The following is a 56,684-nucleotide window of genomic DNA, read 5'->3' on the forward strand; positions in this document are numbered from 1 at the left end:
TGAATCAGGAACGTATTGATGCTAGTCAATTAGAACTAGAAGAAAAAGTAGTATCAATTAAACGTGTTACAAAAGTTGTTAAAGGTGGACGTAACATGCGTTTTACAGCATTAGTTGTTGTCGGCGACGGCAACGGACATGTTGGAGCAGGTTTAGGAAAAGCAACTGAAATCCCAGAAGCCATTCGCAAAGGAAAAGAAGACGCAGCTAAGAAGTTAATCAATGTGTCTTTAGATGAGAACGGCAGTGTAACACATGATGTAATCGGAAAATTCGGTGGTGCTTCCGTGCTGCTCAAGAAAGCTCCGGATGGTACTGGTGTTATCGCCGGCGGACCGGCTCGTGCAGTTATCGAGCTTGCAGGTATCAAAAATATCCGTACCAAATCATTGGGATCAAACAATAAGCAGAACGTAGTTCTTGCAGCGATCGAAGGCTTGAGCGCAATCAAGACTCCGGAAGCAGTTGCAAAACTCCGTGGCAAATCAGTAGAAGAAATTTTAGGATAGGAGGACTTCTTAAAATGGCAAATTTGAAAGTTACATTAGTAAAGTCTACTATCGGATCTGTACCGAAGCACAAAAAAACTGTTGAAGCATTAGGCTTAAAGAAAATGCACCAGACAGTTGAGCTGCCGGACAACGCAGCAACAAGAGGTATGGTACAGCAGGTTAGACATTTGGTAAAAGTGGAAGAAGCATAATTAATAGAATCTTATTGGAATAAAGTCAATAAGCAAGAAATAAGATAAGGAGGTAATATCATGGACTTATCAAACTTACGCCCGGCAGACGGGGCAAAGCATAGCGATAATTTCAGAAGGGGCCGCGGACACGGTTCTGGAAATGGTAAGACAGCTGGTAAGGGTCACAAAGGTCAGAAAGCTCGTTCAGGAGCAACAAGACCAGGCTTTGAAGGTGGTCAGATGCCATTGTATAGAAGAATACCAAAAAGAGGTTTCACATGCAGAAACTCTAAGACAATCGTTGGTATTAATTTAAGTGCATTAGAGGCATTTGAAGATGGCGCAACAGTATCTGTTGAGACATTGATCGAAAGCGGAGTTGTTAAAAATCCGAAAGATGGCGTTAAGATTCTTGGAAATGGAGAATTAACTAAGAAGCTTACTGTTCAGGCTAATGCGTTTAGTGCAAAAGCAGCAGAAAAGATCGAAGCTCTTGGTGGAAAAGCAGAGGTGATCTAATGTTCCAGACTATTCGAAAAGCATTTCAAATTGAAGACATCAGAAGAAGAATTTTTTACACATTTTGTATGCTTGTCGTTGTCAGACTCGGGTCAGAACTACCCACACCAGGCGTTGATCCAACATATATTCAGAATTTTTTCGCGAACCAGACCGGTGATGCATTCAATTTCTTTGATGCATTTACCGGCGGTTCCTTTACATCGATGTCAGTGTTCGCACTGAGCATCACACCGTACATTACATCTTCTATCATCATGCAGCTGCTCACAATTGCGATTCCAAAACTGGAAGAGATGCAGCGTGACGGTGAGGATGGAAGAAAGAAAATTGCGGCAATCACACGTTACGTGACGGTTGCGCTTGCATTGATTGAATCCACGGCGATGTCGATAGGATTTGGACGCCAGGGACTTCTTGTTGAGTATACCTGGTATAATGCAGCAATTGTAGTGCTCACGTTGACGGCAGGTTCTGCATTCCTGATGTGGATCGGTGAGAGAATCACAGAGAAGGGTGTCGGAAACGGTATTTCAATCGTACTGTTGATCAACATCATTTCCCGTGTACCGGATGATTTCGTTTCCCTGTTTGAACAGTTTGTAAAAGGGAAAACCGTTGCAAAGGGAGCTCTCGCAGCAATCATTATTCTTGTGATTGTGGTAATGCTTGTAGTATTCGTTATCATTCTGCAGGATGGTGAGAGAAGAATTGCGGTTCAATACTCACAGAAAGTACAGGGAAGAAAGACGTATGGCGGTCAGTCAACTCATATTCCATTGAAGGTGAACACAGCAGGTGTTATTCCGGTTATCTTCGCATCATCACTGATGCAGTTCCCGGTAGTTATCGCAAGCTTCCTCCAAAAAGGAAACGGCAGTGGAATCGGCAGCCAGATATTAAAAGGAATGAGCTCCAGCAACTGGTGCAATCCGGATCAACCGATTTATTCGATCGGGCTGGTAGTGTATATCATTCTGACAATATTTTTTGCATATTTCTACACTTCGATTACATTTAATCCGTTAGAGATTGCAAATAACATGAAAAAAAGCGGTGGTTTCGTACCGGGTATCCGTCCGGGAAAACCAACTGTAGAATATTTACAGAAGATTTTGAATTATGTAATCTTCATCGGTGCATGCGGACTTGTCATCGTACAGGTCATCCCGTTCTTCTTTAATGGAGTATTCGGGGCAAGCGTTTCCTTTGGTGGAACATCTCTGATCATTATCGTTGGTGTTGTCCTTGAGACAATCAAACAGGTAGAATCCCAGATGCTCGTACGTAATTATAAAGGATTCCTCAATGCAGATAAATCATCTTCTGGATTAAGCAGCACCAGCTTTTTAGGTTACTAGAAACTGTTTAGAATTAGCTCGTAGAATTTATACGGAAGTATGAAGTCTACGAGTTAAAGTGCTATATGGCACTTTGGACATTTGCGTAGATAATCTCTCCTTCGGAGGCATTACAAGTTATGGAGGTTAAGTATGAAAATAATCATGTTAGGCGCGCCTGGAGCAGGTAAAGGAACACAGGCAAAAAAAATTGCTGCAAAATACAGCATTCCACATATCTCAACAGGGGATATCTTCCGTGCTAATATAAAAAATGGTACAGAACTTGGTAAAAAGGCAAAAACATATATGGATCAGGGACTTCTGGTACCGGACGAACTGGTTGTTGATCTTGTTGTTGACCGTGTGAATCAAGAAGACTGTGCAAACGGTTATGTTCTGGATGGTTTTCCGAGAACAATTCCACAGGCAGAAGCGCTGGATAAAGCACTGGCTTCACTTGGACAGAAGGTTGATTATGCAATCAATGTGGAAGTCCCGGATGAAAATATCGTGAATCGTATGTCGGGACGCCGCGCCTGTGTTGGATGTGGGGCTACATATCATTTGGTATATGCACCTACGAAGGTGGAGGGAATCTGTGATACGTGTGGGAAAGAACTGATACTGAGAGACGATGACAAGCCGGAAACGGTCAAAAAACGTCTCGGAGTTTACCACGATCAGACACAGCCGCTGATTGATTATTATACAAAGCAAGATATTTTAGTCGAAGTAGATGGTACAATTGATATCAATGATGTGTTTGCTGCAATCGTAAAAATCCTGGGAGAATAAGAAGATGTCTGAATGCAAACCGGGAATGCTTGTCAGATCGCTTGCCGGTCATGACAAAGGCAGCATATATATCATACTTCGTGTAGAAGATAATCATGTGATTCTGGCAGATGGAAAGTACAAAACCATCTGCCGGAGTAAAAAGAAAAACAGGAAGCATATACAGATTATATGCAGGCAGTATGATATTGCTGCAATGAATGATGTAGAGATAAAGAAAACAATCAAAGATTATGAAATGGAAAGAGGATTAGGGCATGTCAAAAGCTGACGTAATTGAAATTGAAGGAACTGTAGTAGAAAAATTACCAAATGCAATGTTCCAGGTTGAACTGGAAAACGGACATCAGGTACTGGCTCATATCAGTGGAAAGCTGCGTATGAACTTTATCAAGATTTTACCTGGAGATAAAGTAACATTGGAATTGTCTCCTTATGATTTATCTAAGGGAAGAATTATCTGGAGAGATAAATAAGAGTACGGTACAGGCAAAAAAATATTAATATATGAATAGGAAACAGGTATTGACACCCGTATAATTGGGTGCTATAATGTTAAAGCGCTGTTTTGGAGAAAGTGCGTCCAAATATAGCCGGAAACGTAAGTAGAGCAAAGGATGGAAGGAGGATTTACCATGAAGGTTAGATCATCAGTAAAACCAATTTGCGAGAAATGCAAAATCATTAAAAGAAAAGGATCTGTCAGAGTAATCTGTGAGAATCCGAAACACAAACAGAGACAAGGCTAAATCTAGAGCACTTAGTGAGGTATCTCACGAACTTAGTGCGAAGATTGTTCAAGGGAACTTGGCGAGGTAGTTTCGAGCCTAGTAAATTGAACATCCTTATAAAAAGTTTATGTTTGTGACAAATTAGGCGGCTGATAGCATGACACACCAGGCGGTGTGGAGAGCTATTTAATATACAATACACGTAAAGTGTTCACTGTATATTGCTTAAAATACCCGGCAGGTCATTTGCGGTGCAACCGTTGTCGGGAAAGGGTATTCTCGAACCAGAGAGTGCCTGGGAGTTGTAAAATGCCAGACTCCCCAGTTTGGGACAATATTAATCAATAATTCAAAATGGAGGAAAGAACACATGGCTCGTATTTCAGGTGTAGACTTACCAAGAGACAAACGTGTAGAAATCGGTTTGACTTATATCTACGGAATTGGTAGAACAAGTGCAACCCGTATCTTAGCAGCAGCAGGAGTAGATCCTAACACACGCTGCAGAGATCTGACAAGTGATGACGTAAAGAAAATCAGTGAAGTGATCGATGAGACTCAGACAGTAGAAGGTGATCTTCGTAGAGAAATCCAGCTGAACATCAAGAGATTGAAAGAAATCGGATGTTACAGAGGAATTCGTCATAGAAGAGGACTTCCTTGCCGTGGTCAGAAGACAAAGACTAATGCAAGAACATGTAAAGGTCCTAAGAGAACAGTGGCGAATAAGAAGAAGTAGAACACTTAATGAATGCAGGCTGTTAAGCACAGCATGAATTTAGTGAGAACTTTGTTCGAAAGAACTAAGCGAGAGATTATCGAGCTTGGTGATAAGGCGTGTCTTTGTGAATTATCGCATGGAGGCGGCGATACCCCCGGGGTAATCGAACTACAACATTAATATGAAAAATAAAGAAAGTAGGTTAGTTTAATGGCTAAGAAAGTTACCAAAAAAGTGACAAAGAAACGTGTCAAGAAAAACGTTGAACGCGGACAAGCACACATCCAATCATCTTTTAACAATACAATTGTTACATTGACAGATGCTCAGGGAAATGCTCTTTCATGGGCAAGTGCAGGCGGTCTGGGATTTAGAGGTTCAAGGAAATCTACTCCTTATGCAGCACAGATGGCAGCTGAGACAGCAGCTAAAGCAGCATTAGTACATGGTCTGAAATCAGTAGACGTATTTGTTAAGGGACCAGGTTCAGGTAGAGAAGCAGCAATCCGTGCACTTCAGGCATGCGGTATTAACGTAACAAGTATCAAGGACGTAACTCCGGTTCCACATAACGGATGCCGCCCACCAAAACGTAGAAGAGTATAGTTTTTTTTATACGAACAAGAAGCGATGCGGATGGCGAATGTCCGCTTAATAATTAGGAGGTAGAACATGGCAGTAAATAGAGTTCCGGTTCTTAAGAGATGTAGATCATTAGGTATGGATCCAATCTATTTAGGAATTAATAAAAAGTCTAACAGACAGTTAAAAAGATCAAATAGAAAAATGAGCGAGTATGGTCTTCAGTTACGCGAGAAGCAGAAAGCTAAATTTATCTATGGTGTATTAGAAAAACCTTTCAGAAACTACTACAAAAAAGCGAAAAAGATGAACGGTATGACCGGTGACAATCTTATGATTCTTCTTGAGTCAAGATTAGACAACGTTATGTTCCGTATGGGACTTGCAAGAACAAGACGCGAAGCAAGACAGATCGTTGACCACAAGCATGTATTAGTGAATGGAAAACTGGTTAACATCCCATCTTATTTAGTAAAAGCTGGCGATACAATTGAAATCAAAGAAAAACACAAAGGATCACAGAGATATAAAGATATCTTAGAAGCTACAGGCGGAAGTATGGTACCTGAGTGGTTGGATGTTGATGCAGAAAACTTAAAAGGTTCTGTAAAGGCTCTTCCTCTCAGAGAAGTAATTGATGTTCCTGTTGATGAGATGTTGATTGTCGAGTTATATTCTAAATAATAGGATATAAGCCCATAAGGAGGGTCTGTGTAGTGTTTGATTTTAATAAACCGAATATTGAAATTACTGAAATTTCTGATGATAAAAAATATGGAAGATTCGTAGTAGAACCACTCGAGAGAGGCTACGGTACTACACTCGGTAATTCATTGAGAAGAATCATGCTCTCCTCGTTGCCGGGAGCTGCGATCAGCTCTGTAAAGATTGACGGAGTTCTTCATGAATTCAGTTCAATCCCGGGAGTGAAAGAGGATGTTACCGAGATTATTATGAATCTGAAAACATTGGCTATCAAAAACACTTCAGAATCTGATGAACCAAAGACTGCATATATTGAATTCGAAGGAGAGGGTGTTGTAACAGGCGCCGATATCCAGGTGGATTCTGATATTGAAATTATGAATCCGGAAACCGTTATTGCAACACTTAGCGGTGGTAAAGATAGCAAATTATACATGGAACTCACCATTACAAAGGGTAGAGGATATGTGAGTGCAGAAAAGAACAAGACAGATGATCTGCCGATCGCAGTTATTCCTATTGATTCTATCTACACGCCGGTTGAGCGTGTGAATCTCACTGTTGAGAATACACGTGTTGGTCAGATTACTGACTTTGACAAGCTGACATTAGATGTATACACCAACGGAACACTTCTTCCGGATGAGGCGGTCAGCCTGGCAGCAAAAGTACTTAACGAACATCTGAGATTGTTTATCGATTTATCTGAGGTTGCACAGGCAGCTGAGGTTATGATCGAGAAGGAAGATGACGAGAAGGAAAAAGTTCTCGAGATGAGCATTGATGAACTGGAGTTATCTGTCCGTTCATACAATTGTCTTAAGAGAGCCGGTATCAATACCGTGGAAGAATTGACGAATAAGACATCCGAAGATATGATGAAGGTTCGTAACCTTGGTCGTAAATCATTAGAAGAAGTTTTAGCGAAATTAAAAGAGCTCGACCTGAGTTTGAGTCAGGGCGAGGAATAAATCCCTGGATACTGATAATTATCACAGATAAGCCCGAAGTGCTCTGTGAGTCATTCATGCAGTAAGCCCGAAGCGCATGTCTGAGTGATCAAAGATGGAGGAATTAGAACAATGGCAAAATATAGAAAACTTGGCAGAACAGCAAGCCAGAGAAAAGCTTTATTAAGAAACCAGGTAACAGCATTACTGAACAACGGTAAAATTGTTACAACAGAAGCTAAAGCAAAAGAGATCCGCAAGATCGCTGAAGGCCTCATTGCTATGGCAGTTAGAGAAAAAGACAACTTTGATGAAGTTACTGTAACAGCTAAGGCTGCCCGCAAGGACAAAGATGGCAAGAGAGTAAAAGAAGTTGTTGATGGAAAGAAAGTTACTGTATATGATGAAGTAGAGAAGAAGATCCAGAAGGATCAGCCGAGCAGACTTCATGCAAGAAGAGAGATGTTAAAAGTTCTTTACACAGTAAAAGAAGTTCCGGAAAAAGCTGCAGGTAAGAAGAAAAATACAAAAGAGATCGATCTTACAGAAAAATTATTCAACGAGATCGCTCCAAAGTACGCAGACCGTAAAGGTGGCTACACAAGAATCGTAAAGATTGGCCAGCGTAAAGGTGATGCAGCTATGGAAGTATTGATTGAATTAGTTTAATCATAAACTTATGAAGAGATAATGTGCCATTGATGATGGCACATTGTCTCTTTTTCTTATCAGAGGGTTCAGAAACAAAAGTAAGATTTACTGAGATCGGGCAAGCCTGTGCATTAATCTGAACGGAGAGAAGTGAGACAGATTGCGAATGCCCGCTTTATTCAAAGATATTGTGCAAAATAAATAAGAAAATCCTACAGTGAGACTCGAAATGATCAAAAATAAACAACATTGACAAATTAATAACAAATCGTATTGACAATTAATTAACAATCTGATATTATGATTTTAGCTTAAAGCAGGGCATAAAAAACGATAGTGAAAACAGTAATCAACATTATTGGAGGAAAGAAAAAAATGGCTAAGAAAAAAGAAGCAGAAGTAGCAGTTCCAGAAATTATCGACAGCACAGAGGCACTCACAGCTAGACTGAACGCAATGAGAGAGGCACAGAAAGTATTCGCAACTTTCACACAGGAGCAGGTAGATAAGATCTTTTACGAGGCTGCTATGGCAGCAAACAAAGCTCGTATTCCATTGGCTCAGATGGCAGTAGAAGAGACTGGAATGGGTATCGTAGAAGACAAGATTATCAAGAATCATTACGCAGCAGAGTATATTTACAATGCATATAAAGACACAAAGACATGTGGCGTAATCGACGAAGATCCGTCATTCGGCATCAAGAAAATCGCAGAGCCTATCGGTGTAATCGCAGCGGTTATTCCGACTACAAACCCGACTTCTACGGCAATTTTCAAAACATTGATTTGTCTGAAGACACGTAACGCAATCATCATCAGCCCACATCCACGTGCAAAGGGATGTACAATCGCAGCTGCAAAGGTTGTTCTGGAAGCAGCAGTTAAAGCCGGAGCACCAGAAGGAATCATCAGCTGGATCGACGTACCTTCACTGGAACTTACAAACCAGGTAATGCATGAAGCAGATACAATTCTTGCAACAGGTGGTCCTGGAATGGTTAACGCAGCATACTCATCAGGTAAGCCGGCACTCGGTGTTGGAGCAGGTAATACACCTGTAATCATCGATGAGACAGCAGATATCAGAATGGCAGTAAACTCTATCATTCATTCAAAAACATTTGACAATGGTATGATCTGTGCATCAGAGCAGTCAGTTACAGCACTGGCAAGCGTATACGATGCAGTAAAACAGGAATTCCAGGCAAGAGGATGCTACTTCCTGAAACAGGGAGAGCTTGAGAAAGTTAGAAAAACAATCATCATCAATGGCGCTCTGAACGCAAAAATCGTTGGACAGTCTGCATTTACAATCGCAGCACTGGCTGGTGTAAAAGTTCCAGAAACAGCTAAGATCCTGATCGGTGAGGTTGAGTCTGTCAACATCGAAGAAGAGTTTGCACACGAGAAACTCTCTCCGGTTCTTGCACTGTACAAAGCAAAAGATTTTGATGATGCACTCACAAAAGCTGAGCAGCTTGTAGCTGACGGTGGTTATGGACATACATCATCATTATACATTCATCCTGCACAGACAGAAAAGATCGCAAAGCATGCAGCAGCAATGAAGACATGCCGTATCGTGATCAACACACCTTCTTCACATGGTGGAATTGGTGACCTTTACAACTTTGGAATGGCTCCTTCTCTGACACTTGGTTGTGGATCATGGGGTGGAAACTCTGTATCTGAAAACGTTGGTGTAAAACACTTGATCAATATTAAGACAGTAGCTGAGAGGAGAGAGAACATGCTTTGGTTCAGAACACCTGAAAAGGTTTACTTTAAGAAAGGCTGTATGCCGGTTGCGTTAGATGAGTTAAAGACAGAACTTCACAAGGAAAAGGCTTTCATCGTAACAGACAGCTTCCTGTATCAGAATGGTTATATTGCTCCAATCGAAGCAAAATTAGACGAGATGGGAATCCAGCATACATGCTTCTTCGAAGTAGCTCCAGACCCGACACTCCAGTGCGCACAGAAGGGTGCTGACGCAATGAAAGCATTTGCACCGGATACAATCATCGCTGTTGGTGGTGGTTCAGCAATGGATGCAGCTAAGATTATGTGGGTAATGTATGAGCATCCAGAAGCTAATTTCGAAGATATGGCTATGGACTTCATGGATATCCGTAAGAGAGTATTTAAGTTCCCTAAGATGGGCGAGAAAGCTTATATGATAGCAATCCCAACCTCTTCAGGAACAGGCTCAGAGGTAACACCTTTCGCAATCATCACAGATGCAGAGACAGGTACAAAATGGCCACTCGCAGACTACGAACTCCTTCCGAACATGGCAATCGTAGACGTAGACAACATGATGAACCAGCCGAAGGGTCTGACAAGCGCATCTGGTATCGACGTTATGACACATGCAATCGAGGCATATGTATCAATCATGGCTTCTGATTACACAGATGGTCTTGCACTGAAAGCAGTGAAGATGGTATTTGATAACCTTCCTTCAGCATACGAGAACGGAGCAAATGATCCTCACGCAAGAGAGATGATGGCAAACGCATCTTGTATGGCTGGTATGGCATTTGCAAACGCATTCCTTGGACTGAACCACTCAATGGCTCATAAATTAGGTGCATATCATCACCTGCCACATGGTGTTGCAAATGCAGTAATCCTGACAGAAGTTATGCGCTACAATGCAGCAGAAGTACCGACTAAGATGGGAACATTCTCTCAGTATCAGTACCCACATGCACTTGCAAGATACGCTGAATTAGGACGTTTTGCAGGATGCCAGGGTAAGGATGACCAGGAAGTATTTGAGAACTTCATCAAGAAATTAGATGAATTAAAAGACTTCATCGGAATCAAGAAAACAATCAAAGATTACGGTATCAAAGAGGAAGACTTCCTTGCAACATTGGACGAGATGGTAGAGAATGCCTTCAACGATCAGTGTACAGGAGCTAACCCAAGATATCCACTGATGAAAGAAATCAAAGAAATGTACCTGAAATGCTACTACGGTAAATAAATAGTAAACAGGCAGTAAAGTATAAGCTGCGCACATCTCATAAAAGGGATGTGCGCAGTTTTTTGGTATAATAGAAAAATCCTTGGAGTTCCTGTTATGTAAAAACATTCCGAGCGGGATGCATATTGCCGCAAGAGAAAAATGACCACAGGTGCGACCGCGGATAAGGAATCATGGATCCGGGAGTCAAGGATTATAAAAAACCATAAGCGTTAAATAATTAACAATATAATACTGCGTAAAAATATTGTTAAAAATTATTCAAAAAACTATTTACAAATGCTTCCGGTGGGTGTATTATGTCAATAACAAATAAAAACAACAGTTTTTCAGGAGGTAAAGGCCATGAAATTAGAAAAAAATAACATTATCGTTGAGCGCACATACAAACAGGTTTATCGTTGTGAAGAAGGCATCGCTAAAGTTTTTGACAAAAAGAAATATACAAAAGCAGATGTACTCAATGAAGCGTTAAATCAGGCAAGAATTGAAGAGACCGGACTGGACGTTGCACCACTGAAGGAAGTGTCGGAAGTAGATGGAAAATGGGCGCTCCTTATTGAGGAGAAAAAGGGAAAAACACTGGCGGAAATGATCGAAGTAGATCCGAAGAATCTCGCAAAATATATGAGTGATTTTGTAGATCTTCAGTTAGAAATTCACAGCAAAAAGGCTCCGTTACTGAACAAATTAAAAGATAAATTATCACGTCAGATCAACAGTCTGAAGGATTTGGATGCAACAGCTAGATACGAGCTTCTCACCAGACTTGAGAGCATGCCAAAACATGACAAGGTCTGCCATGGTGACTTCAATCCGAGTAACGTAATCGTTGCGAAAAACGGAAAGATGTCCGTTGTTGACTGGGCTCATGCAACGCAGGGCAATGCAAGTGCAGATGCAGCTATGACATATCTCCTGTTTGCGTTGAAGGATCAGTCTGCAGCAGATATCTATCTTGACACATTCTGCAAGAAGAGTGACACAGCAAAACAGTACGTACAGCGTTGGCTTCCAATCGTGGCGGCAGCTCAGCTCACGAAGGATAATGAGTTCGAAAAAGATTTCCTGATGAAGTGGATCGATGTAATGGATTATCAATAGAAATAAATTGACTATAATTAATAGCTGCCGTATTTACGGCAGCTATTAGTTTTTGTAAGGTCATATTAAATTACCAGCTCTGGAAAAATACATTCCCACCAACATCGATTCCGGAATGTCCGGTCCATGATGATAAGAAGTAATAGCAGTCACTGACTGATGCGAGTCTTGCACCATTTAACGCATCTTGGGCCACCTGGTAAGCCAGGTCGGTATTGCCGGATGCAAGAGCATTTTCAAGACGTCCGGTCATGGCTGGCTCGAACTGTCCCGGAGCAAATACGACTCCGCTGATGGTGTTCGGGAAAGCACTGCTGTTGACACGATTCATAATGACTGTTGCAACTGCGAGCATGTAATCATACTGCTGATAAGCTTCGCAGGCAAGAATTGCTGCAAAGACATCTAATTCGCTTGCATCCACGGAAATGGGAGAGCCGACATTTACTGAACCGGATTCACTTCCATCCACCTGAACACCGGAACCGCTCGCCGCGGCTGCCTCGGCCGCCGCAACTGCCGCAGCTTGAGCCGCGGCCTCCTCTGCAAGCCGTTGTGCTTCAGCTGCACGGGCATCTGATAACTGTGAATTGAAAGCGGCAAGATCGGTGGAAGTTTCTGCGGCCTTTCGCTCTAATTCAGCCTGTTTGTCCGTCGCATCATTCTGAACCTGAAGGAGGTAATCCTGCTGTGTCTCCAGAGTCTCCTGTTCTTGTGCGATAGCAGCCTGTGTATTCTGTAACTCTGTGATCATATTTCGGTCGTAGTCACTCACGTTCTGGATGAAATCAGCCTTGTTGAGAAAGTCTGTCATATCCTCTGCGGAACAAAGCATCTCCAAAAAAGATGAATCTCCGGTTTCATACATATATTTGATACGGGATTTCATGTCTGCGTACTGCTGGTCTTCTTTGGCGTGTGCGTCAGCCAGATCAGCCTGTGTTCTTGCAATCTCGCCGGAGACACTTTCAACCTGCCATTGAAGATTGTGGATCTCGTCACTGATTGACACTAATTCGGTGTTGATGTCCGATAACTGATTTTGTAAATTGGAGGTCTGATTCTCCAGATTCTGGACATCGGTTGCCTGTACAGATAGCGTGGAACCCAATAAAGCAAAAGTACAAGCCAGTGTGATACATGAACGTAACCTGCATTTTGTTGTTTTTTTCATGATTATTTTTCCTTTCTAAAAAAGTTTGCCTGTGTATTATACTACAAATTGCTTTATTAAGCAAATTTTGATAGAATGAATTATAAGTTTAGCCGTCTGCATTACAAAATGCGAAAGTAAATTGTAAAGGAAAAAGTGTAAATGATAAACTGCAGGAGATAAAATATGGAAGGAATCAGATAATGAAACGGAAAATAAAAATGATAGGCATGGATCTGGATGGAACATTGCTGACGACAAAAAAAGAATTACTTCCTTATACAAGGGAGATCCTTCGGAAAGCAATTGACCAGGGTGTGGTGGTCCTTGCCGCAACTGGCCGTGCATTGAGTGGTGTTCCACAGGAACTATTGGAGTTCCCGGGAATGCGGTATGTAGTGACTGCCAATGGAGCAAGAATCATAGATCAGCAATCAGAGAATATGATATTATATGAGAAGCTTTTGCCGTTAGAAAAAGCAAACCAGTTGTTGGATGTTTTTCGCAAATATGATACACTGTTAGAGGTATATTTTGATGGACGTGGATATGTGAGCAGAGAGCATCTCAATAAGCTGAGCCACTATGTGCCTGATCCATATATGGTAAATTACATATCCAGAACACGGACATCGGTGGATGATCTTGAAGCATTGATTCAGGAAAAGCAGGCACCGATGGACAAGGTGCAGGCGCTGTTTTATGATTTGAAGGAGAGGCAGACTGTACTTGATGAGATTGAACAGTGGAATGATGTCTCGGTTGCCCATGCACTGGCGATGAACATTGAGGTGAATGCCGGCGGGGTCAATAAGGGATCAGCGATGCTGAGACTGGGGGAGATGCTTGGAATCCGCCGCGAAGAAATCATGGCGTGCGGAGATGGAAACAATGATCTTGACATGCTGAAGACCGTGGGATTTGCGGTTGCGATGAAAAATGCAGAAAGTTCTGTGAAGGCCGCAGCCGATTATATTACAGGAACGAATGATGAGCAAGGGGTGGCAAAAGCAATCGAGCATTTTGTGCTCAGGTAGTTTGTACTCAGACAAGGAGGAGAGTATATGTTAGAGGCGTTAAAGGTAATCATACTTGGTATTGTGGAAGGAATCACAGAGTGGCTTCCAATCAGCAGTACCGGACATCTGATTTTGGTGGAAGAATTTGTTAAACTGAATCTGAGCGACGCATTTGTGGCGATGTTCAATGTGGTGATTCAATTGGGAGCAATTTTGGCGGTGGTTGTGATTTATTTCCATAAGCTGAATCCGTTTTCCCCGAAAAAGAGCGAGAAACAGAGGAAGCTGACGATTCAGTTGTGGATAAAGGTATTGATTGCATCGGTTCCGGCAGCGATTATTGGTCTGTTGTTCGATGACTTTATTGACGAACATTTTATGAATTATGTGGTTGTGGCGATCATGCTGATCGTGTACGGTGTATTGTTTATCGTCGTGGAGAAACGGCATGAGGGTGTGGAGCCACAGGTGAAACGGCTGACGGAACTGACAATTCCCATGGTGCTGATCATCGGCGTGTTCCAGGTGCTGGCTCTGGTACCGGGAACCTCCCGTTCAGGTGCGACGATTATTGGAGCACTGCTGATTGGAACTGCTCGAAGCGTTGCCGCTGAGTTTACATTTTTCCTGGCAATCCCGGTTATGTTCGGGGCGAGCTTTCTTAAGATTGTAAAGTTCGGATTTCATTTTACAGGAGGAGAGTTCGGACTGCTGATGCTGGGGTGCGTGGTGTCGTTTGTGGTTTCGTACTTTGCCATCAAATTTTTGATGGGATATATCAAAAAGCATGATTTTAAAGTGTTTGGATATTACAGGATTGTTCTGGGAATCCTGGTGCTGGCGTATTTTGGGATCACGTCATTGTTTTAAGACTGCCGTGCATATGGCAGGGAGCATCCAAAGCGTCAGGAAGGCATAAGAAGAATATAGAAGTGGCGAGGACGCAGCGGATTGTGAAATCGCCACTTGTTTTTTGCCCGAAACATGGTAGAATGAAAAAGTGTATATTTATACAGAGATTAGAAGTAAATTCAGAGGAGGAATTATATTATGAAAATGAAAAAGATTTTGAGTGCGGTTCTTGTGGCAGCGTGTGCCGTATCTTTGGCAGCATGTGGCGGTTCCGGTAAAGAGAGCGGTTCTGCAGCGTCAGGCTCCACATCGGCAAAGATCGAGACCCCGGATGATTTGGAGGGCAAGAAGATTGGTGTTCAGACAGGTACGACAGGAGATCTGTACGTCACAGATGATTACGGCGATGAGAGTGTAGAGCGCTACAACAAAGGATTTGAGGCAGTACAGGCTCTGACACAGGGGAAAATCGATGCAGTGGTAATCGATGACCAGCCGGCCAAGACATTTGTGGAGGAGAATAAGGGACTGAAGATTCTTGATACTGCATACACCGAAGAGGATTATGCAATGTGCTTCAAGAAGGACAGTGAGCTTGTGCCTCAGTTCAACACAGCAATCAAGGAATTAAAAGAAGACGGAACATTTGACCAGATTGTAAGCTACTATATTGATGGTGAAGAGAGCGGAGAAGCTGTTCGTTATGAGTCACCTGCGGATACAGACAGAAGCAAAGGATCTCTTGTGATGGCTACAAACGCTGAGTTCCCGCCATATGAGTATTATGAGGGGGATGCAGTTGTCGGCATCGACGCAGATTTCGCACAGGCAATCGCGGACAAGCTGGGAATGGAATTGAAGATCGAAGACATGGCATTTGACTCTATCATCACAGCAGTGCAGGGCGGAAAAGCTGATTTTGGCGCAGCAGGTATGACCGTGACTGAGGAGAGAGCAACGCAGGTTGATTTCACAGACAGCTACTATACAGGACGTCAGGTTATCATCGTAAAAGAATAATCGGGACAGTTTAGAAAAAAAGAATGAGAAGGAATGAAGATGCAGAATTTCAAAGATAAATTCGTCATGGACTTTATAACAGATGACCGCTGGCACTATCTGACAGATGGTTTGAAGGTTACACTTGAGATTACATTTCTGGCAGTAATTCTGGGTGTGGTGATCGGTTTTATACTGGCGGTTGTACGCTCAACCCACGACAAGACAGGGAAGATGAAGATTGCAAATGTAATCTGCAACATCTATATTACGGTGATTCGTGGAACACCGGTCGTTGTCCAGCTGATGATCATTTATTTCGTAGTGTTCGGAAGTATGGATATTAATAAAATATTGGTTGCAATACTGGCATTTGGTATGAACTCGGGTGCGTATGTGGCAGAGATATTCCGTTCCGGAATCATGTCCATCGACGCAGGTCAGTTTGAGGCCGGACGCAGTCTGGGGTTCAACTACAGACAGACCATGATGTATATCATTATGCCGCAGGCGTTTAAAAATGTACTGCCGGCTCTCGGCAACGAGTTTATCGTATTGCTGAAGGAAACTTCTGTATCGGGGTATATTGCATTGCAGGATCTGACCAAGGGTGGCGATATTATCCGAAGCCGTACGTACGATGCGCTCCTTCCGCTGCTTGCGGTCGCTCTGATTTATCTGGTTATGGTTATGATTTTCACTAAACTTGTAAGCATACTGGAAAGGAGGCTGCGTAACAGTGATCACTAATGGAGAAGTTTTGATTAAGGTAGAGAATGTGCATAAGATCTACAACGAGGGGCGTCTGCACGCCCTCAACGGAGTGTCAAATGAGATAAAAAAAGGGGAAGTTGTCGTGGTTGTCGGACCATCCGGATCGGGGAAATCTACATTTCTTCGTTCCTTGAATCTTCTGGAGACACCGTCTACAGGAAAGATTTATTTCGAGGGTGTGGATATCACGAGTAAGAAGACGGATATCGATAAACACCGCCAGAAAATGGGAATGGTGTTCCAGCACTTCAACCTGTTTCCACACAAGACGATTATTGACAACATTACGCTGGCACCGATCAAGCTCCTGAAAAAGAGCAAGGCGGATGCCGAGAAAGAGGCGATGGAGCTGCTGAAGCTGGTTGGGCTACAGGAGAAGGCAAATGCTTACCCGTCGCAGCTATCCGGCGGACAGAAGCAGCGTATCGCGATTATCCGTTCGCTGGCGATGGATCCGGATGTGATGCTGTTTGATGAGCCGACATCGGCTCTGGATCCGGAGATGGTAGGTGAGGTTCTGGAATTGATGAAGAAGCTTGCCCGCGATGGTATGACCATGGTTGTCGTGACGCACGAGATGGGATTTGCAAAAGAGGTAGGAACCCGGGTAATCTTTATGGATGCCGGGCAGATCAAGGAAGAGGGCGTACCGAAGGAATTCTTTGAGCATCCGAAGGAACCACGGCTTCAGGACTTTTTGTCAAAGATTCTCTAACGCATAGAAACAAGACCGGGAGTACACAAAAGGAATGCTGCTTTTGGGGGACATGGAGCTCATTTGGAGAAGAATGGGCGTGTAAGATACAGGGAGATGATAAATAAAAAAGAAAGGAGATTTTACAATGAAAAAAGGATTTTATGTTGCACTGGCGGCAGTTCTGGCGTTCTCTATGGCTGGCTGTTCGTCTAAAAAAGACACGAGTGGCTCGACACCGGACAAGAAAGCGGAGGCTGTTGGCGAGGTAGACGGCTCGTTGAAGAGCTTTACGAATGGAACGCTGGTAATCACAGATGAAAAGAAGGAGGAGTTGTCCTTCAAGATTACTTCAAAGGCAAAGTTTACCTGTAAAAATATGCTTGCCGGTGACAATGTAACGGTTATCTATGATGGGAAAATCCAGGGAACAAATACGGCAAATGCGGTTGTAACTGAAGTGGAGGACAAGGGTGGAAAGACGACGGAGGCAAAGCAGCAGGAAATTGTTGGAACGCTGAAGGCATATTCGAACAACTCCCTTACGCTGAAGACGAATGACGGAAAAGAGTATGTGTTCAGCATCGTGGGTGCAAAGCAGGTATATAAAAATGGTATTGAGCCGGGAAACTGGATCCATGTCATCTATACAGGGACGATTAACGGTACAGATACATCGGGAGTCAAGGTGGTAGAAATTACTGATGACAGTGACAACGTGAAGCAGGAACAGGCAAAGGTCGCAATTAAGGACGTCAACGAAGCGGTATGGGCGACGGCATCAGTCAATGTGAGGGATAACTACACTACAAACGCAAATGTACTGGGAACACTGGCGGCCAATGATGAGGTGACGAGAACAGGAACCTGTGATAATGGCTGGTCAAGAATCACATATAATGGGAACACAGCGTATGTATATGGAGATTATCTGACAACCACTGCACCGCCCGCACCGACACAGCCGGCACCGGCTGCTGCGAATCCTCAGCCATCTCAGCCAGCACAGCCTGCACAACCTGCACAACCGGCACCCACAGGTGATGCTGGAAACACTGCAGACGCGGGTGATGCTGGAAACACCGGAGATACTGGAGATGCCGGAGATACTGCTGATGCCGGTGACAGCGGAGACAACATGCGGGTAGACGGAGGCTATGTGGTTAGCCTGACAGCGGACGGAGTATTGACACTTGACATTAATAACGCGGACTATGCATTTAATATCACGAATGCACAGCAGAATTATACAAATGGTATTCTTGTGGGAAATGAAGTGACGATCACTTACACAGGGGATATCTCAGATTCTCTCAACGCGGTAGTGTATACGGTTACAGATGCGGACAGCAACACGGATAACCAGTCTCGGATTACCGGTACAGTTCAGGGTGCCAGCATGAACAGTTTTGAACTGGCGACAGATGACAATGCAATACTTGCAATTTCTACAGATGGGGCAACAATCAATGTGGACGGGCTGACAGAGGGAAGCCGTGTTACTGTGACACTGGATCTGAGCCAGACAGTCAGCGAATCTAACTTATTTTATGCGGCACAGGTTGATCCTGAATAAGCATATTCAACTTCAAGTGCGCGGAGCACGAAGTGATGGATTGAGGAAATATCTGCTTTATCGTGCAGAATAAAAAGTAAAGATTTTGGAGAACAGATACCAAATCTGTCATACAAAAAAGAGCGGAGTGACTGAAAACAGACACTTTGCTCTTTTTTGCAAATCTGCTATACTTGTGAGAAGAAAGTGAAAGGTATAGATGCATGAATTACGAGAGAATAAAAAAAGCAAAATTTATAGAGCGTCCCAACCGGTTTATTGCCCGTGTGGAGATTGAAGGTGTACAGGAAACTGTGCATGTTAAGAACACGGGACGGTGCGCAGAATTGCTGCGTCCGGGGGCGGAGGTCTTTGTACAGGAGAGCGACAATCCGGAGCGGAAAACAAAGTGGGATCTGATCGCTGTGAAAAAAGAAGGACGGATGATCAATATGGACTCTCAGGTTCCAAATAAAGTGGTGAAGGAGTGGATCGAGGCTGGGAATTTATTTCCCGGAGCATCATTGATCCGCCCGGAGACTACGTATGGAAACTCGCGGTTTGATCTCTATGTGGAAGTGCAGGGAAGAAAAATATTTATCGAGGTCAAAGGTGTGACACTGGAGGAAGAGGGCGTAGTCCGTTTCCCGGACGCGCCGAGTGAGCGCGCAGTGAAGCATGTGGAGGAACTGGCACAGGCGGTGAAGGCGGGCTATGAGGCCTATGTTTTCTTTGTTGTACAGATGCGCGGTGTCCGTTATCTGACGCCTAATATGGATACGCATCCGGCCTTCGGGGAGGCTTTGCGCAGGGCGAAAGAAACGGGGGTACACGTAATCGCTTATGACTGTGATGTGACAAAAGACAGCATTTCCATAAGGGAGAACGTGCCTGTGGTCTTATACAGCCCTGTGCTGAAGGAGGCGGTGGAACCGCTGGTGAAGTGGTATCGCGCAAACAGACGGCAGCTGCCGTGGCGGGAGAATGTGACGCCGTACCGTGTGTGGGTGTCGGAGATTATGCTGCAGCAGACCCGTGTGGAGGCAGTAAAGCCCTATTACGAGCGATTCCTGAAGACTCTGCCCACAGTGCAGGATCTGGCTGCAGCGAAGGAGGATACTCTGCTCAAGCTCTGGGAGGGCCTTGGATATTACAACCGTATCCGCAATATGCAGAAGGCGGCACAGCAGATCGTGTATGATTACAACGGAGAATTTCCAGAGAGCTATGAGGCTATCCACTCGCTTACCGGAATCGGAAACTATACCGCCGGGGCGATCGGTTCCTTTGCATTCGGCATTCCAAAGCCCGCCGTGGACGGCAATGTGATGCGGGTGTTCTCACGGCTGACGGCAAGCTATGAGGATATCATGAAAGCAAGTGCCCGGAGTATGGCGGAAAAGGCGATTGAGGAAGTAATCCCGGAGGATGCGGTGAGTGATTTTAACCAGGGCCTCATCGAACTCGGTGCCCTCGTATGTGTTCCGAACGGGGAGGCAAAGTGCGGGATCTGTCCCCTGGCACATATCTGCAGGGCGAGGGCAGAGGGGCTTGTGGGAGAACTGCCGATCAAAAAGAAAGCAAAAGACCGCCGCATTGAGAAGCGGACGGTTCTCATTTTCAAAGATGGAGAGTCGGTTGCAATCCACAAGCGGCCGGCAGAGGGGCTTCTTGCCGGGCTTTACGAGCTTCCGAATGAACTGGGGGAGATGACGAGAAAAGAGGTCATCGAATACAGCAGAACAATCGGACTGGCGCCGATACGTGTGAAAAAACTTCCTGCTGCGAAGCATATTTTCAGCCATATAGAATGGCAGATGACCGGGTATGTGGTACAGGTAGATGAGCTGGAGAAAAACTGCAGGGAGAGCATGATATTTGCCAGTCCCGCAGAGGTGGAGAAAGAGTATTCGATTCCGTCAGCATTTTCAAAATATATGCAGTATCTTAATATCGAAGTCGGAGCCGATCGGGCAGGGCGAAAAGGTTAAAAAGGGACAGAGCAAAATGTCAATTGGGGACGTAGTAAAATTGCAATTTTACTACGTCCCCAATTGACATTTTGCTCTGTCCCTTTTTAGCTTATCCCTTTCATTGTCAACTGAATCCGCTTCTTCTGCAGATCCACACTCATGACCTTCACGTCCACGATATCGCCAACGCTCACGACTTCGAGGGGATGCTTGATGTACTTTTTATCCGTGATCTGGGAGATGTGTACCAGACCGTCCTGGTGGACGCCGATGTCCACAAATGCGCCGAAGTCAATGACATTGCGGACGGTGCCCTTTAAGATCATGCCTTCTTTCAGATCCTTCATGTCCAGCACGTCGGTGCGCAGGATTGGCTTTGGCATCTCATCACGCGGGTCGCGCGCCGGTTTCTCAAGCTCCTTCACGATGTCGCGGAGCGTGATCTCACCGACGCTCAGCTCTTCGGAAGTCTTTTTGTAATCTTTGATAGTCAGTGACAATCCGGTCAGATTGCCTCCGGTGATATCTGCCGGTGAGAAGCCCTGCTTTGTCAGAAGCTTTTCGGCTGCTGCGTAGGATTCCGGATGAACACCGGTCCCATCCAGTGGATTCTTTCCGCCGGTGATGCGCATGAATCCGGCACACTGCTCGAAGGCCTTCGGTCCAAGCTTCGGCACCTTCAGAAGCTGTTTTCTGTCTGTGAAGCTTCCGTTTTCCTCACGGTAGATGACGATATTCTTTGCAATCGTGCCGGAGATACCGGAAATGTAGGAGAGAAGTGGAGCAGAAGCCGTGTTGAGATCCACGCCGACTTTATTCACACAATCCTCCACCACACCGGACAGAGATTCGTTCAATTTCTTCTGGTTCATGTCGTGCTGATACTGTCCTACTCCGATGGACTGGGGATCGATTTTCACTAACTCGGCGAGTGGGTCCTGCAGACGTCTCGCGATGGAGGTGGCGCTGCGCTGTCCCACGTCGAAATTCGGAAATTCCTCGGATGCCAGCTTGCTCGCGGAATAGACGGATGCGCCCGCCTCATTTACGATGATGTACTGCACCTTCTCCGGGATTTCTTTTAATAATTCTACAATAAACTGCTCTGACTCGCGGGAGGCGGTTCCGTTCCCGACAGAGATCAGGGTAATGTGATATTTGCTGATGATTTTCTTTAACAGATCCTTAGAAGCCTGGATCTTCTTCGGTGTAGTTGGTGCGGTCGGGTAGATGACCGTGGTTCCGAGCACCTTGCCGGTCGGATCTACGACGGCCAGCTTGCAGCCGGTACGGAATGCCGGATCCCAGCCAAGAACGACCTGCCCGGCAATCGGAGGCTGCATCAGAAGCTGGTGCAGATTTTTGCCGAAGACATCGATGGCGCCATCCTCCGCCTTTTCAGTCAGATCACTTCGGATCTCACGCTCGATAGCCGGTGCGATGAGACGTTTGTAGCTGTCCTCCGCCACTTCTTTCAGAATGGGTGTGGTGTACGGATTGTCGGAATGAATCGTTTTCTTTTCCAGATACCGGATGATATCCTCCTCCGGGGCCTCGATCTTGACGCTCAGGATCTTCTCTTTCTCCCCGCGGTTCAGCGCCAGAATGCGGTGGCCGACCAGCCTGGAAACAGGCTCCTCAAATTCATAGTACATCTCGTACACAGACTCGGCCTTCGGATCCTTCGCTGCCGAGATGATTTTTCCCTTTGCTGCGGTCTGTTTCCGAATCCAGATACGGTAATCTGCTTCATCGGAAATGGATTCCGCGATGATATCCTTCGCTCCGGCGACAGCTTCTTCGGGGGTGGCAACTTCTTTTTCCACGTTCACATACGCCTGTGCCAGCTCGATGATTGGTTTATCCGCCTTTTGCAGCGTGATGGTGGCAGCCAGCGGCTCCAGTCCTTTCTCCTTCGCAATGGTTGCGCGTGTGCGGCGCTTCGGGCGGTACGGGCGGTAGAGATCTTCCACCACGACCAGTGTCTCAGCGGCAAGGATCTGCGCCTTTAGCGCATCAGTGAGCTTGCCCTGCTCCTCGATGCTTCCCAAAACCTGTTCCTTTTTCTCTTCCAGATTGCGCAGGTAGAGCAGGCGCTCGTGGAGCTTTCTCAATTGTTCGTCGTCCAGTGAACCGGTGACTTCCTTCCGGTATCGTGAGATGAAAGGGATGGTGTTCCCCTCGTCTATTAAATTCACGGCAGCGTCAATCTGCCAGCGTTTTACATCCAGTTCTTCGGTCAGTCTTTGATTAATATCCATAAAAATATTCTGGTATAATACACTCAGGAATCCAGCAGCTATGAGTCTGTCGTGCTGCGCATTTAAAGATTCTTTCGTTATCATGTCGGGTGCATTATAGTTCCCTTTCTTTTTTCGTACGGTATGATTATACTAAATTTCGCGGAGGATGGCAACGAAAAGAGTACACTCTGTTTTTGGGTGGTATTTTATATAGAAAGGTGTTAAAATGAAGACAAGAAAAGAAACACAGAGACAGTCCGGCAGCTTTTCACCATCGCTGCCGGAAGAAAAAGAGCGAAAAAGGGAGTAAGATATGAGTGAACACATAGAGTTATCCAAACAGCAGCAAAAGTCTAAAAAGACGAAGGAACGGATTTTTCGTGCGGCCAAGACCATCCTGCAGCGGAGTGGCTATGATGAACTCTCGATAAAAAATATATGTGAGGAGGCGGGGGTGTCCAACGGCAGCTTTTATCATCACTTCAAGACGAAGGACGATCTGCTGTCCTACTACATTGAGGACCAGCCGAGCATCAACCCGGATCTTCTGGATCTTCCGCGCAACCCGGGGGAGGTCAAGATTGCCATCATCCGCGTATATCTGAATTATGTAGAGTACTGTGAGGAGCTGGGGGTAGAGTTTATGTCCGGTTATTACAATCCGAAGAATCAGGCGCTGAATCCGGCAATCCGGACAGAGCGGCCGTATCCCATTGTGACGGTACAGCATTATGTGGAGCGGGCGATTGAAGCCGGAATTGTAAAATGTAATGTCGGTATTGAGGCATTTACCACAGACATACGTATGATCGTGATCGGCAACGTTTTCGAGTGGTGTCTGCGGGAGGGCGAGGCGGATTTCCACGGGAATATGAGACGCTCACTGGAAAAATATCTGGACAGTACACTGAGCTGACCGTCCGCTTTACAGGGAAAATCATACAGGAACAAATGAAGGAAAGATAACACAATAACAGAGAGGGAAATGCACATGTACACTTTTATTGTGAACCCCCATTCGCGCTCCGGAAGGGGACGAAAAATCTGGGACCAGATAAATGCAGTGCTGATCGAGCGAAAAATTGTCTATGAAGTCTTTTTTACAAAATATCAGAAGCATGCCACAAGATATGTCCGGGAACTGACTGGTGACGGTGGCTTCCACAAGATCATCGTTCTGGGTGGGGACGGGACCGTGAATGAAGTAGTCAACGGGATCATAGACTATAGTAAGGTGATTCTGGGCTATATCCCAAGCGGGTCCAGTAACGACTTCGCCAGAGGCTATGGTCTGCCGACGGAGCCGCTGGCGGCGCTGGAGAATATTCTGGCAGCAGAGCACATCGTATTGATGGATGTGGGGGTGCTCCACTATCAGAAAAAGACCAGAAGCTTTGTGGTCAGCACCGGGCTGGGATTTGACGCGGCAATCTGCCATCAGGCGGTGGTCTCCAGGTTGAAGGTGGTGCTGAACAAGTTCAGGTTGGGCAAGCTCACCTATGTGGGAATCGCCATGAACCGTCTGTTTTTGGATGAGCCGGTGACCATGAGCCTGTCGGTGGACGGCGGTGACCCGGTGGTGTTTCCAGGGACCTATTTTATTGCAGTCATGAATCACTGCTACGAGGGCGGTGGATTTAAGTTTTGTCCGGATGCGAAGACGGATGACGGGCTGCTGGATGTGATCGTGGTGTCAAAGCTGACAAAGAAAAAGGTTCTGTTTCTTCTGCCGACGGCATTTAACGGGCATCACGTAAGATTCCGGGGTGTCGACATTTATCGGGGAGCCGACATCAGAATCCACTCAGAGAAGGCACTTCCGGTTCATACTGACGGGGAGCCAGTGTTCCTGCAGAGGGACATTTCTGCTACTGTGGCGGAGAAACAGTTGAGAGTAATTGTGGCAAAATAGGAGATAAAAAACATGTTACACACAGGCATTATTATTTTATTGATTATATTGACATTTCTTGGGGGATACTCATATATGATATGTCCCAATCTTAAGAGAAAAGAAAAATTTGCGCCATATATGCATATCGAGTGGGCACATCGGGGGCTCCATAATAAAGAGCAGATGATTCCGGAAAATTCCATGGCAGCGTTTCGCAATGCAGTCGATCACAATTACGGAATCGAATTGGATGTGCATCTCACGAAGGACACCAAAATTGTGGTCTTTCACGACGATGATCTGAAGCGGGTCTGCGGCGTCGACGGAACCATAGAAAAGCTGACTTATGAAGAACTACGGAAATATAGTCTTCAGGGCACTTATGAGAAGATTCCGCTTCTCTCGGAGGTCCTGGATTACGTGGATGGCAGGGTTCCGCTTCTGATTGAAATCAAGATGCAGAACCGCAATACCAGAGTGTGTAAGTATCTGAGACAGGAACTGGCAGGTTACAAAGGGGAATATCTGATCCAGTCGTTTAATTCGCTGGCAATCAGATGGTACAAGGTGAACTGCCCGGGGATTCTCAGGGGACAGCTGGCATCGAATCTGACGGCGGATGACAAATCGACACCTTATGTTCTCCGGTTTATTGTGAAGAATCTGCTGGCCAATGCATTCTGTAAGCCGGATTTTATTTCCTATAAGCTGAAGGACAGCTGCAATCCGTCGTTCTGGATCAACCAGCACATTTACCGTGTGCCGACGGCGGCGTGGACGCTGCGGACGCCAGAAGCGCTGGAAGAAGCAAAGAAGAGGTTTGAAATGTATATTTTCGAAAAGAATTATTAAGGTTTTGTGAACTGGATTGTTCTATTGAGAAAATAGTGCTATAATCGAATCGTTCTTGAGAAAATAAGAAAAACTATTAATATGTGGAAAGTTTTGCATATAAGGGGAGTTGTTCATATGAATAAAATTGGGGCAGCACTAAAAAAATACAAACATGCATGGGTTTTGCTCTATGTCTTTATTTATATGCCCTGGTTTGTGTATCTGGAGCGCCATGTGACGACCGGGTACTATATCATTCACAGTAGTCTGGATGATAAGATTCCGTTTGTTGAGTATTTTATAGTGCCGTATTGTTTATGGTTTATATTTATTGTAGTGGTCGTGGCGTACTTTTTCTTTACGGACGTTCCGGGCTTTTACAAATTAACGACATTTTTGTTTACCGGGATGACCATATTCCTGCTGATATCCACCGTTTTTCCGAATGGTCTGATGCTTCGTCCGACAACATTCGTCCGGGACAATGTATTTGTGGACATGGTGAAGATGCTTTATGCGGCGGACACATCGACTAATGTGTTCCCGAGTATCCACGTGTTCAATTCAATCGGTGTGTGCGTGGCAATTGCTCACAGTGACAAGCTGAAGGAGTACAGAGGGGTTCAGATTGCGAGTTACTGTCTTGCAGGGCTCATTATTCTGGCAACCATGTTCCTGAAGCAGCATTCAGTAGTGGATGTGATGGGTGCCATAGTGATGTCGCTGATTATGTATCAGGTCGTGTATGTGACCGAGACGAGAAAAGAGCGGAGAATTTCCAGACAGATGATCTGAAAATAATAAAGCGAGCAGGGCTTCTGTCATTTTAGAAGATGGCAGGGGCTCTTTTTGACCTGAAGGGCAGCGTAGCTGCATGATGTTCATGAGCAAGTAGCAGAGCGGATTGCGAATGTCCGCTTTACGGAACAGTTCTTGTGTCCGACAGGAGAAAAGCGTATAATGAATCTATAAAAACGACAAAAGAGGAGGAAACAAATGGACACATTTATGGTTACCGTGGCACTTATGGTGCTTTTTATAATTGAGGGAATCATCATAATCGCAACAAAGAAAATCCCCCGTATGGGAACAGACAAATATACAGCGGAGTCGATACGTGCCTATGCAGTGCCAAGAGGAATCACAATCATTCTTTTCTCGCTCTCTGTAATGGGATTTTCTTACGCACTGCGTAAAACAAGTTTTAGCAGGATTTCGTTGATTGCATTTATTATACTGGTTATAATGGTCATAGTGCATTTTGTTATCAAGAAAAAGATGTTGGTAAAAAAATAAGTCTTAATTCAATATGGATTTCAGGGGCTCCCTATCACCGGATAGGGGCTCTTTACATCTCAGGACAAATGTGAAAATCAGAAATGGAAGGTCTTGTGGATGGGGGCACTGCGGATAAACAACGATTATAGAAATAAGGAGCAGACAGATGATAAAATTAATTGCCTCAGATTTAGATGGTACATTACTAAATGGGGAACATAAAATTTCAGAGACTACGAAAGCGGCGATTAAGCGGGCAAAAGAGCAGGGAATCGAGTTCATGGTCTCGACTGGACGAAACTATAGTATGACAAAGGATGTGATGGCAGAGGCAGGGATGCGCTGCGCTGGAATCATGTCCAGCGGCGCGGAGGTCTGGTCGGAGGATGGAAGACTCGTGCGGAAGACACCGCTGACGGCGGCCAGCCTGATCGGGATTACCGAGATGGCAGACAAGTATCCGGTGGCAGTCCGGCTGTTCACCAGAGAAGGCGATTTCATGGTCGGTACATACGAGGAGATGGTGGACTCCATGATCGAGGATTTCAAATTCTTCCGGAAGACAGATTCCACGGAGGAGATTCAGTCCGATCCGATGTTTATCAGGCTGTTGGACAATATGCAGAATGTCGATTCGGTGGAGACCCTGATCAAAAATAACACATTTGTATATAAAGTATTTATTTTCTCGTCCAATCTTGAAGTAATTGAACAGCTGAAAAAGGATCTGGAGCATGTGGACGGAATTGCATCGGCGGCATCCTCTGAGAGCAATATCGAGGTGACTGATATTCGTGCACAGAAAGGCCTTGTGTTGAAGGAAATCATGGAAGAGCGCGGTTATACGATGGATGAAGTTATGGTGCTCGGGGACAGTCTGAATGATTATTCAATGATTTCTATGGACTACGGTGTGACGGTTGCTATGGGAAATGCGATCGATGAGCTGAAGGCCGTGGCGAAATATATTGCGAAGACGAACGTAGAGAATGGTGTGGCGGATGTGATTGACAGAGTGCTTGCAGATGATGGAAGCCTGGAGGAATTGAGAAATAACAGGTAAATTGGCTCTTGACAAACCGTGTAGATCTGCGTTACTATGCAAGTTATGGAGCAGATGCCATACAAAGCAGACTTTGTCTGTGGAATCTGCGCAAATTAAATAGCGAAAAGCGAAGAAGAGAACAAGTAGTGATGGCAGAGAACACACAGAAAGTAACCGGTTGATGAGAGGTGCGTGGGAAGGCAGTCATGAATACATCTCGGAGCTTCACACCGAAAGCGGAGCATATGTTTTCAGACATATATTTTCGGAACATTCATTTTATGCGTGTATGTTTTGTGCGAGTAGGCTGTGACGGAGCGGTTCACGTTAACGGACTGAGTTGTTTTGAATGTTTGGTTTTAACGAATTTAAGACAGACTCACAGAGATAAACATGCGAGAGTAGTTTATGAATAAAGGTGGTACCACGAGTTTTAGCCCCTCGTCCTTTTTGATAAGGATGAGGGGCTATTTTTATAATGAATAGGAAATATACCAAAACAATCTGGTCACAAAAAAGAGAGGAGATTACACATGAAAATTTACGACGAATTAAAAGCAAGAGGCTTAATCGCCCAGGTAACAGATGAGGATCTGATTGCAGACCTGATAAACAACGGAAAGGCAACTTTCTATATCGGCTTCGATCCGACCGCGGACAGCCTTCACGTGGGACATTTTATGGCACTCTGTCTGATGAAACGCCTTCAGATGGCAGGCAACAAGCCAATCGCTCTGATCGGTGGCGGAACGGGCATGATCGGAGACCCGTCTGGAAGAAGCGACATGCGTCAGATGATGACAACAGAGACAATCCAGCACAACTGTGACTGCTTCAAGGAGCAGATGAGCAGATTTATTGATTTCTCAGAGGGCAAGGCTCTGATGGTAAATAATGCAGACTGGCTGATGGATCTGAATTATGTAGATCTGCTGCGTGAGGTCGGAGCACACTTCAGCGTAAACCGTATGCTGGCGGCAGAGTGCTACAAGCAGAGAATGGAAAAGGGACTGAGCTTTCTGGAATTTAACTACATGATCATGCAGAGCTACGACTTTTATGCATTGTTCCAGAAATATGGCTGTAACCTGCAGTTCGGCGGGGATGATCAGTGGAGTAACATGCTCGGTGGTACGGAGCTGATCCGCAGAAAACTCGGGAAAGATGCCAGCGCTATGACCATCACACTGCTCCTTAACTCCGAGGGGAAGAAGATGGGCAAGACTCAGTCCGGTGCGGTATGGCTGGATCCAAAGAAGACATCACCGTTTGAGTTCTACCAGTACTGGAGAAATGTGGCAGATGCAGACGTACTGAAATGTATCCGTATGCTGACATTCCTTCCGCTGGAGGAAATCGACAAGATGGACAGCTGGGAGGGAAGTCAGTTGAACCAGGCAAAAGAAATCCTTGCGTTCGAACTGACAAAGCTAGTTCATGGAGAAGAGGAGGCGCAGAAAGCGCAGGAGAGTGCAAAGGCACTGTTCAGTCAGGGGAATGCGGCGGATATGCCGACGACCGAACTGACGGAAGAAGATCTGACCGATGGAAAGATCGACATTCTGACAATGCTCGTGAAGAGTGAGCTGGTTCCATCCAAGTCAGAAGCGCGTCGTGCAGTACAGCAGGGCGGAGTTTCCGTGGATGGAGAAAAAGTGGCAGACATCCACGCAGAGTTCGGTGGGGATGCATTTGCGGAAGAAGGGCTTGTTCTGAAGCGAGGAAAGAAGAATTTCCGTAAGGTTGTGCTGAAATAAACAGGATAGGATTCTGAAAGACTATGCAGGTAAAATGAGACATCGGGGGAATGATCGTTCCCCCGATGTCTTTATATACCTCGCTGTCTTTATTTCTTGACAGTCAGATACCGGTATGCTATCATAGCATCATTCACAGCATTTCAAGCTGTAAAATTCATACTTATCAAGGCGGCATCCGCCAATATTTTCAAGTCTTTATAATACAAAAAGGTATATTTGCTATTGCGGAAAGTGCACAGTGCCATGTATACTTAAAGGAGGAAAATGAATGACAAAAACGCATATGGGCAGAGTACTCCAAGTCGTGGATGACCGATTGGAATATGATGAACACGCAAAAAATCTGTTGAGCGATAAACTGGTGCTGGCCTGGCTTATGTCGAGTGCGGTTGAAGAAGTAAAAGGAATGGCAATCGGCGAAATCATTGGATGCATCGAACTATATTGGAAATGCTATGACAGAGTACTCTATGAAAAAGAGGGATCTGGCTGCAATAATAAAAACGGGGGAAACATGACGGAGAAAAAAAGATGCGGATGGGTGAATCTGAAGAATCCGCGCTATGTGCATTATCATGACGACGAATGGGGAAAACCACATTTTGAAGACGCATATTTTTTTGAAATGTTAATTCTGGAAAGCTTTCAGGCGGGATTGTCCTGGGAGTGTGTCCTCAATAAAAGAGAAGCGTTCAGAGAAGCATTTGACGGGTTTGATTATGAAAGGATCGCGGTTTATCCGGATGAAAAGCTGGACGAGCTGGCGCAGAACAAAGATATCATCAGAAATCGTCTGAAGATTCGTGCAGCAAAAAATAATGCGAAAATATTTATGGAGATTCAAAAGGAGTTTGGATCGTTCTCAGATTATATATGGGGGTTTACAGACGGAAAGGTAATTGCAAATAGAGATGGAGTTGTGAGAGCAACCTCTCCGCTATCTGATCAGGTTTCAAAGGATTTGAAAAAAAGAGGGATGAAATTTGTTGGTTCAACAATTATTTATTCTTATCTGCAGGCCGTCGGTGTCATTGACGATCATGACGAGGAATGCAGTTTTTACTAGAAAATGAGACTTCTTGCTCATAAGCAGCAGTAGACATAAGGTGCAGAGCCAAGTGGTGGAGCGAATTACGAAAATTCGCCAGACAAAAAGAAAGAGGTATGTATGCAGTGGTTGATGGAGCTAGACGGAAATATCCTGTTGTGGATACAAGACTATATACGGCATGATTTTATGGATGGATTTTGGAAAGCGATTACAGCTCTGGGCAATGCCGGGATTTTGTGGATTGCATTGACCATCCTTCTGCTCTGTATCCCAAGGACAAGACAAATTGGTGTGGCATGTGCGCTTTCGTTGATTATAGAGGCACTGCTTGTAAACGTAGTACTAAAGAATCTGGTGGCAAGAGTCCGTCCGTATGAGGTGATAGAGGGACTTCAGATTTTGATCGCAAAGCCCCACGACTGGTCATTTCCCTCGGGGCACTCCGCTGCATCTTTTGCGACTGCGATGGTTTGTCTGAAAATGGCACCGAAGAAGTACGGAGTTCCGGTTGTAATTCTGGCATCAATGATTGCATTTTCCAGACTGTATGTGGGGGTTCATTATCCGACGGATGTGGTGGCCGGAATCCTGATTGGCTGTGGGTCTACATGGATAGCCTGCAGGATTGTGCAGACGTGGATGACAGGAAGAGAGAAAGAAAAATGTAAGAGCGAATGAGAAGCGGGTCTGTTTTGATCAGTACTTCAAGGGAATCGGGGACATACAAAATTGATGATTTTGTATGTCCCCGATTCCTATATAAATACTTATCGGAAATGAATCCCCCTGTAAGTATCGCTGCAAGTATCCTCCTTACCCGTCCCACCCCTGGTGCGCGATGCTTCGGAAGTGGGGGGATTGCTTTAGGACCTACAAAATACGTCGTACGGAGATTCCGGCGGCACATCGTGGGAAGGAATATGCGCATCTTAGGGGCGATTTTTGACCGCTTACCGAAAATCCATTTACACCATCGTTATTTTATGTAAAATAAAGAGTGTGGAGAGGGTGCATATGAAAATACGAATTGAAATTGATCAAACCATAGCGGAGGAAGAGATTGTGATCCGCTGCCGGGAACTGAGCGAAGAACTGCAGCGCATACAGCGCGCGATAATTGAGGAAACGGAGAAGGGTGCCAGCTTTGTCTTTTATAAGAACGAGAAAGAATACTACCTTCCGTTGGACGAGATTTTGTTTTTTGAGACAGAAGGAAATATAATGTGGGCACATACGGCAGGTGACCTGTATAAAGTCAGGTATAAACTGTATGAACTGGAAGAACTGCTGCCGTCCACATTCATCCGGATATCGAAATCAACGATCGTGAATGTGGGACACATTTATTCTATTGAGCGCGGATTATCGTCAGTCAGTACCGTGCAGTTTCAGGGAACACACAAGCAGGTATATGTTTCCAGGCACTATTACAAATTGCTGAGAGACAGAATGGAAGAAAAGAGGTTAAGATTATGAAGAAGAGAAACTGGTTCTGGGGACTGTTTTTTATTATGGCAGCCGTATGTTTATTACTAAGCAGGATGGGATTTTTTTATTCGGTTGGAATATTCAGACTGTTTCTGACCGTTGCGATTGCAGCATGGCTGTTTGGAAGTCTGCGTCGTGCGGATGTTGTAGGAATTTTGTTTTCAGCAGCATTTCTGGGTATCACATACGCAAAAGAACTGCATATTACGGCAATCACACCGTGGCCGATTCTCGGGGCGGCATTGTTGGGGAGCATCGGGTTATCCTTTATGTTTCCGAAATTGAAAAATCCTTATTACGATCAGGGGAAAAGGCATTGGGATGGGGAGAATAAGGAGCATTTTGACACAATTGACAACGTAGAAGACAGCCACATTGAGTTTGACACTTCATTTGCCTCTGCAATCAAGTATGTAAATGCAGATAATCTCCAAACAATAAACTTGAACTGCAGCTTTGGGGCGATGAAAGTATTTTTTGATAATGCAATGATTCAAAATGGAAATGCCGTGGTGAATCTCAATGTTTCATTCGCCGGCGTCGAGCTGTACATTCCTAAGACATGGAAAATAGTAAACAATACCTACGTATCGCTTGGCGGAATTGAAGAAAAAAACCACGATCAGAGTACGGGGCTGCCGACGCTCACAATGACAGGAAGAGTGAGTTTCGCAGGGATAACAATTATTTATGTCTAAGGTCGGAGATGGCTGCGGGGTGGAACAAAACGAGATAAAACAAAATGAGATACAATATATCAATGATCCCCCGGGAGCAGCCGATACAAAAGTATATTTATAAAATAAAAACAGATATAGTGCAATGCTGAATGGAGTATGGCGTTCCGATAAAGGAGACCGCCATACTTCATTTAGCGCTATGCTGTAGTTTTGCGAAAATTCCCGGAGAAAATGCAAAAAACATTGACTGTAACCCTTGTTTACATCTTATACTTAAGGCAAAAGGAAGGAGATGCTGAATATGACGATAAAAGAAGTAGAGGAACAAACCGGACTTCCACGTTCTAACATTCGTTTTTACGAAAAAGAGAATCTCATAGACCCTTCGAGAAATAAAAATAACGGTTACAGGGATTATTCGGAAAAAGATGTGGAGAACATAACGAAGATTGCATATTTACGAACACTGGGGATTTCCATTGAGGATATTCGAAATATTGTCGAAGATAAAATGACGCTGCGTGATGCAGTAAAAAAGCAGGCCGCTGTTTTGAACAGTCAGATCACGGATCTGAATAAAGCGAAAACAATGTGTGAGAAAATGCTCAGTGAAAACGAGATATGCTTCGACGAACTGGCGGTTCAGAAGTATGTGGCAGAATTAGGGGTTTATTGGGATGAAAACCGGCCGGTATTCAAATTGGACTCAGTCAGCTTTTTATACATATGGGGGAGTCTTATTACGTGGGTGGTGATTATTTCCTTATGTCTGGGGACGGCTCTCCTGTTATATGGAAAACTTCCGGCAGAAATTCCGGTACAGTGGAGCAGAGGAACTGTATCTTCGCTGGCGGATAAAAAATGGATTTTCGTTTATCCGGCAGTCTGCATCATAATCCGTTTTTTTTTAAAACCATATATTTATGTGAGATTAAAAATGAATAATCTTTATGGCAGCATTATTGCAGAGTACCTGACGAACTATATGTGCTTTATAGCATTGTCAATCGAGATATTTTCCGTTCTTTTTATATTTGGAGTGGTCCGGAATATCGTGATACTTTTGCTGGCGGATACGGTTGTGCTTATTGGTTTGCTGGCCATTGGAATTATTAAAATGGATTTGAGGAGAAACAGGATACTGTGAGGCGGTGGCAGCACAGTGACAATTAGGGACAGACAATTGGACAATTGGGGACGTAGTAAAACTGCAGTTTTACTACGTCCCCAATTAATAATTACTCTGTCCCCAATTGCTAAATCATCCCCAATTTAGATCAGTTCCAGATATGCTGCCATCAGTTTCAGCGTGTTCATGAGCCCGTCCATGTGTGTTCTTTCCATACCGTGTGATCCATGGACACCCGGTCCGATCAGCGCAGCTCTCACATCATTCCCTGAACGCCAGAGTGCGGCCGCGTCAGAGCTGTAGCGAGGGTAGATATCCGTTGCGTAGTCGATTTCATGTTTGACGGAAAGCTGGATCAGCTCCGTTGTCATGTCGTAATCATATGGTCCGAAAGTATCCTTGGCGCAGATAGAAACCTGTTCTTCCTTACAGGTCAGATCATCGCCGACACATCCCATATCCACAACCAGCAGTTCTTCGATATCGGCTGGAAGAGTAGCTCCGCCGTATCCGATCTCTTCGTGGGTGGTAAAGCACAGGTAGGTCTTCTTCGCCGGTTTGAGATTCTCATCCTTCATGATCTTGAGCAGTGTGAGAAGCAGCGTCGCGCAGCCCTTATCATCGATAAAACGAGATTTTAAAAATCCGCTCTCCGTAAATACGGTCTTAGGTTCATAGCAGATATAATCTCCCGGCATGATACCGAGCGCCTGCACATCCTCCACGGAATGTACGGTTTCATCAATGCGGACAGCCATGTTCTTATCGTCACGAGGACGGTCAGAGGCATCCGGAAATACATGGATGGCAGGAGAGAGGGAGAGAATGGTTCCGGTATAAACCTTGCCGCTTCTGGTGTAGATGTTGCAGTATTCACCGTCCAGAGTTGGAAGAATCGGGGAACCGACAGCAGACATCATCAGATATCCCTCGGAAGTGATGGAACGCACCATCAGTCCAAGCGTATCAATATGAGAGGAGAGTGCAACGGCATGGTCGTTGTCCTTGCCGTCTACTGTCACGATCACATTGCCAAGATTGGTCTTCTCGGTATGATAGCCCAGTGCAGCAGCAATGTCGTACACGTGCTGTGTAGCACGGGTGGTGAAGCCGGAGGCACTGTCAATGGAGAGGAGTGCATGCGCTTCTTGTCTGAAATAATCCTGGTATTGTTCGAAATTCATAATAAAACCTCCTGATAATAAAATTTATTGTTGAAATTGTCGCCTGTGTATGATAAGATACACGCATAGTAGATTGTTAACAATTTACAATAAACGGGACGAAAAGTCAAGTTTATTCGTGTTATTTGCGGAATTAGTGGTTGGCTGTTATGTGTTCAGGTGTATAACGGATGAACGTATTAAGACTGGGTAAGGCTGCAGTTGGATACATTACAGTCAGGTGGGTTTCAGAGGCACAGCAGGTGGAGACAATGCGGCGGAAATAACCGTCAGGATTGGCAGTGCCAGATGCGTCACGACCGCAAGAATTTTAGACAGATAACGTAAGACGAGAGAAAAAGGGGATTCTGAAAGGAGAACAAGATGAAGACACTCATCACGAGCACAGAAGGATTAATATTTGTAGTATTTATCATGGTAGCATTTTCCCTCTGGCTTCAAAGATTCAAAGTTTTTAAATCACTGGGACCGGTATTGACGGTAGTTGTAATCGGAATTATTTTGTCGAACACCCACGTGGTACCTATTTCACACGACTTCTATTCAGCGCTTTCTACATACTGCGTACAGGCATCCATCTGTATCTGCCTGCTGAGTATGAATATGACAGAGCTGAAGAAGCTGAACAGACAGCCGGTCATCGCGCTGATTTCAGCAATCTTCTCCGTATGTGTCATAGCGATTATTCTGGGAATTATATTTGCACCGAGAATCACAGAAGGATGGAAATGTGCAGGAATGTTTGTTGGAACATACACCGGTGGTACACCGAACTTAACTGCAATTGCGACAGGCCTGGACTGTTCAAGAGCAACACTGGCGGCAGCCAATGCAGCAGATTATGTAGTGTCCACACCACTGATGGTCTTCCTGTTTGCTGCACCGGCATTGATGAAAGCATCTAAACGCTGGGGGAAATTATGGCCATATCAGTTTACAGAGGAGGAACTGAGCGATGGCGATCACGAGCCGTTGATGTCAGATAAGAAATGGTCGATCAAGGATATCGCATGGCTCCTGACCATCGGATTTGGAGTTGCATTTATCACTACAGCAATCGCGAAGAACATATTCCCGGAGACCTTCTGGAAAGCGGGAAGACTGCTTCTTGTGACGACGTTTGCTATCGGTCTGGCACAGTTAAAACCGGTGAAGAAGCTTCGGGGAAATCTGGATCTGGGACTGTTTATCTCCTTGTGTTTCCTGGCGACCATTGGATTTGCAGTAAATCTGCAAGAGTTTATCGGTTCCGCATTCATGATGACACTTTACGTGTTCTGTATGCTGGTCGGATGCCTCCTGCTCCACTTTGTGATCTGCAGAATATTTAAAATCAAGTACGAGTATGTGCTTCTATCCATGGTCGGATGTATCGTGGATGGACCGACCGCATCGCTGACTGCGGCCGGAGCACAATGGAAATCACTGATCAACGTTGGTTTGATCATGGGGGTCATCGCGGGCGCCTGCGGAAACTATGTCGGCATATTTGTCGCCTATGCCGTGCGGGCACTGTGTGGATTATAAGTTCTGAAGTGAACAGTAAGGCTTGCAGACATAGTGCTGAAAATTTGAGATTCATGTTTCCCATTTTGTCCTTATTGTGCTAAAATGTCTCTATAAGAATATAAAAATATAGAGTGGGAACAATTTATAAGTGAAAATATGACCGGACAGCTAAATCTAAGTGATGCAAAACATCCGTTTTACTCTGTTCGGTATATTTTTACTAATTGTAATGGTCTGCCGGAGCGAATATCCGGTGGATCAGGGTGCGAGGTAAGTGAGATTATGGGAAAGATACATCATCAGACATTACGGGAAAGAGTAGAGGAGGAGATCCGGGCGAAAATCGTCAATCAGGAGTTGCTTCCTGGAATGAGGATCGTAGAACAGGATATCTCCGAAGAGCTTGGTGTCAGCCGTGGACCGATCCGCGAGGCACTGAGGCAGCTGGAACAGGAAGGGATGATTGAGTATACCCGGAATGTCGGCTGCTCCGTGAGAAAGAATACGCTGGAAGATTTATACGAAATTTATATGCTGCGCTCGACATATGAGATTCTTGCGGTGAGAGCCTTTGGAGGAAAATTCACCGAACAGGAATTAAAGCAGATGGATCAGATTCTGGAGCAGATGGGACAATTAGAAGACGACTATGGAAGTCTGGACTGTTGTGATTATGAACTGCACAGAATTATCATAGAAAAGTCTGGATTTGAACGGTTGATCAAGGCTTGGTCTGATCTGAATTACGGGAATGCAATTCGTTTTTGTACAACTGAGGCGAGACGAAAAGATATCGTCAAGAGACAGTATTCCGTGCATAAGGTAATTGTAGATGTCTGTCGGACGGGGGATGTGGAGAAGATATGTGAGGCATTGAACCAACATTACATGTCAACCGTGAAACGCTTGATGGAAGAGCAGAACATTTCTGACAGCCGTTTCAGATTTTAGCATATATCAACAAATCAGCGATGAAAAGACCGGTCACAAATGTGGCCGGTTTATTTTGGTGCAGATAATGAGATAATGAAATTAAAATTCAAAAAGGGAGATCATCATGGAAAGAAAAAACAGATGGAAAGATTATAATGAAACACAGCTTCAGGATTTAAACAAGATTGTCGAGCGATATAAAACCTGCCTCAGTCAGGCAAAGACCGAAAGAGAGACCATAAGATTGTCAATTCAGATGGCGGAGGAGAATGGCTGGATATTCTGATTGGCAGCAGACCGATGTCTGGAACAGAGGAAGAAAAGGAATTGGTGAAACAGACCATTCTTTCTCTTTTGAAAGAGCAGTTCGATGTAGAAGAGGAAGATTTCCTGTCAGCAGAACTGGAGATCGTGCCGGCTGGCAAAGCACGCGCAGTGTTTGACAAAGAAAATGTCGGTTTCCAGACGGGAGAACTTGGAAAGGTTGATCTGGGAGGCGGCGGAACCATCGCATTCATCATGGCAAACTATGGAATGCACGTGATTGACAGTGGCGTTGCAGTGCTGTCGATGCACGCACCGTATGAGGTGACCAGCAAGGCTGACGTCTACGAAGCTTACTGTGGATACAAAGCATTTCTTGCAAATATGGAGTAAACAGAGGAAAGGATTGAGTGTGATATTGAGATGAAAAAGAAAACGCGCAAGACGATTCTGAAAGAATACGGAATTTTGACAATTGGGGCGGTTGTTGTGGCACTTTCGGAATATCTGTTCAAGTTCCCGAACCATTTCAGCTTTGGAGGAGTGACCGGTATTGCGGTTATTCTGAGTGGAATGCTTGGGGGGACGGCAAGTACTTATACATTTGTGATCAACCTGCTTCTGATGGTTCTGGGGATAGTGGTGCTTGGAAAAAGCTTCGGCCTGAAAACGATTTATGTGACCCTGCTGTTTAACGTTACGTTGGAGCTGGCACAGTATGTGTATCCGATGAACGGGACTTTGACGGAGCAGCCACTTCTGGAACTGGTGTTTTCCTTCATGATCCTGGCGGTCGTGTCCGCGATTTTCTTTAATATGGATGCGTCCAGCGGGGGAACCGACGTCATCGCCATGATATTGAAAAAGTACACGAGCATTTCGATCGGGAAGGCACTGCTTGTTACAGATTTTTGCATTGTACTGTTATCATTTTATGTGTATGGGGCCACGGTGGGGCTATTCTCGCTGGCAGGTTTTCTTGCAAAATCATTTTTTATCGACAGTGTGACAGAGAGTTTGAATATGTGTAAATATTTCACGATCATATCCGGAAATCCGAGGCCGATCTGTGAGTACATCCAGCGGGAGCTGAAGCATGGGGCAACTATTTACGGGGCAGAAGGGGGGTTCACCCATGAGGAGAAGACGGTGATCATGACAGTCGTGAACCGGGAGCAGGCGATGATGCTGCGAAAATTTGTCCGGGAGACGGATGAGAAAGCATTTATGATGATTACGAACAGCAGCGAGATTATCGGCGAGGGGTTCAGGGAGAGTATCTGATCGTTCGCAATCATGTCTTTGCTGGTTCATACATCCGGTACATCGAGAAATTCAGGGACGTCTCCCTAAGTTCTGGTGTACCGGAATATTGGCTGGGGCAGGAAAGAAAAATGGGAAAAGAAAACTAGGACAAAAAGCACTTTGCTTCATATGACATTCTGTGATATAGTAATAAAATATTCATTCGGAGTTCTATCCGGAGAATTTGAGTTATTCCGGCATTTCGCCAAGTTACCCTTTTATTTTGAAGTAGATACAATGGGAATCTCGAGTGGTTTCTGTTGTGTTTATTTCATCTATCACTTATAATGGAGGAAGAAAACATGAAGCAGAAGCAAGTACTTGAGATTATTTATGACGACAAGACAGTTAAGGTGAGACGATCGTGGTTCACCAATTTTCTTTATCGGATATTCAGGATAAACAGAAAGCATAAAGACCGACTGTTTATCAAAGTGTTCAGTGATAAAAATGAACTGTTGAAGCTGTATAATGCGGTAAATCATTCCTGTTATACAAATGCAAAGGATTTGATTATCACAACTTTAGAAGATGCAGTCTATATGGGCATGAAGAACGACTGTTCATTCCTGATTGGAAATTATCTGAACCTGTACGAGCATCAGTCAACTTTTAATCCCAACATGCCACTTCGGGGATTACTGTATTTTGCAGGGGTGCTGCAGGGGTATCTGGCAGTTAATCAAATGGATATTTATGGAGAAAATCTAATTAAAATTCCAACTCCGAAATATGTTGTATTTTATAATGGAACTGATACAATTGCGGACAGGGTCGAAATGAAATTATCGGACGCTTTTGAAAATCCGGGTGGGTGCATGGAATTTACGGCAGTCATGTTGAATATCAATTTGGGACATAATAAAAAGATTATGGAGCAATGCAGGTTGTTGGAGGAATATGCAATATTTATCGAGCAGATTCGTGGCTTTCAAAACAAGGGATATGATTTGGAGGATGCAATTGATGTGGCAAGCGAATACTGTATTGAACATGATGTGTTAAAAAAATTTCTTCTTAAAAATCGAAATGAGGTGAGACAGTTGATTCTTACGGAATACGATGCGAAAAAACATATGGCAATTGTTGCGAAAAATGCGTTGGAAAGAGGTCGGGAAGAGGGACGAAAGGAAGAAAAAAACAATATTGCACGTAAGTTACGAAAACAAGGTTTACCGGTTTCAAATATATGTGAGTTAACGGGATTGTCAGAGGAAGAGATTCTGCTGTTAGAGCAGGAAGAAAATTAGAGTATATTGTTAAAAATATTATATGTAAAAATCATCAAGTGGCTGCCGTACTAATAAAAATCAGTGCGGCAGCCACTTGCTTTTTCAATCCCCAATTATGGAAGAACTGTTTTATGAGATCAGATCATTCACACTGCAGGTACATCACGCTGTAAGGCGCCATCACGACCTGTCCGTTCATCTCAACTTCTTCTCCGGTCAGCAGATCCACAGCAGTTCCCTGCAATGAGCCATCTCCGGCAGAGAACTCAGAATCCCCGGCGTTGATCGCGACCAGCATCCGGTCGCTGTCCGTGCAGCGCTCGAAGAGTAACTGGTGATTGGTCAGAACCACATTGCGGTAGCTGCCGTTGCAGAGTGCATCGCTGTCCTTGCGGACGGCGATCAGCTTTTTGATAAAGTCAGTCAGCTCATTCGGCATCGGCTCCTCAAAGCACGGGCGCAGAGCAAAATCGTTATCCGGTGCTTTTTCGCCTTCCTGCCCCCATTCACTTCCATAGTAAATACACGGGATTCCCGGCATGCCCAGAAGAAGTCCGTAAGCCAGTGGAATATGCTTTTTGTTGGTAAGAATGCTGGCCAGCCTCGTTACATCGTGGTTGTCCACGAAAGTCATAAGGTGCTTGCCCCGGTAAATGCACCAGTTCTCAGAACCGTACTGGCGGTTCAGGGAGTGTGCGATCTCAAACATATTCATGGAGTTAAAGCTGGAGAAAATACCCTTATAGCACTCATAATTTGTGCAGCTGTGCAGCATCTGGTCATTTACAATGATGTTGTAATCGCCGAAGAGCACTTCCCCGATCAGAGCAAAGCCGGGTTTGATTTCCTCACAGTAGGTGTGCAGACGGCGCATAAAGTTGTGATCCAGACTGTAAGCGACATCCAGACGCAGACCGTCGATGTCAAATTCATCTACCCAGAATTTGACACATTCCAGCAGATAGTCCACAACGGCAGGATTCTGAAGATTCAGCTTGACAAGCTCAAAATGCCCTTCCCATCCCTCATACCAGAATCCATCGTCATAATTGCTGTTTCCGTCAAAGCTGATGAGGAACCAGTCCTTGTACGCAGAGTCCCATTTCTTTTCCTGCACATCCTTGAACGCCCAGAAGCCGCGGCCTACGTGATTGAACACGCCATCCAGAATAATATTGACGCCATTTTCATGGAGGGAGGCGCAGACCTCTGCAAAGTCCTCGTTCGTTCCAAGACGGCAGTCAATCTGCTTGAAATCCCTGGTGTCATATCCGTGGCTGTCTGATTCGAAAATGGGATTCAGAATAATTGAGCCAATTCCAAGATTGCCCAGATATTCGCTCCACTCGATGATCTTGCGGATACGGGGAACCGTGACCCCGTCATTCTCAGTCGGTGCACCACAGAATCCAATCGGATATATTTGATAAAAAGTTTCGTTGTAAGCCCACATAAAGTCTACCTCTTCCTAATAAGTATTTTACCGCAGCATACACGCGGTTCGGATATAAATATGTTACCATAAGCAGTGACTTCTATCTAGTTTTTCTTTGTTAATAATGGTATAATTACAGCATTACAGGAAATTGTGAAAAGGAGAACATAATGGAAAAATCAAAAGTTTATTTCACCAACATGAGAACTACACCGACCATGAATCTGCAGCAGAAGCTGACAAAGCTTATGAAAACCGCGGGGATGGGCGATATTGACTTCGAGAATAAATACACAGCCATCAAAATTCACTTCGGAGAGCCGGGGAACCTCGCTTATCTCCGCCCGAATTATGCGAAGACCGTGGTGGATTTTATCAGGGCTCAGGGTGGCAAGCCGTTTCTGACAGACTGCAACACGCTGTACGTAGGCGGACGTAAGAACGCACTCGACCATCTGGACAGTGCGTACGAGAATGGATTTTCTCCGTTTTCTACGGGGTGTCACGTTATCATCGCGGACGGACTCAAGGGAACGGACGACGTGGAAGTGCCGGTGACCGGCGGCGAGTACATCACCAACGCGAAGATCGGCCGTGCAGTCATGGATGCCGATGTGGTCATTTCCCTGACACATTTCAAGGGACATGAGGCGACAGGATTTGGCGGAACCTTCAAGAACCTGGGTATGGGCTGCGGCTCCCGCGCGGGAAAAATGGAGATGCACAGCGCAGGCAAGCCATACGTGGAGCAGGAAAATTGTATCGGCTGCGGTATGTGCACCAGAATCTGTGCGCACGATGCGGCAGTTGTGACAGACGGCAAGGCGACGATCGATCATGACAAATGTGTGGGCTGTGGGCGCTGTATCGGTATCTGCCCGAAAGATGCGGTCTGTCCGGCCAGCGACGAGTCAAATCTGATTTTAAATAAGAAGATCGTAGAGTACACCAAGGCAATCATAGACGGCCGCCCGAATTTCCACATTAATATCGTAGTGGATGTATCGCCTTACTGCGACTGCCATGCAGAGAATGACGCACCGATCGTACCGAATATCGGAATGTTCGCATCCTTTGATCCGGTTGCCATCGATCAGGCCTGTGCCGATGCGGTGAACAGCCAGCCGGTGCTGGAGAACTCGCTTCTGGCGGAGTGCTGCCATGAGGGACACGATCACTTCGGAACGATTTTCCCGGAGACGGACTGGACCACGACCATCTCACATGCGAAAAAGCTCGGGATGGGGAATCCGGAATATGAGCTGATCGAGATATAGCAGCAAACGAAGAGAACATCGACATGCAGCTGTGCTGTAAGAATTAAGAAATCATCTGCAGGTGATACAACAAGTCAGGGTTATGTCTGATACATAAAGATCAATCCGAAAAAATGCACAAAATCATGGAGACATTTTTTAGCAATGTGCCAAAAAGAGATGTTGTCCTTGATTTCGAAATTTACATATGCTATGATTTAGAAAATTGATTGAGACGGATTGTTACTGGTTGTTATTTAACGATGCAGGCAAAACCAACATTGAGGTAGAGAAATTCTATTTATATGTTGGTTTTTTTTTATGCAAATTTGAACATCTGTAAGTATTCCCCCACTTTAAGTGCGTAGAGCACTAAGTGGTGGGTAAGGGGGATGCCAGCTTCGTGCCTGTGCAGATGAAATTCGCTTTTAACTGTATTGGTTCTGCAAAATTCTGAGAGAGGAAATCAAAACACATGATCATTCAAAAGGTTATTAACAACAATATTATCGCTTCTGTGGATGAGGCGGGATGCGAGATCATCGTGATGGGCCGCGGGCTTGGATTCGGCGTGAAAGCCGGACAGTCCGTGGATGAGAAGAAAGTTGAGAAAATCTTCCGTATGGAGACGGAGGAAGAGACAAACCAGCTGGCAGACCTGCTGAACGAAGTACCGATAGAGCGGGTGGAGATCACGAATGAGATCATTGATTATGCCAACACGGTGATCGAGACGGAGCTCAATAAGACCATTTATATCACACTGACGGATCACATCAATTTTGCGATCGAGCGGTATCAGCAGAATATCCAGTTCGCGAATCAGCTCTGTTGGGAGATCAAGAGATTTTATCCGAAGGAGTACAAAATCGGGCAAAAAGCAGTCGAGCTGCTCAGTGACAGACTGGACCTGAATCTGGTGGAGGACGAGGCGGCATCGATCGCGATGCATTTTGTAAATGCGGAACTAAAGTCCGGCAGGATTGAACAGACGGTTCAGATTACAAAGATTATTCAAAATTCACTGACCATTGTGAAGTATCATTACAGAATAGAGTTGGATGAGACATCTCTCGACTATGCGCGTTTTGTGACGCATATGAAGTTCTTTGCACAGCGGATGCTGAATGGAACGAAGGTAGAGAATCTGGATGACAAGTTCTGTATGCTGATCGAGAGACAGTATCCGAATGATTACAAATGCGCGGGTAAAATCGCTGATTATATATTTAAGGAATACGGCTATCAGGTGCCGGACGAAGAAAAGATGTATCTGACCCTGCACATCAAGCGGGTCGTTCTGAGAAAATAAATGTCGTATTAAAGCATACTGCAGATGCTTTATATAAATGTGGGAAACCACAAGGATGAGGGAGATCACAGAAAAAAGTGGTCGACCATGAAATAAGGGATGCCATAGAAAATATGGCTGACCGCAGGAGAGAGGGATGCTGCTCAAAATGTGGCTGACCGTAGAATGAACTAAAAATGGAGGAATGAATTATGGCAAGTAAGTATGATGGTCTGGCTAAGATTATTATCCAGAACGTAGGTGGAAAGGACAACATCAACCAGCTGACACACTGTGTCACAAGACTGCGTTTCAAGCTGAAGGATGAGTCAAAAGCAAATACAGAGGTATTGAAAAACACAGATGGAATTGTAACAGTTATGCAGTCCGGCGGACAGTATCAGGTAGTAATCGGCAACCATGTGCCGGACGTGTTCGCGGTAGTATGCGAGAAAGCACATATTGCAGCCGGAGAAGTGGCGTCCGATGCGCCAAAGGAAAAGATGGGCATCGGCGCAGCGTTCATCGATATGATCGCAGGCGTGTTCCAGCCGATGCTGGGCGTGCTGTGTGCAGCCGGTATCGTAAAAGGTCTGCTGGCGCTCTGGGCATTTTTCGATCCGAACGCGTCAGCATCCGGAGCATATCAGCTCTGGTATGCATTTGGAGACGGATTCTTTACGTTCTTACCTGTTGTACTAGGCTTTAACGCAGCGAAAAAATTTGGCGGCAATCAGTTTACAGGTATGGCAGTAGGTTTTGCTCTCTGTTATCCGGCAATTACGGCGATGGCAGGTGCGGAGGCAATCGGAAGTGTATTTACAGGAACCGGACTGGAGATGTCTTACAGCTCCACATTCTTCGGCATTCCGATCATCATGCCAAGCTCCAGTGGTTATGCGTCAACTGTGATTCCTGTAATCGTGGCAGTATACTTTGCATGCAAGCTGGAAAATGCACTGAAGAAAGTGATTCCGGACGTTGTAAAGTTGTTCGTGGTACCGGTGCTGACATTCTTCGTGATGATGCCTCTGACATTCCTGATCATCGGACCAGTCACCTCTCTGGCAGCAAATGTTATCGGAGTTGTATTTACCGCATTGTACAGCCTTCCTGTAGTCGGCGGTCTGGTCGGCGGTCTTCTGGTCGGAGCATTATGGCAGGTATTTGTTATGTTCGGTGTACACTGGGGACTTGTTCCGATCATGATGATCAACTTTGCAACAATTGGATATGATGTGGTCGTTACACCTTACTTCGCAGCATCCTTTGCACAGACAGCGGTAGTTCTTGCAATTATTCTGAAGACAAAAGACAAAAAATTAAAAGATATCGCAATTCCTGCATTTATCTCAGGCATCTTCGGTGTGACAGAGCCGGCGATCTACGGTGTGACTCTTCCAAAGAAAAAACCATTCGTAATCTCTTGTATTGCAGCCGGTATCGGTGGTGCGATCATGGGACTGATGGGCTGTAAGACATACATGATGGGCGGTATGGGCGTATTCGGATTCCCGATGTTCATCGGAGGAGATTCTATGAGCAGCCTGATCTGGTGCCTGATTGCCTGCGCGGCAGCAATGGCTGCAGCATTTATCATGACATTTGTAAGCTACAAGGATGAGGAACCAAAAAAAATAGAAGTAAAAAATGATGCAAAAACAGCAGCAAATGAGACAATCACTGCACCGGTCAAGGGTGAAGTGAAGCCACTCACAGAAGTAGAAGATGACGCATTCTCTTCAGAGGCCATGGGCAGAGGCATCGCAGTCGTTCCCGCAGAGGGCAGAGTATATGCACCATGCGATGGGGAGATCATGGCATTCTTTCCGACGGGACATGCAATCGGCATTCTGTCAGAGGGCGGAGCAGAGATTCTGATCCACGTAGGTATGGATACGGTACAGCTTGACGGAAAAGGATTTACACCGAAGGCCGCACAGGGAGACAAAGTGAAAAAGGGTGATCTACTGTTGGAGTTCGATATTGAGGCAATCAAGGCAGCAGGCCTGTCCACGGTGACTCCAATCATCATCACGAACACAGCGGACTATGCGGATGTCGTTGCGACAGATGCGAAGACAGTCGTGCCTGGAGATAACTTGATCACAGTACTGTAATTCCGGGGGAAACCTGCGGCCTGATAATAGCAGTAAAAGTGATGGAATATGAAAACGGAAAGAGTAAGAAGAATCAGAATTGGAGGACAATATAATGAAAACATTTCGCGAGGATTTTCTCTGGGGCGGAGCAACTGCTGCAAACCAGTATGAGGGAGCATGGGATGTGGATGGCAAGGGCGCATCCGTATCCGACATGTGCACTAATGGTTCCCATACCGTACCGAAGAGAGTGACAACGGCCATCGAGGAGGGAACACTGTATCCAAGCCATGAGGCGACAGATTTTTATCATCATTATAAGGAAGATATCGCACTGTTTGCAGAGATGGGCTTTAAGACCTTTCGCATGTCCATCAACTGGACGAGAATCTTCCCGACAGGGATGGAAGAAAAACCGCTGGAAGCAGGACTTCAGTTCTATGACAATGTATTTGACGAGTGCCTGAAGTACGGAATCGAACCGCTGGTCACGATCTCGCACTACGAACTGCCGTATGCGCTGGTCGAAAAGTACAACGGCTGGGAGGGCAGAGAGTGCATCCAGTATTATCTGAACTACTGCGAGACGATCTTCAACAGATACAAGAATAAAGTAAAATACTGGCTGACCTTCAATGAAATCAATGCGGGAACGATGGCTTTTGGAAATGTGTTGTCGACCGGAACTATTCAGGGATATTCCGGTCCGATCACCGAGGTGCCGGACAGCGTCCAGGCGCGCTATCAGGCACTGCATCACATGTTCGTGGCGAGCGCGAAGGCGGTAAAGATGGGACATGAGATCAATTCGGACTTCAAGATCGGCTGCATGATCGCATTCATGACAAGCTACCCCTATACCTGTAATCCGACGGACATGCTGGAGGTACAGCGGGCGATGCGCGACAGCAACTGGTACTGTTCCGACGTGCAGGTGCGCGGAGCGTATCCGGCATTTGCGGAGCGTTTCTGGGAAGAAAACAACATCAGCCTGAAGATGGAAGACGGAGATCTGGAAGTGCTGAAAGAAGGAACCGTTGACTATTACACATTCAGCTACTATATGAGTAACTGTGTGACGCTGGATCCGGGTGCAGAGCAGACCGAGGGCAATCTTCTGGGCGGTGTGAAGAACCCGTACCTGAAGGCGAGTGACTGGGGATGGCAGATCGACCCGCAGGGACTTCACTATACACTGAATGAAATCTACGGCAGATACAACATTCCACTGATGGTAGTTGAAAATGGACTCGGCGCAGTAGACAAGCTGGAAGAGGATGGAACTGTCAATGACGATTACCGCATCAATTATTTCCGGGATCATATCAAAGAGATGGAAGAGGCGGTCAAAGACGGCGTGGATCTGATGGGCTATACACCGTGGGGCTGTATCGACTTAGTCAGCGCATCCACCGGAGAGATGGCAAAGCGCTACGGCTTTATTTATGTGGACAAGTACGATGACGGAACCGGCGATCTATCCAGAAGAAAGAAAAAATCCTTTGACTGGTACAAGAAAGTCATATCCAGCAACGGAAAAAATTTAAATTAAAAAAGGAGAATATTCTCCATTTACATGTATGTATGCCGAGGGTTATAATACGAAGTGCAGGACAAATAATACAGCAAAAGTTTAGACAATGGACCTATTTATATGAAGGGAGACAGATATGATACACAAAAAATTAAAACCATTTCCAAAAGATTTCTTATGGGGCGCTTCTACCTCGGCTTATCAGGTAGAGGGGGCGAACCTGACCGACGGCAAAGGACCTTCCTGCCAGGATGTGAAGAAGGTTCCGGAAGGAACATCCGAGTTGGATGTCTGCGCGGATCAGTACCACCACTACAAAGAGGACATTGCCCTGATGGCGGAGATGGGATTCAAGACGTACCGTTTCTCTATCTCATGGTCACGGCTGCTGCCGAAGGGAACCGGTGAGGTCAATCCTCTTGGAATCGAGTACTATAACAACCTGATCAATGAGTGTCTTAAGTATAACATCGAGCCGTTGGTTACCATGTACCACTTTGACATTCCGGCGGCACTGGACGAGATCGGCGGCTGGGGCAACCGAAAGGTGATTGACTGTTTCGTGGAGTTTGCGAAGCTGATGTTTGAAAATTATGGCGATCGTGTGAAATACTGGCTGACGATTAACGAGCAGAACATGCTGACGCTGGTCGGACCGTTGATCGGAACATTTAACGCGCCGAAGGACTGCACCAACGTGACGAAGGAACTGTATCAGCAGAATCATCACATGCTGGTGGCGCAGGCGAAAGCTATGGCACTCTGCCACGAGATGCTGCCGAATGCGAAGATCGGACCGGCTCCGAACATTTCTCTGGTATATCCTGCAAGCTGCAAGCCGGAGGACATGCTGGCGGCACAGAATTTTAATGCAGTGAGAAACTGGCTGTATCTGGATATGGCAGTTTACGGCGTGTACAACAATCTGGCGTGGGCTTATATGGAAGAGCATGATGCGGTGCCGGTATTTGCACCGGGAGATGAGGAAATCCTGAAGAGCGGACACCCGGATTTTATCGGATTCAATTATTACAATACATCGACGGTGGAATTTCCTGGAGCTGACGAGAAGGACGGTACTCAGAATGACCAGCAGAACGGCGGCGTGGAGGCAGGCTTCTTCAAAGGGTTTGCAAATCCTAATCTTCCGCGGACAGAATTTGGCTGGGAGATCGATCCGCAGGGATTCCGCGCAACAATCCGCGAGATGTATTCCAGATATCGCCTGCCGATGATTATTACAGAGAATGGTCTGGGCGCATACGACAAGCTGGAGGACGGCAAGATCCATGATCCATACAGAATCGAATACCTGAGAAAGCACATTGAGCAGATGCAGCTTGCAATCACAGACGGCGCGGAGATGATGGGTTACTGCCCATGGTCCGCAATTGACCTGATTTCGACCCACGAGGGTATGGTGAAGCGTTATGGATTCATCTATGTGGACAGAGAAGAGTTTGATGTAAAGAACTGTGACAGATACCGCAAGGATTCATTCTTCTGGTATAAGAAGGTGATTGAGAGCAACGGCGAGGACCTGACGGATTAGGAAATATCCGTGAAGCTACGAGTTGCCGGGCGTTCACGTACAGGAAGTGAAGCGGATCACGAGTGTCTGCGTTGCTGAAAAAGAGAACAGAGATAAAAACACTGACGAAAGAGAATTGTGAACTTTCGCCGGTGTTTTTTTATATCATAAAAAAAATTTTGAACTCCTATGATATAAAAACGCTTGGCGGGATTTGCACTGCACGCAAAAAGAATACGGAAACTCTTTGTTCTAAGCCTGACCTTGACGAAACCAGATGATAGTGGTTATACTTTGAGTAAGAGAACGGGGTGGAATATTCAGAGCAGCAAAGAAGCAGAAAGGGGTATGTGTATGAATAAAGAGAGCAGAAGAAAATGGCGCACGAAGTGGCTCAGACAGTGCACAGTGCTGGCGGTGATGACTGGAATTTTGTTCATTGCAGGCATGGCGGTGCATGCGCAGGAGCAGGATACACAAAAGCAGACTTTAACGACACAGAAACTGCCGTCGGTGGAAGTGAACAAGGCAATCACATCCTGTAAAGTGGACAGTCCGGATCCGGAGAAATACCTGATGGACGAATACAAGACAGAGTTCAAGGCAGAGGGCTGTACAATTGCAATTGACGATTCGTCACAATTTCTCACGATCGCAGGAACGCCAGCCAAGGTGGGGGATTATAAGTTCTCCGTAATCTGGGCAGATACTTCTTCGGAGGATCAGCCGGAAATCACAGTGGATTATGTGTTCCGTGTGCGGAAGATGAGAAATCTGACCATCAAGAAAGGACAGAGCGTGCCGGATAAAAAGACCTGTCTCGAGGGCGATGTGATCTCCATTGTAGCGGATGAACCGGAAGAAAATTATGATTTTGATGACTGGACCGGTGGAAAAGGCGGAACATTTGCGGATGAACATAATCCTTCGACAACCTTTACCATGCCGGATGCAGACACAACGATAACAGCGACATATAAAAAAGAGCAGACTTATACCCTGACGGTGAAGGATGGGACTGACAATACGGGTGGAGAGGATTACAGAGAAGGCGATACGGTATCGATTTCGGCGGATCCGGCACCGGAAGGCAGTGTGTTTAAGGAGTGGGAGAACGATGGCAGCGGCACGATCGAAGATCCTGCAAGTGCGACTACGACTTATACGATGCCGCCCAGTGACGCGACCGTGAAAGCTGCATATGAGAAGGCGCAGACGCTGGAATTTCAACTGTCTGTGGTAAATGGAACGGACAACACCAATGCCGGTCCTTATCAGGAAAATGCACAGATATCGATTTCAGCAGCCGAAGCGCCGGGCGGACAGACGTTCAGGGAGTGGACCAGCAGCAACGGCGGAAGTTTTGCCGACAGTGCACAGGAGAGCACGACATTCACCATGCCTGCAGGGAATGTGACTCTGACGGCAGCCTATGAGGCGGAGGCACCGAAGACTTATACGCTGACCATGGCAAATGGAACGGATAATACGATGGAAGGTCCGTACGTAAAAGATACAAAAGTATCCATCACGGCTGCGGCACTTCCGGAGGGGCAGAAATTCAAAGAATGGATCAGCAGCAACGGAGGAACGTTTGAGGACAGCAAAAAGGAGAGCACGAATTTCTCTATGCCTGCAGGAGATGCGACCGTGACTGCAACCTACGAAGCACTGCCAAAATTCAATCTGACCGTAGCAGGCGGAACGGATAACACAAAGGGGAGCCCGTATCTGGAGGGAACGAAGGTGTCCATCACAGCGGCATCGCCGGAGGGGCAGAAATTCAAGGAGTGGACCAGCAGCAACGGAGGAAGCTTTGAAGACAGCAAAAAAGAGAACACAAATTTCTCTATGCCTGCAGGAGATGTGACAGTGACGGCAGTCTATGAAGTCCTGCCCAAATATACACTGACCATGTCGAGTGGAACGGACAATACGAAGGGGAGCCCGTATCTGGAGGGCACAAAGGTATCCATCACGGCGGCCGCGGCACCGGTGGGAGAAAAATTCAAGGAATGGACCAGCAACAACGGTGGAACATTTGAGGACAGCAAGAAAGAAAATACCACATTTACCATGCCGGCCGGTCCTGTTATTGTGACGGCAACTTACGAGGCGCTCACTTACACGATTACGGCTGCGGCCAGTCCTCCAGAAGCAGGAACAGTTACCGGAGCAGGAAAAGTAATGTACCATACGAAGACGACGCTGACCGCGACGGCAAAGACCGGCTACAAGTTCAGTAAATGGACGGAGGGCAATCAGACGGTGGGAACAGAACCGACGCTGGCCGTGGAAAATGTTGACCGCGATCATGCCTATGTGGCAGAGTTTACAAAGACAGCGGGCACGGCATCCAGTGCACCGACGGGAGATAAGAACAATATCGCAAAATGGATCGCGATTATGGCGGTGGCTGTAGTCGGAGTGATCATCGTATTGATTGTGCGGAAGAAAAAAAGATAACATGCCAGATATTGGTGTGGCCATATGACCATCAGCAAGGATCCCTCACTTCAAGTGCGCAGAGCACGAAGTGAGGGATTCTTGCTGTAAATATAACTGTCTGTCATAGGAGTCCATACTGTAAATACAACTGTCTTGTCATATGAATTTACATGTGCTATAATACTCCACATGCATGAAAAGGAACACAGATAAATGGAGCATTCAGAGAAAAAATGAATGCCTGGGGACAAACGGTGGCAGAAGGATGCAGGTCTGCTTTACCGGGCATGGGAGGAACAAATGTCTATTCAAACAGAAATTGAACAGTTAAAGAAAGAGAAAAATGCAGTGATTCTCGCTCACTATTATGTACCGGGTGATGTGCAGGATGTGGCGGATTATGTCGGGGATTCATTTTACCTGAGCAAGGTGGCGACAAAGCTTGACTGCAGGTCTATTATATTTGCCGGAGTGGAATTTATGGGGGAGAGTGCTAAGATCCTGAATCCCGAGAAGCGGGTCTTCATGCCGGACAAGACGGCGGACTGCCCCATGGCTCATATGATTGAGGTGGAGGATATCGAGGAGGTGCGCGAAAAATACCCGGATGTGGCGGTTGTCTGTTACATTAATTCCACGGCGGAGACGAAAACATACTCGGATGTGTGCGTAACTTCTTCCAATGCAGTGAAGATTGTGAAAAATCTTCCGAACCAGAATATATTTTTCATTCCGGATCAGCATCTTGGCAGCTTTGTGGCACAGCAGGTGCCGGAAAAAAATGTGATCCTGCATTCCGGCTTCTGTCCGCGGCATCACCAGATTACGAGAGAACAGGTGCTGCAGGCAAAAGCAGAGCACCCGAAGGCTTTGTTTCTGGCACATCCGGAATGTCCGGAGGAAGTGCTTGCGGAGGCAGATTACATAGGCAGTACTTCCGGAATCATTGATTATGCGACAGAAAGTGACGAACAGGAATTTATTATCGGCACAGTCATCGGCGTATTTCATGAACTGAAGCTGAAGAATCCGGACAAGAAGTTCTACGCAGTCAATAGTGGTCAGGTCTGTGTCAATATGGAAAAAGTTACGTTAGATAAAGTGAAAAAAGTCCTGGAGGATGAGAGCAATGAGGTCTTTGTCTCTGAGGAGATTCGCAGAAAGGCAATGGCACCCCTGGAGCGGATGCTTGAGATGGCAAAGTGATGAGAAGTGAAAATGTGACGGTGGATAAGAAATTAAATGACAGTGAGCGGACCGATATCCTGATTGTAGGAAGTGGCTGTTCCGGTCTTTACTGTGCACTTCAGCTTCCGAGGGACAAGCAGATTTTAATCATTACCAAATCCAGCGTAGAAGACAGCGATTCATTTCTTGCCCAGGGCGGGATGTGTATGCTCCGTGATGAGTCTGATTATGAGAGCTATTTTGAGGATACACTGCGGGCCGGGCATTATGAAAATGACAGGCGTTCTGTGGAAATTATGATTCGATCTTCCCAGGATGTGGTGAAGGACCTGTTAGAATACGGTGCGGAGTTCCAGCGTGATACCGACGGAAGTCTGGCGTTTACCCGGGAGGGGGCGCACTCTGAAAAGAGAATCCTTTTTCATGCGGATATCACCGGAAAAGAGATTACAAGCAGGCTTCTTGCTCAGGTCCGGCAGCTTGCAAATGTGCGGATCATGGAGCATACAGCCATGCTTGACATCATCAGCGACAACACGACATGTTTTGGGGCAGTGATTGCACATCCGGACGGAACCGTCGGCAGGGTGTTGGCGAAGCGGACGGTGCTGGCGACCGGAGGAATCGGCGGATTGTATCATCACTCTACGAATTTCCGCCATCTGACCGGAGATGCACTGGCGGTGGCCCTGCGTCACCGGGTGGAACTGGAAAATATCGATTATATCCAGATCCATCCGACGACCCTTTACGCAGAGGAAGACAGAAGCTACCTGATTTCCGAATCCGTTCGCGGAGAGGGTGCAAAGCTCTATGATAAGAATGGGAATCGCTTCGTGGATGAACTGCTGCCGCGTGATCTGCTGACAGAAGCCATTTATAAACAGATGGAAATAGACGGGACAGAGTTTGTGTGGGAAGATCTTCGGACAATTCCGAAAGAGGAGCTGCAGACACATTTCCCGAATATCGTTGAGCATTGTCGGAAAATGGGGTATGATGTAACCAGAGAATGTATTCCGGTGGTCCCGGCCCAGCACTATTTTATGGGTGGTGTGAAGGTAGACTATGACAGTAAGACTTCAATGGAGGCATTGTACGCTGTGGGTGAGACCGCCTGCAATGGTGTCCATGGAAAAAACCGTCTGGCAAGTAATTCCCTTCTGGAGAGTCTGGTGTTTGCAAAGCGGGCTGCAAAACATATTGCGGACACGTGGGGGATGGAGCGTGAGTCAGGGATGACACAGTGTGCAATTCAGGATAATCTGCAGAAAAATGCGCAGGCAGAAACAGAGCAGATTCAGGAACACATCATGGCAGCAGTCAATCTGAAGGACTACAGGGATGCACAGGCTTTGGAATCAGCCTATCAGGAAGAGGTCCGGGCAGAGATTGCGCGTATAAAGCAGAGAAAGGATATAGGATAATGTTTGATCAGGTTACGATGAAGTTAAATGTCGACCCACTGATTCTGGGGGCATTAAAAGAAGATATCACAAGCGAGGATGTTTCCACCAACAGTGTGATGCCTCATCCGCAGGCAGGCGAAGCGGAGCTGATCTGTAAAGAGGATGGAATCATCTGTGGAATTCAGGTGTTTTCCAGAGTATTTGAACTTCTGGATGAGAAGATAGAGATTGAATGCTATGTAAAGGACGGGGATGCTGTGAAGAACGGACAGCTTCTTGCAAAAGTATCCGGTGATATCCGGACGATTTTATGCGGGGAGCGTACAGCGCTGAACTACATGCAGCGGATGAGCGGCATTGCGACGTATACGCACTCCGTGGCGGCATTGCTGGCGGGCAGCCGGACGAAGCTTTTAGATACCAGAAAGACCAGTCCGAACAACCGGATTTTTGAGAAATATTCGGTCCGTGTGGGCGGAGGGAACAACCATCGCTACAACCTGACGGACGGTGTAATGCTCAAGGACAATCATATCGGGGCAGCTGGCGGGGTAAAAAAAGCAATCCGGATGGCAAAGGAATATGCGCCGTTTGTACGTAAAATCGAAGTAGAGGTGGAGAATCTCACGATGGTACGCGAGGCGGTAGAAGCGGGAGCAGACATCATCATGCTGGACAACATGGGACACGAGGAGATGAGAGAGGCGATGCAAATAATCGCTGGACACGCAGAAGTTGAGGTGTCCGGCAACGTGACAAAGGAGAACATTGCCAGACTGGCGGACCTGGGGGTGGACTACATTTCCAGCGGCGCGCTGACACACTCTGCTCCGATTCTGGATATTTCACTGAAGAATCTGCATGCAGTGTAACTTTCCACTGAAGAATACGCATGCAGTGCAGTTTCCCAGTCGCAGCAGGGACTATTCATTTTACAAAATAAATTTGGAAGAGGGATAAAACACAGATGACCGGAAAAGAGAGAAGGAATCAAATCATACGCATATTGGAGAAGAGCGAACAACCGGTTTCGGGAGGCGCATTGTCGAGGATGGTGTCAGTCAGCAGACAGGTGATCGTGCAGGATATCGCGATCATCCGTGCCAACGGACATGATATCATCGCGACGAACCGTGGCTATCTGCTTCAGGCCGGAGGCGAGATTCAGCGGGTCTTTAAAGTGAAACATGGAGATGAGCAGATTGAGGACGAGCTTCTCGCTGTCGTGGATTTTGGCGGAAAAATCAAAGATGTGTTCGTTTATCATAAAGTGTACGGTGTGGTGAGAGCAGAATTGAATCTCAAGTCCAGACGTGACGTGATGAATTATATGGAACAGATTCACAGCGGGGAATCGACACCGCTGAAGAATGTCACCGCAGGATATCATTACCATACCGTGATTGCGGATAGTGAGGAGACACTGGATCTGATTCAGGAGAAGCTGTGGGAGCTGGGATTTTTGGCGAAGCTGCAGGATTATGAACCGGTAGAGTTTTAAGGATGCAGGAGCTTCCTGTATACTTTAAAGAGTAAAGGGAATTGACCAAAAAGAATACCTCAGGTAAATTTAGATTATTACTGACCGGGAAGTTGGTAAAAAATCTAAATCACGAGAGGTATCTAAGATGAATAGTAAAACAAGAAAGACAAAAAAGCAAGCAAGTGTAGTGAAATTCGAAATGAATGTTCTGTCAAAGGAAGAAATCGCTAAGCGGATTAAATCTATTGAAGAAAATCTCAAAGCATCAACGTGGAGAGAATTGGAAACACAAGGTAAATTTGCTAAGAATGACAAACTCTCTTTCATCTCAGATGAGATGCTTATAGTTGGATGCGATATAGGCAGTGAAACTCAT

At 45.6% G+C, this 56,684-nt stretch carries 54 protein-coding genes and 2 pseudogenes (1 of these 56 running past the window's edge); 52 read left to right on the plus strand and 4 right to left on the minus strand.

Translation table 11 applies throughout. The features are described 5' to 3' along the window. The 15 genes from rpsE to BUB85_RS03325 all read left to right on the plus strand — a co-directional run. Nucleotides 1-509: the 3' portion of a 30S ribosomal protein S5 gene (gene rpsE / locus BUB85_RS03255; protein WP_073104995.1), read on the plus strand. The gene continues 1 nt to the left of window position 1, outside the view; only the last 509 of its 510 coding nucleotides appear in the window; the start codon is cut by the window's left edge — 2 of its three bases fall inside, at nucleotides 1-2; the stop codon is at nucleotides 507-509. 14 nt (nucleotides 510-523) lie between these two features. After that, on the plus strand, nucleotides 524-703 hold the full coding sequence (gene rpmD / locus BUB85_RS03260) for a 50S ribosomal protein L30 (RefSeq protein ID WP_073104998.1): 180 nt from the start codon (nucleotides 524-526) through the stop codon (nucleotides 701-703). Between the two features lie 60 nt (nucleotides 704-763). Next, nucleotides 764-1,204: a 50S ribosomal protein L15 gene (gene rplO, locus BUB85_RS03265; protein ID WP_073105001.1), complete on the plus strand. Its 441-nt coding sequence runs from the start codon at nucleotides 764-766 to the stop codon at nucleotides 1,202-1,204. Then, nucleotides 1,204-2,565: a preprotein translocase subunit SecY gene (gene secY / locus BUB85_RS03270; protein WP_073105004.1), complete on the plus strand. Its 1,362-nt coding sequence runs from the start codon at nucleotides 1,204-1,206 to the stop codon at nucleotides 2,563-2,565. The genes rplO and secY overlap by 1 nt, the downstream gene beginning before the upstream one ends. Before the next feature lie 132 nt (nucleotides 2,566-2,697). Further along, nucleotides 2,698-3,342: an adenylate kinase gene (locus BUB85_RS03275; protein ID WP_073105007.1), complete on the plus strand. Its 645-nt coding sequence runs from the start codon at nucleotides 2,698-2,700 to the stop codon at nucleotides 3,340-3,342. A gap of 4 nt (nucleotides 3,343-3,346) precedes the next feature. Continuing rightward, nucleotides 3,347-3,613: a KOW domain-containing RNA-binding protein gene (locus BUB85_RS03280; protein WP_073105010.1), complete on the plus strand. Its 267-nt coding sequence runs from the start codon at nucleotides 3,347-3,349 to the stop codon at nucleotides 3,611-3,613. Then, nucleotides 3,600-3,818 (plus strand): translation initiation factor IF-1, encoded by a 219-nt coding sequence (infA, locus tag BUB85_RS03285; RefSeq protein ID WP_004607275.1) that lies wholly within the window; start codon nucleotides 3,600-3,602, stop codon nucleotides 3,816-3,818. Before BUB85_RS03280 ends, infA begins: the two co-directional genes overlap by 14 nt. Nucleotides 3,819-3,977: 159 nt before the next feature. After that, nucleotides 3,978-4,091 (plus strand): 50S ribosomal protein L36, encoded by a 114-nt coding sequence (gene rpmJ / locus BUB85_RS03290; protein WP_073105013.1) that lies wholly within the window; start codon nucleotides 3,978-3,980, stop codon nucleotides 4,089-4,091. A gap of 352 nt (nucleotides 4,092-4,443) precedes the next feature. After that, complete coding sequence (rpsM, locus tag BUB85_RS03295) at nucleotides 4,444-4,812, plus strand: 30S ribosomal protein S13 (RefSeq protein ID WP_073105016.1); 369 nt, start codon at nucleotides 4,444-4,446, stop codon at nucleotides 4,810-4,812. A gap of 192 nt (nucleotides 4,813-5,004) precedes the next feature. Continuing rightward, the gene (gene rpsK / locus BUB85_RS03300; protein WP_073105020.1) at nucleotides 5,005-5,400 is read left to right on the plus strand and encodes a 30S ribosomal protein S11; all 396 of its coding nucleotides are present in this window, start codon (nucleotides 5,005-5,007) and stop codon (nucleotides 5,398-5,400) included. A 66-nt stretch (nucleotides 5,401-5,466) separates the two neighbouring features. Beyond that, nucleotides 5,467-6,060, plus strand: a complete 594-nt coding sequence (rpsD, locus tag BUB85_RS03305; protein ID WP_073105024.1) for a 30S ribosomal protein S4 — start codon at nucleotides 5,467-5,469, stop codon at nucleotides 6,058-6,060. Between the two features lie 32 nt (nucleotides 6,061-6,092). After that, entirely contained in the window at nucleotides 6,093-7,052 is a 960-nt protein-coding gene (locus tag BUB85_RS03310; RefSeq protein WP_073105027.1) for a DNA-directed RNA polymerase subunit alpha, read from the plus strand. A gap of 111 nt (nucleotides 7,053-7,163) precedes the next feature. Beyond that, the gene (locus BUB85_RS03315; protein ID WP_073105030.1) at nucleotides 7,164-7,700 is read left to right on the plus strand and encodes a bL17 family ribosomal protein; all 537 of its coding nucleotides are present in this window, start codon (nucleotides 7,164-7,166) and stop codon (nucleotides 7,698-7,700) included. Between the two features lie 357 nt (nucleotides 7,701-8,057). After that, on the plus strand, nucleotides 8,058-10,679 hold the full coding sequence (adhE, locus tag BUB85_RS03320) for a bifunctional acetaldehyde-CoA/alcohol dehydrogenase (RefSeq protein WP_073105034.1): 2,622 nt from the start codon (nucleotides 8,058-8,060) through the stop codon (nucleotides 10,677-10,679). A 345-nt stretch (nucleotides 10,680-11,024) separates the two neighbouring features. Beyond that, a complete protein-coding gene (locus BUB85_RS03325) occupies nucleotides 11,025-11,783 on the plus strand; it encodes an aminoglycoside phosphotransferase family protein (RefSeq protein ID WP_073105037.1) in 759 nt (252 codons plus the stop codon). 70 nt (nucleotides 11,784-11,853) lie between these two features. Here BUB85_RS03325 and BUB85_RS03330 read toward each other — a convergent pair whose 3' ends face one another. After that, complete coding sequence (locus BUB85_RS03330) at nucleotides 11,854-12,957, minus strand: coiled-coil domain-containing protein (RefSeq protein WP_073105041.1); 1,104 nt, start codon at nucleotides 12,955-12,957, stop codon at nucleotides 11,854-11,856. 182 nt (nucleotides 12,958-13,139) lie between these two features. Between BUB85_RS03330 and BUB85_RS03335 the strand changes: the two genes are divergently transcribed. The 7 genes from BUB85_RS03335 to mutY all read left to right on the plus strand — a co-directional run bounded on the left by BUB85_RS03335 (nucleotide 13,140) and on the right by mutY (nucleotide 20,820). Continuing rightward, nucleotides 13,140-13,973, plus strand: a complete 834-nt coding sequence (locus BUB85_RS03335) for a Cof-type HAD-IIB family hydrolase (RefSeq protein ID WP_073105044.1) — start codon at nucleotides 13,140-13,142, stop codon at nucleotides 13,971-13,973. Between the two features lie 27 nt (nucleotides 13,974-14,000). Then, complete coding sequence (locus tag BUB85_RS03340) at nucleotides 14,001-14,825, plus strand: undecaprenyl-diphosphate phosphatase (RefSeq protein WP_073105047.1); 825 nt, start codon at nucleotides 14,001-14,003, stop codon at nucleotides 14,823-14,825. 180 nt (nucleotides 14,826-15,005) lie between these two features. Beyond that, complete coding sequence (locus BUB85_RS03345; protein WP_073105051.1) at nucleotides 15,006-15,827, plus strand: transporter substrate-binding domain-containing protein; 822 nt, start codon at nucleotides 15,006-15,008, stop codon at nucleotides 15,825-15,827. Nucleotides 15,828-15,866: 39 nt separating this feature from the next. Further along, nucleotides 15,867-16,556 (plus strand): amino acid ABC transporter permease, encoded by a 690-nt coding sequence (locus tag BUB85_RS03350; protein ID WP_073105054.1) that lies wholly within the window; start codon nucleotides 15,867-15,869, stop codon nucleotides 16,554-16,556. Next, complete coding sequence (locus BUB85_RS03355) at nucleotides 16,546-17,295, plus strand: amino acid ABC transporter ATP-binding protein (RefSeq protein WP_073105058.1); 750 nt, start codon at nucleotides 16,546-16,548, stop codon at nucleotides 17,293-17,295. Before BUB85_RS03350 ends, BUB85_RS03355 begins: the two co-directional genes overlap by 11 nt. Nucleotides 17,296-17,422: 127 nt before the next feature. Continuing rightward, nucleotides 17,423-18,850 carry an SH3 domain-containing protein gene (locus BUB85_RS03360; protein ID WP_073105061.1) on the plus strand — a complete coding sequence of 476 codons (1,428 nt, stop codon included), beginning with the start codon at nucleotides 17,423-17,425 and terminating at the stop codon, nucleotides 18,848-18,850. A gap of 203 nt (nucleotides 18,851-19,053) precedes the next feature. Beyond that, a complete protein-coding gene (gene mutY, locus BUB85_RS03365) occupies nucleotides 19,054-20,820 on the plus strand; it encodes an A/G-specific adenine glycosylase (RefSeq protein WP_073105065.1) in 1,767 nt (588 codons plus the stop codon). Nucleotides 20,821-20,906: 86 nt separating this feature from the next. Here mutY and BUB85_RS03370 read toward each other — a convergent pair whose 3' ends face one another. Then, the gene (locus BUB85_RS03370; RefSeq protein WP_073105168.1) at nucleotides 20,907-23,063 is read right to left on the minus strand and encodes a Tex family protein; all 2,157 of its coding nucleotides are present in this window, start codon (nucleotides 23,061-23,063) and stop codon (nucleotides 20,907-20,909) included. 295 nt (nucleotides 23,064-23,358) lie between these two features. On the opposite strand from BUB85_RS03370, the gene BUB85_RS03375 reads away from it, so the two are divergent. The 13 genes from BUB85_RS03375 (at nucleotide 23,359) to BUB85_RS03430 (ending at nucleotide 34,222) form a co-directional block, all read left to right on the plus strand. After that, nucleotides 23,359-23,961: a TetR/AcrR family transcriptional regulator gene (locus tag BUB85_RS03375; protein WP_073105068.1), complete on the plus strand. Its 603-nt coding sequence runs from the start codon at nucleotides 23,359-23,361 to the stop codon at nucleotides 23,959-23,961. Between the two features lie 75 nt (nucleotides 23,962-24,036). Then, nucleotides 24,037-24,957: a diacylglycerol/lipid kinase family protein gene (locus tag BUB85_RS03380; RefSeq protein WP_073105072.1), complete on the plus strand. Its 921-nt coding sequence runs from the start codon at nucleotides 24,037-24,039 to the stop codon at nucleotides 24,955-24,957. Between the two features lie 75 nt (nucleotides 24,958-25,032). Next, nucleotides 25,033-25,791, plus strand: a complete 759-nt coding sequence (locus BUB85_RS03385; RefSeq protein ID WP_242945339.1) for a glycerophosphodiester phosphodiesterase family protein — start codon at nucleotides 25,033-25,035, stop codon at nucleotides 25,789-25,791. A 117-nt stretch (nucleotides 25,792-25,908) separates the two neighbouring features. Continuing rightward, nucleotides 25,909-26,568, plus strand: coding sequence for a phosphatase PAP2 family protein (locus BUB85_RS03390; protein WP_073105079.1), 660 nt, complete (start codon nucleotides 25,909-25,911; stop codon nucleotides 26,566-26,568). 201 nt (nucleotides 26,569-26,769) lie between these two features. Further along, nucleotides 26,770-27,069 (plus strand): hypothetical protein, encoded by a 300-nt coding sequence (locus BUB85_RS03395; protein ID WP_073105082.1) that lies wholly within the window; start codon nucleotides 26,770-26,772, stop codon nucleotides 27,067-27,069. Nucleotides 27,070-27,217: 148 nt separating this feature from the next. Further along, entirely contained in the window at nucleotides 27,218-28,114 is an 897-nt protein-coding gene (locus BUB85_RS03400) for a Cof-type HAD-IIB family hydrolase (RefSeq protein WP_073105085.1), read from the plus strand. A gap of 8 nt (nucleotides 28,115-28,122) precedes the next feature. Then, nucleotides 28,123-28,278: a hypothetical protein gene (locus tag BUB85_RS21385; protein ID WP_159434611.1), complete on the plus strand. Its 156-nt coding sequence runs from the start codon at nucleotides 28,123-28,125 to the stop codon at nucleotides 28,276-28,278. Nucleotides 28,279-28,629: 351 nt separating this feature from the next. Beyond that, complete coding sequence (gene tyrS, locus BUB85_RS03405; protein ID WP_073105088.1) at nucleotides 28,630-29,853, plus strand: tyrosine--tRNA ligase; 1,224 nt, start codon at nucleotides 28,630-28,632, stop codon at nucleotides 29,851-29,853. Between the two features lie 517 nt (nucleotides 29,854-30,370). Beyond that, the gene (locus BUB85_RS03410; protein WP_073105170.1) at nucleotides 30,371-30,922 is read left to right on the plus strand and encodes a DNA-3-methyladenine glycosylase I; all 552 of its coding nucleotides are present in this window, start codon (nucleotides 30,371-30,373) and stop codon (nucleotides 30,920-30,922) included. Nucleotides 30,923-31,024: 102 nt separating this feature from the next. Continuing rightward, nucleotides 31,025-31,585: a phosphatase PAP2 family protein gene (locus tag BUB85_RS03415; protein ID WP_073105092.1), complete on the plus strand. Its 561-nt coding sequence runs from the start codon at nucleotides 31,025-31,027 to the stop codon at nucleotides 31,583-31,585. Nucleotides 31,586-31,921: 336 nt separating this feature from the next. Further along, nucleotides 31,922-32,383, plus strand: a complete 462-nt coding sequence (locus BUB85_RS03420) for a LytTR family DNA-binding domain-containing protein (RefSeq protein WP_073105096.1) — start codon at nucleotides 31,922-31,924, stop codon at nucleotides 32,381-32,383. After that, nucleotides 32,380-33,093, plus strand: a complete 714-nt coding sequence (locus BUB85_RS03425) for a LiaF transmembrane domain-containing protein (protein ID WP_073105099.1) — start codon at nucleotides 32,380-32,382, stop codon at nucleotides 33,091-33,093. Before BUB85_RS03420 ends, BUB85_RS03425 begins: the two co-directional genes overlap by 4 nt. 283 nt (nucleotides 33,094-33,376) lie before the next feature. Continuing rightward, complete coding sequence (locus BUB85_RS03430; protein ID WP_073105102.1) at nucleotides 33,377-34,222, plus strand: MerR family transcriptional regulator; 846 nt, start codon at nucleotides 33,377-33,379, stop codon at nucleotides 34,220-34,222. A gap of 125 nt (nucleotides 34,223-34,347) precedes the next feature. Here BUB85_RS03430 and BUB85_RS03435 read toward each other — a convergent pair whose 3' ends face one another. Beyond that, nucleotides 34,348-35,388: a M42 family metallopeptidase gene (locus BUB85_RS03435; protein ID WP_073105105.1), complete on the minus strand. Its 1,041-nt coding sequence runs from the start codon at nucleotides 35,386-35,388 to the stop codon at nucleotides 34,348-34,350. Between the two features lie 363 nt (nucleotides 35,389-35,751). Between BUB85_RS03435 and BUB85_RS03440 the strand changes: the two genes are divergently transcribed. The 6 genes and pseudogenes from BUB85_RS03440 (at nucleotide 35,752) to BUB85_RS03460 (ending at nucleotide 40,649) form a co-directional block, all read left to right on the plus strand. After that, the gene (locus tag BUB85_RS03440; protein ID WP_073105108.1) at nucleotides 35,752-36,915 is read left to right on the plus strand and encodes a DUF819 family protein; all 1,164 of its coding nucleotides are present in this window, start codon (nucleotides 35,752-35,754) and stop codon (nucleotides 36,913-36,915) included. 264 nt (nucleotides 36,916-37,179) lie between these two features. Next, on the plus strand, nucleotides 37,180-37,848 hold the full coding sequence (locus BUB85_RS03445) for a GntR family transcriptional regulator (RefSeq protein ID WP_073105111.1): 669 nt from the start codon (nucleotides 37,180-37,182) through the stop codon (nucleotides 37,846-37,848). Nucleotides 37,849-37,954: 106 nt separating this feature from the next. Next, entirely contained in the window at nucleotides 37,955-38,116 is a 162-nt protein-coding gene (locus BUB85_RS21390; protein ID WP_159434612.1) for a hypothetical protein, read from the plus strand. Between the two features lie 149 nt (nucleotides 38,117-38,265). Beyond that, a pseudogene (locus BUB85_RS22735) lies at nucleotides 38,266-38,487 on the plus strand (aminopeptidase); the annotation flags it as partial. Nucleotides 38,488-38,517: 30 nt separating this feature from the next. Beyond that, complete coding sequence (locus BUB85_RS03455) at nucleotides 38,518-39,378, plus strand: YitT family protein (protein ID WP_073105117.1); 861 nt, start codon at nucleotides 38,518-38,520, stop codon at nucleotides 39,376-39,378. 323 nt (nucleotides 39,379-39,701) lie between these two features. Further along, a complete protein-coding gene (locus BUB85_RS03460; protein WP_242945341.1) occupies nucleotides 39,702-40,649 on the plus strand; it encodes an RpnC/YadD family protein in 948 nt (315 codons plus the stop codon). A 124-nt stretch (nucleotides 40,650-40,773) separates the two neighbouring features. On the opposite strand, the gene BUB85_RS03465 is transcribed toward BUB85_RS03460, so the two are convergent. Next, nucleotides 40,774-42,084, minus strand: a complete 1,311-nt coding sequence (locus BUB85_RS03465; RefSeq protein ID WP_073105120.1) for an alpha-amylase family glycosyl hydrolase — start codon at nucleotides 42,082-42,084, stop codon at nucleotides 40,774-40,776. A 152-nt stretch (nucleotides 42,085-42,236) separates the two neighbouring features. Between BUB85_RS03465 and BUB85_RS03470 the strand changes: the two genes are divergently transcribed. The 11 genes and pseudogenes from BUB85_RS03470 to BUB85_RS03525 form a co-directional block, all read left to right on the plus strand. Further along, nucleotides 42,237-43,343, plus strand: a complete 1,107-nt coding sequence (locus BUB85_RS03470) for a DUF362 domain-containing protein (protein ID WP_073105123.1) — start codon at nucleotides 42,237-42,239, stop codon at nucleotides 43,341-43,343. A 454-nt stretch (nucleotides 43,344-43,797) separates the two neighbouring features. Further along, complete coding sequence (gene licT, locus BUB85_RS03475) at nucleotides 43,798-44,634, plus strand: BglG family transcription antiterminator LicT (RefSeq protein ID WP_073105126.1); 837 nt, start codon at nucleotides 43,798-43,800, stop codon at nucleotides 44,632-44,634. 191 nt (nucleotides 44,635-44,825) lie between these two features. Then, entirely contained in the window at nucleotides 44,826-46,733 is a 1,908-nt protein-coding gene (locus BUB85_RS03480) for a beta-glucoside-specific PTS transporter subunit IIABC (protein ID WP_073105129.1), read from the plus strand. A 94-nt stretch (nucleotides 46,734-46,827) separates the two neighbouring features. After that, nucleotides 46,828-48,267, plus strand: a complete 1,440-nt coding sequence (locus BUB85_RS03485; RefSeq protein ID WP_073105133.1) for a glycoside hydrolase family 1 protein — start codon at nucleotides 46,828-46,830, stop codon at nucleotides 48,265-48,267. A gap of 118 nt (nucleotides 48,268-48,385) precedes the next feature. Further along, nucleotides 48,386-49,801 (plus strand): glycoside hydrolase family 1 protein, encoded by a 1,416-nt coding sequence (locus BUB85_RS03490; protein WP_073105137.1) that lies wholly within the window; start codon nucleotides 48,386-48,388, stop codon nucleotides 49,799-49,801. Nucleotides 49,802-50,128: 327 nt separating this feature from the next. Next, nucleotides 50,129-52,246 (plus strand): InlB B-repeat-containing protein, encoded by a 2,118-nt coding sequence (locus tag BUB85_RS03500; protein WP_073105144.1) that lies wholly within the window; start codon nucleotides 50,129-50,131, stop codon nucleotides 52,244-52,246. A 282-nt stretch (nucleotides 52,247-52,528) separates the two neighbouring features. Then, nucleotides 52,529-53,434 (plus strand): quinolinate synthase NadA, encoded by a 906-nt coding sequence (gene nadA, locus BUB85_RS03505; RefSeq protein WP_073105175.1) that lies wholly within the window; start codon nucleotides 52,529-52,531, stop codon nucleotides 53,432-53,434. Continuing rightward, nucleotides 53,434-54,843, plus strand: a complete 1,410-nt coding sequence (locus BUB85_RS03510; protein ID WP_084533894.1) for an L-aspartate oxidase — start codon at nucleotides 53,434-53,436, stop codon at nucleotides 54,841-54,843. Before nadA ends, BUB85_RS03510 begins: the two co-directional genes overlap by 1 nt. After that, a complete protein-coding gene (gene nadC, locus BUB85_RS03515; protein ID WP_073105148.1) occupies nucleotides 54,843-55,697 on the plus strand; it encodes a carboxylating nicotinate-nucleotide diphosphorylase in 855 nt (284 codons plus the stop codon). Before BUB85_RS03510 ends, nadC begins: the two co-directional genes overlap by 1 nt. A gap of 95 nt (nucleotides 55,698-55,792) precedes the next feature. Then, nucleotides 55,793-56,326 carry a transcription repressor NadR gene (locus BUB85_RS03520; RefSeq protein ID WP_073105151.1) on the plus strand — a complete coding sequence of 178 codons (534 nt, stop codon included), beginning with the start codon at nucleotides 55,793-55,795 and terminating at the stop codon, nucleotides 56,324-56,326. Between the two features lie 127 nt (nucleotides 56,327-56,453). Further along, nucleotides 56,454-56,684, plus strand: a pseudogene (locus BUB85_RS03525) (IS110 family transposase); the annotation flags it as partial.

Source organism: Hespellia stercorisuis DSM 15480 (assembly GCF_900142165.1).
Lineage (GTDB): Bacteria > Bacillota > Clostridia > Lachnospirales > Lachnospiraceae > Hespellia > Hespellia stercorisuis.

What these genes read in the sequence shown, in the direction of transcription:
- rpsK (WP_073105020.1), top strand. Translation starts at nt 5,005, where the DNA reads ATGGCTAAGAAAGTTACCAAAAAAGTGACAAAGAAACGTGTCAAGAAA.
- BUB85_RS03360 (WP_073105061.1), top strand. Translation starts at nt 17,423, where the DNA reads ATGAAAAAAGGATTTTATGTTGCACTGGCGGCAGTTCTGGCGTTCTCT.
- secY (WP_073105004.1), top strand. Translation starts at nt 1,204, where the DNA reads ATGTTCCAGACTATTCGAAAAGCATTTCAAATTGAAGACATCAGAAGA.
- BUB85_RS03280 (WP_073105010.1), top strand. Translation starts at nt 3,347, where the DNA reads ATGTCTGAATGCAAACCGGGAATGCTTGTCAGATCGCTTGCCGGTCAT.
- nadA (WP_073105175.1), top strand. Translation starts at nt 52,529, where the DNA reads ATGTCTATTCAAACAGAAATTGAACAGTTAAAGAAAGAGAAAAATGCA.
- BUB85_RS03275 (WP_073105007.1), top strand. Translation starts at nt 2,698, where the DNA reads ATGAAAATAATCATGTTAGGCGCGCCTGGAGCAGGTAAAGGAACACAG.
- BUB85_RS03350 (WP_073105054.1), top strand. Translation starts at nt 15,867, where the DNA reads ATGCAGAATTTCAAAGATAAATTCGTCATGGACTTTATAACAGATGAC.
- BUB85_RS03470 (WP_073105123.1), top strand. Translation starts at nt 42,237, where the DNA reads ATGGAAAAATCAAAAGTTTATTTCACCAACATGAGAACTACACCGACC.
- BUB85_RS03460 (WP_242945341.1), top strand. Translation starts at nt 39,702, where the DNA reads ATGAAGCAGAAGCAAGTACTTGAGATTATTTATGACGACAAGACAGTT.
- rpmD (WP_073104998.1), top strand. Translation starts at nt 524, where the DNA reads ATGGCAAATTTGAAAGTTACATTAGTAAAGTCTACTATCGGATCTGTA.
- BUB85_RS03485 (WP_073105133.1), top strand. Translation starts at nt 46,828, where the DNA reads ATGAAAACATTTCGCGAGGATTTTCTCTGGGGCGGAGCAACTGCTGCA.
- infA (WP_004607275.1), top strand. Translation starts at nt 3,600, where the DNA reads ATGTCAAAAGCTGACGTAATTGAAATTGAAGGAACTGTAGTAGAAAAA.
- BUB85_RS03335 (WP_073105044.1), top strand. Translation starts at nt 13,140, where the DNA reads ATGAAACGGAAAATAAAAATGATAGGCATGGATCTGGATGGAACATTG.
- BUB85_RS03400 (WP_073105085.1), top strand. Translation starts at nt 27,218, where the DNA reads ATGATAAAATTAATTGCCTCAGATTTAGATGGTACATTACTAAATGGG.
- BUB85_RS03375 (WP_073105068.1), top strand. Translation starts at nt 23,359, where the DNA reads ATGAGTGAACACATAGAGTTATCCAAACAGCAGCAAAAGTCTAAAAAG.
- tyrS (WP_073105088.1), top strand. Translation starts at nt 28,630, where the DNA reads ATGAAAATTTACGACGAATTAAAAGCAAGAGGCTTAATCGCCCAGGTA.
- BUB85_RS03440 (WP_073105108.1), top strand. Translation starts at nt 35,752, where the DNA reads ATGAAGACACTCATCACGAGCACAGAAGGATTAATATTTGTAGTATTT.
- BUB85_RS03455 (WP_073105117.1), top strand. Translation starts at nt 38,518, where the DNA reads ATGAAAAAGAAAACGCGCAAGACGATTCTGAAAGAATACGGAATTTTG.
- BUB85_RS03390 (WP_073105079.1), top strand. Translation starts at nt 25,909, where the DNA reads ATGAATAAAATTGGGGCAGCACTAAAAAAATACAAACATGCATGGGTT.
- BUB85_RS03370 (WP_073105168.1), bottom strand. Translation starts at nt 23,063, where the DNA reads ATGGATATTAATCAAAGACTGACCGAAGAACTGGATGTAAAACGCTGG.
- BUB85_RS03480 (WP_073105129.1), top strand. Translation starts at nt 44,826, where the DNA reads ATGGCAAGTAAGTATGATGGTCTGGCTAAGATTATTATCCAGAACGTA.
- BUB85_RS03465 (WP_073105120.1), bottom strand. Translation starts at nt 42,084, where the DNA reads ATGTGGGCTTACAACGAAACTTTTTATCAAATATATCCGATTGGATTC.
- BUB85_RS03380 (WP_073105072.1), top strand. Translation starts at nt 24,037, where the DNA reads ATGTACACTTTTATTGTGAACCCCCATTCGCGCTCCGGAAGGGGACGA.
- BUB85_RS03385 (WP_242945339.1), top strand. Translation starts at nt 25,033, where the DNA reads ATGATATGTCCCAATCTTAAGAGAAAAGAAAAATTTGCGCCATATATG.
- mutY (WP_073105065.1), top strand. Translation starts at nt 19,054, where the DNA reads ATGAATTACGAGAGAATAAAAAAAGCAAAATTTATAGAGCGTCCCAAC.
- BUB85_RS03490 (WP_073105137.1), top strand. Translation starts at nt 48,386, where the DNA reads ATGATACACAAAAAATTAAAACCATTTCCAAAAGATTTCTTATGGGGC.
- rplO (WP_073105001.1), top strand. Translation starts at nt 764, where the DNA reads ATGGACTTATCAAACTTACGCCCGGCAGACGGGGCAAAGCATAGCGAT.
- BUB85_RS03410 (WP_073105170.1), top strand. Translation starts at nt 30,371, where the DNA reads ATGACGGAGAAAAAAAGATGCGGATGGGTGAATCTGAAGAATCCGCGC.
- BUB85_RS03340 (WP_073105047.1), top strand. Translation starts at nt 14,001, where the DNA reads ATGTTAGAGGCGTTAAAGGTAATCATACTTGGTATTGTGGAAGGAATC.
- BUB85_RS03415 (WP_073105092.1), top strand. Translation starts at nt 31,025, where the DNA reads ATGCAGTGGTTGATGGAGCTAGACGGAAATATCCTGTTGTGGATACAA.
- BUB85_RS03325 (WP_073105037.1), top strand. Translation starts at nt 11,025, where the DNA reads ATGAAATTAGAAAAAAATAACATTATCGTTGAGCGCACATACAAACAG.
- BUB85_RS03520 (WP_073105151.1), top strand. Translation starts at nt 55,793, where the DNA reads ATGACCGGAAAAGAGAGAAGGAATCAAATCATACGCATATTGGAGAAG.
- BUB85_RS03500 (WP_073105144.1), top strand. Translation starts at nt 50,129, where the DNA reads ATGTGTATGAATAAAGAGAGCAGAAGAAAATGGCGCACGAAGTGGCTC.
- rpsD (WP_073105024.1), top strand. Translation starts at nt 5,467, where the DNA reads ATGGCAGTAAATAGAGTTCCGGTTCTTAAGAGATGTAGATCATTAGGT.
- BUB85_RS03445 (WP_073105111.1), top strand. Translation starts at nt 37,180, where the DNA reads ATGGGAAAGATACATCATCAGACATTACGGGAAAGAGTAGAGGAGGAG.
- BUB85_RS03420 (WP_073105096.1), top strand. Translation starts at nt 31,922, where the DNA reads ATGAAAATACGAATTGAAATTGATCAAACCATAGCGGAGGAAGAGATT.
- rpsM (WP_073105016.1), top strand. Translation starts at nt 4,444, where the DNA reads ATGGCTCGTATTTCAGGTGTAGACTTACCAAGAGACAAACGTGTAGAA.
- nadC (WP_073105148.1), top strand. Translation starts at nt 54,843, where the DNA reads ATGTTTGATCAGGTTACGATGAAGTTAAATGTCGACCCACTGATTCTG.
- BUB85_RS03330 (WP_073105041.1), bottom strand. Translation starts at nt 12,957, where the DNA reads ATGAAAAAAACAACAAAATGCAGGTTACGTTCATGTATCACACTGGCT.
- BUB85_RS21390 (WP_159434612.1), top strand. Translation starts at nt 37,955, where the DNA reads ATGGAAAGAAAAAACAGATGGAAAGATTATAATGAAACACAGCTTCAG.
- BUB85_RS03345 (WP_073105051.1), top strand. Translation starts at nt 15,006, where the DNA reads ATGAAAATGAAAAAGATTTTGAGTGCGGTTCTTGTGGCAGCGTGTGCC.
- BUB85_RS03510 (WP_084533894.1), top strand. Translation starts at nt 53,434, where the DNA reads ATGAGAAGTGAAAATGTGACGGTGGATAAGAAATTAAATGACAGTGAG.
- BUB85_RS03425 (WP_073105099.1), top strand. Translation starts at nt 32,380, where the DNA reads ATGAAGAAGAGAAACTGGTTCTGGGGACTGTTTTTTATTATGGCAGCC.
- BUB85_RS03435 (WP_073105105.1), bottom strand. Translation starts at nt 35,388, where the DNA reads ATGAATTTCGAACAATACCAGGATTATTTCAGACAAGAAGCGCATGCA.
- BUB85_RS03395 (WP_073105082.1), top strand. Translation starts at nt 26,770, where the DNA reads ATGGACACATTTATGGTTACCGTGGCACTTATGGTGCTTTTTATAATT.
- licT (WP_073105126.1), top strand. Translation starts at nt 43,798, where the DNA reads ATGATCATTCAAAAGGTTATTAACAACAATATTATCGCTTCTGTGGAT.
- BUB85_RS03430 (WP_073105102.1), top strand. Translation starts at nt 33,377, where the DNA reads ATGACGATAAAAGAAGTAGAGGAACAAACCGGACTTCCACGTTCTAAC.
- adhE (WP_073105034.1), top strand. Translation starts at nt 8,058, where the DNA reads ATGGCTAAGAAAAAAGAAGCAGAAGTAGCAGTTCCAGAAATTATCGAC.
- BUB85_RS03315 (WP_073105030.1), top strand. Translation starts at nt 7,164, where the DNA reads ATGGCAAAATATAGAAAACTTGGCAGAACAGCAAGCCAGAGAAAAGCT.
- rpmJ (WP_073105013.1), top strand. Translation starts at nt 3,978, where the DNA reads ATGAAGGTTAGATCATCAGTAAAACCAATTTGCGAGAAATGCAAAATC.